51 protein-coding genes, 2 pseudogenes and 1 riboswitch (1 of these 54 running past the window's edge) are annotated in these 57,671 nt (G+C 37.8%); of the genes and pseudogenes, 44 read left to right on the plus strand and 9 right to left on the minus strand.

All coding sequences use genetic code 11. The features are described from left to right. Nucleotides 1-528: 528 nt before the first annotated feature. The 3 genes from CD30_RS07665 (at nucleotide 529) to CD30_RS07675 (ending at nucleotide 4,313) form a co-directional block, all read left to right on the plus strand. Nucleotides 529-1,443, plus strand: a complete 915-nt coding sequence (locus tag CD30_RS07665; RefSeq protein ID WP_036174890.1) for a LysR family transcriptional regulator — start codon at nucleotides 529-531, stop codon at nucleotides 1,441-1,443. 106 nt (nucleotides 1,444-1,549) lie between these two features. After that, nucleotides 1,550-2,647 (plus strand): 5-methyltetrahydropteroyltriglutamate--homocysteine S-methyltransferase, encoded by a 1,098-nt coding sequence (locus CD30_RS07670; RefSeq protein ID WP_036174893.1) that lies wholly within the window; start codon nucleotides 1,550-1,552, stop codon nucleotides 2,645-2,647. Nucleotides 2,648-2,834: 187 nt separating this feature from the next. Further along, on the plus strand, nucleotides 2,835-4,313 hold the full coding sequence (locus tag CD30_RS07675) for an aldehyde dehydrogenase family protein (protein WP_036174896.1): 1,479 nt from the start codon (nucleotides 2,835-2,837) through the stop codon (nucleotides 4,311-4,313). A 200-nt stretch (nucleotides 4,314-4,513) separates the two neighbouring features. Here the strand turns inward: CD30_RS07675 and CD30_RS07680 are convergent, their stop codons facing one another. Beyond that, a complete protein-coding gene (locus tag CD30_RS07680) occupies nucleotides 4,514-4,798 on the minus strand; it encodes a hypothetical protein (RefSeq protein WP_036174899.1) in 285 nt (94 codons plus the stop codon). A gap of 108 nt (nucleotides 4,799-4,906) precedes the next feature. On the opposite strand from CD30_RS07680, the gene CD30_RS07685 reads away from it, so the two are divergent. Continuing rightward, nucleotides 4,907-5,755, plus strand: coding sequence for a DUF2268 domain-containing putative Zn-dependent protease (locus tag CD30_RS07685; RefSeq protein ID WP_036174901.1), 849 nt, complete (start codon nucleotides 4,907-4,909; stop codon nucleotides 5,753-5,755). 124 nt (nucleotides 5,756-5,879) lie between these two features. Here the strand turns inward: CD30_RS07685 and CD30_RS07690 are convergent. Both CD30_RS07690 and CD30_RS07695 read right to left on the minus strand, forming a co-directional pair. Further along, nucleotides 5,880-6,527 (minus strand): annotated as a pseudogene (locus CD30_RS07690) (SDR family oxidoreductase); the annotation flags it as partial. 176 nt (nucleotides 6,528-6,703) lie between these two features. Further along, the gene (locus CD30_RS07695; protein WP_052126097.1) at nucleotides 6,704-7,045 is read right to left on the minus strand and encodes a hypothetical protein; all 342 of its coding nucleotides are present in this window, start codon (nucleotides 7,043-7,045) and stop codon (nucleotides 6,704-6,706) included. 195 nt (nucleotides 7,046-7,240) lie between these two features. Between CD30_RS07695 and CD30_RS07700 the strand changes: the two genes are divergently transcribed. From CD30_RS07700 to purD, 13 genes are all read left to right on the plus strand, one after another. Then, nucleotides 7,241-7,429: an NETI motif-containing protein gene (locus tag CD30_RS07700; RefSeq protein ID WP_235802020.1), complete on the plus strand. Its 189-nt coding sequence runs from the start codon at nucleotides 7,241-7,243 to the stop codon at nucleotides 7,427-7,429. Nucleotides 7,430-7,571: 142 nt separating this feature from the next. After that, a riboswitch (purine riboswitch) is annotated at nucleotides 7,572-7,671 on the plus strand. A 145-nt stretch (nucleotides 7,672-7,816) separates the two neighbouring features. Further along, nucleotides 7,817-8,305: a 5-(carboxyamino)imidazole ribonucleotide mutase gene (gene purE / locus CD30_RS07705; protein WP_036174907.1), complete on the plus strand. Its 489-nt coding sequence runs from the start codon at nucleotides 7,817-7,819 to the stop codon at nucleotides 8,303-8,305. Next, nucleotides 8,302-9,426 carry a 5-(carboxyamino)imidazole ribonucleotide synthase gene (gene purK, locus CD30_RS07710; RefSeq protein WP_036174909.1) on the plus strand — a complete coding sequence of 375 codons (1,125 nt, stop codon included), beginning with the start codon at nucleotides 8,302-8,304 and terminating at the stop codon, nucleotides 9,424-9,426. The genes purE and purK overlap by 4 nt, the downstream gene beginning before the upstream one ends. A 16-nt stretch (nucleotides 9,427-9,442) precedes the next feature. Beyond that, nucleotides 9,443-10,738 (plus strand): adenylosuccinate lyase, encoded by a 1,296-nt coding sequence (gene purB / locus CD30_RS07715; RefSeq protein ID WP_036174911.1) that lies wholly within the window; start codon nucleotides 9,443-9,445, stop codon nucleotides 10,736-10,738. A gap of 57 nt (nucleotides 10,739-10,795) precedes the next feature. Beyond that, the gene (gene purC, locus CD30_RS07720; RefSeq protein WP_036174913.1) at nucleotides 10,796-11,506 is read left to right on the plus strand and encodes a phosphoribosylaminoimidazolesuccinocarboxamide synthase; all 711 of its coding nucleotides are present in this window, start codon (nucleotides 10,796-10,798) and stop codon (nucleotides 11,504-11,506) included. Nucleotides 11,507-11,508: 2 nt separating this feature from the next. Continuing rightward, the gene (gene purS, locus CD30_RS07725; RefSeq protein WP_036174915.1) at nucleotides 11,509-11,757 is read left to right on the plus strand and encodes a phosphoribosylformylglycinamidine synthase subunit PurS; all 249 of its coding nucleotides are present in this window, start codon (nucleotides 11,509-11,511) and stop codon (nucleotides 11,755-11,757) included. Between the two features lie 2 nt (nucleotides 11,758-11,759). Further along, on the plus strand, nucleotides 11,760-12,440 hold the full coding sequence (gene purQ / locus CD30_RS07730) for a phosphoribosylformylglycinamidine synthase subunit PurQ (RefSeq protein ID WP_036174917.1): 681 nt from the start codon (nucleotides 11,760-11,762) through the stop codon (nucleotides 12,438-12,440). Then, on the plus strand, nucleotides 12,430-14,658 hold the full coding sequence (gene purL / locus CD30_RS07735) for a phosphoribosylformylglycinamidine synthase subunit PurL (protein WP_036174920.1): 2,229 nt from the start codon (nucleotides 12,430-12,432) through the stop codon (nucleotides 14,656-14,658). Before purQ ends, purL begins: the two co-directional genes overlap by 11 nt. Continuing rightward, entirely contained in the window at nucleotides 14,634-16,058 is a 1,425-nt protein-coding gene (gene purF, locus CD30_RS07740) for an amidophosphoribosyltransferase (RefSeq protein ID WP_036175065.1), read from the plus strand. Before purL ends, purF begins: the two co-directional genes overlap by 25 nt. A 13-nt stretch (nucleotides 16,059-16,071) precedes the next feature. Next, on the plus strand, nucleotides 16,072-17,127 hold the full coding sequence (purM, locus tag CD30_RS07745) for a phosphoribosylformylglycinamidine cyclo-ligase (protein ID WP_036174924.1): 1,056 nt from the start codon (nucleotides 16,072-16,074) through the stop codon (nucleotides 17,125-17,127). Then, nucleotides 17,127-17,696 (plus strand): phosphoribosylglycinamide formyltransferase, encoded by a 570-nt coding sequence (gene purN, locus CD30_RS07750; protein WP_036174928.1) that lies wholly within the window; start codon nucleotides 17,127-17,129, stop codon nucleotides 17,694-17,696. The genes purM and purN overlap by 1 nt, the downstream gene beginning before the upstream one ends. Nucleotides 17,697-17,779: 83 nt before the next feature. After that, nucleotides 17,780-19,306 carry a bifunctional phosphoribosylaminoimidazolecarboxamide formyltransferase/IMP cyclohydrolase gene (gene purH / locus CD30_RS07755; RefSeq protein WP_036174931.1) on the plus strand — a complete coding sequence of 509 codons (1,527 nt, stop codon included), beginning with the start codon at nucleotides 17,780-17,782 and terminating at the stop codon, nucleotides 19,304-19,306. A gap of 572 nt (nucleotides 19,307-19,878) precedes the next feature. Then, entirely contained in the window at nucleotides 19,879-21,135 is a 1,257-nt protein-coding gene (gene purD, locus CD30_RS07760; protein WP_036174934.1) for a phosphoribosylamine--glycine ligase, read from the plus strand. Between the two features lie 70 nt (nucleotides 21,136-21,205). Here the strand turns inward: purD and CD30_RS19745 are convergent, their stop codons facing one another. After that, nucleotides 21,206-21,736, minus strand: a complete 531-nt coding sequence (locus CD30_RS19745) for a YgaP-like transmembrane domain (RefSeq protein WP_084077725.1) — start codon at nucleotides 21,734-21,736, stop codon at nucleotides 21,206-21,208. Nucleotides 21,737-21,936: 200 nt separating this feature from the next. Between CD30_RS19745 and CD30_RS07770 the strand changes: the two genes are divergently transcribed. From CD30_RS07770 to CD30_RS07825, 12 genes are all read left to right on the plus strand, one after another. Continuing rightward, on the plus strand, nucleotides 21,937-23,667 hold the full coding sequence (locus tag CD30_RS07770) for an adenine deaminase C-terminal domain-containing protein (RefSeq protein WP_036174937.1): 1,731 nt from the start codon (nucleotides 21,937-21,939) through the stop codon (nucleotides 23,665-23,667). Nucleotides 23,668-23,683: 16 nt separating this feature from the next. Further along, the gene (locus CD30_RS07775) at nucleotides 23,684-24,739 is read left to right on the plus strand and encodes a DUF3048 domain-containing protein (protein ID WP_036174941.1); all 1,056 of its coding nucleotides are present in this window, start codon (nucleotides 23,684-23,686) and stop codon (nucleotides 24,737-24,739) included. Nucleotides 24,740-24,760: 21 nt separating this feature from the next. Beyond that, nucleotides 24,761-25,075 (plus strand): YerC/YecD family TrpR-related protein, encoded by a 315-nt coding sequence (locus tag CD30_RS07780; protein ID WP_036174944.1) that lies wholly within the window; start codon nucleotides 24,761-24,763, stop codon nucleotides 25,073-25,075. Between the two features lie 276 nt (nucleotides 25,076-25,351). Continuing rightward, nucleotides 25,352-26,044, plus strand: a complete 693-nt coding sequence (pcrB, locus tag CD30_RS07785; protein WP_036174947.1) for a heptaprenylglyceryl phosphate synthase — start codon at nucleotides 25,352-25,354, stop codon at nucleotides 26,042-26,044. 210 nt (nucleotides 26,045-26,254) lie between these two features. Further along, complete coding sequence (gene pcrA, locus CD30_RS07790; RefSeq protein WP_036174950.1) at nucleotides 26,255-28,510, plus strand: DNA helicase PcrA; 2,256 nt, start codon at nucleotides 26,255-26,257, stop codon at nucleotides 28,508-28,510. A gap of 27 nt (nucleotides 28,511-28,537) precedes the next feature. Continuing rightward, nucleotides 28,538-30,538, plus strand: coding sequence for an NAD-dependent DNA ligase LigA (gene ligA, locus CD30_RS07795; RefSeq protein ID WP_036174953.1), 2,001 nt, complete (start codon nucleotides 28,538-28,540; stop codon nucleotides 30,536-30,538). A 13-nt stretch (nucleotides 30,539-30,551) separates the two neighbouring features. Next, nucleotides 30,552-31,724, plus strand: coding sequence for a CamS family sex pheromone protein (locus CD30_RS07800; RefSeq protein ID WP_036174957.1), 1,173 nt, complete (start codon nucleotides 30,552-30,554; stop codon nucleotides 31,722-31,724). A gap of 254 nt (nucleotides 31,725-31,978) precedes the next feature. Further along, complete coding sequence (gene gatC, locus CD30_RS07805; RefSeq protein ID WP_036174961.1) at nucleotides 31,979-32,272, plus strand: Asp-tRNA(Asn)/Glu-tRNA(Gln) amidotransferase subunit GatC; 294 nt, start codon at nucleotides 31,979-31,981, stop codon at nucleotides 32,270-32,272. 24 nt (nucleotides 32,273-32,296) lie between these two features. Then, complete coding sequence (gene gatA, locus CD30_RS07810; RefSeq protein ID WP_036174964.1) at nucleotides 32,297-33,760, plus strand: Asp-tRNA(Asn)/Glu-tRNA(Gln) amidotransferase subunit GatA; 1,464 nt, start codon at nucleotides 32,297-32,299, stop codon at nucleotides 33,758-33,760. 2 nt (nucleotides 33,761-33,762) lie between these two features. Continuing rightward, complete coding sequence (gene gatB / locus CD30_RS07815) at nucleotides 33,763-35,208, plus strand: Asp-tRNA(Asn)/Glu-tRNA(Gln) amidotransferase subunit GatB (RefSeq protein WP_036174967.1); 1,446 nt, start codon at nucleotides 33,763-33,765, stop codon at nucleotides 35,206-35,208. Nucleotides 35,209-35,830: 622 nt separating this feature from the next. Beyond that, complete coding sequence (locus tag CD30_RS07820) at nucleotides 35,831-36,394, plus strand: thioredoxin family protein (protein WP_036174969.1); 564 nt, start codon at nucleotides 35,831-35,833, stop codon at nucleotides 36,392-36,394. 69 nt (nucleotides 36,395-36,463) lie between these two features. Further along, the gene (locus CD30_RS07825; protein ID WP_036174972.1) at nucleotides 36,464-37,378 is read left to right on the plus strand and encodes a diacylglycerol kinase; all 915 of its coding nucleotides are present in this window, start codon (nucleotides 36,464-36,466) and stop codon (nucleotides 37,376-37,378) included. Between the two features lie 79 nt (nucleotides 37,379-37,457). Here CD30_RS07825 and CD30_RS07830 read toward each other — a convergent pair whose 3' ends face one another. Next, entirely contained in the window at nucleotides 37,458-38,075 is a 618-nt protein-coding gene (locus CD30_RS07830) for a hypothetical protein (RefSeq protein ID WP_036174975.1), read from the minus strand. A gap of 447 nt (nucleotides 38,076-38,522) precedes the next feature. Between CD30_RS07830 and CD30_RS07835 the strand changes: the two genes are divergently transcribed. The 6 genes and pseudogenes from CD30_RS07835 to CD30_RS20725 form a co-directional block, all read left to right on the plus strand. Next, entirely contained in the window at nucleotides 38,523-40,514 is a 1,992-nt protein-coding gene (locus CD30_RS07835; RefSeq protein WP_036174978.1) for an acyltransferase family protein, read from the plus strand. A 361-nt stretch (nucleotides 40,515-40,875) separates the two neighbouring features. Beyond that, nucleotides 40,876-42,267: a 23S rRNA (uracil(1939)-C(5))-methyltransferase RlmD gene (gene rlmD, locus CD30_RS07840; RefSeq protein WP_036174982.1), complete on the plus strand. Its 1,392-nt coding sequence runs from the start codon at nucleotides 40,876-40,878 to the stop codon at nucleotides 42,265-42,267. A 323-nt stretch (nucleotides 42,268-42,590) separates the two neighbouring features. After that, nucleotides 42,591-43,274, plus strand: a complete 684-nt coding sequence (locus tag CD30_RS07845; protein ID WP_019155151.1) for a helix-turn-helix domain-containing protein — start codon at nucleotides 42,591-42,593, stop codon at nucleotides 43,272-43,274. Nucleotides 43,275-43,891: 617 nt separating this feature from the next. Next, nucleotides 43,892-44,854, plus strand: a complete 963-nt coding sequence (locus tag CD30_RS07850; protein WP_028988130.1) for a tRNA dihydrouridine synthase — start codon at nucleotides 43,892-43,894, stop codon at nucleotides 44,852-44,854. A 746-nt stretch (nucleotides 44,855-45,600) separates the two neighbouring features. Next, complete coding sequence (locus CD30_RS07855) at nucleotides 45,601-46,356, plus strand: DUF4825 domain-containing protein (RefSeq protein ID WP_256464900.1); 756 nt, start codon at nucleotides 45,601-45,603, stop codon at nucleotides 46,354-46,356. A gap of 267 nt (nucleotides 46,357-46,623) precedes the next feature. Further along, nucleotides 46,624-46,818, plus strand: a pseudogene (locus tag CD30_RS20725) (transposase); the annotation flags it as partial. Here CD30_RS20725 and CD30_RS07860 read toward each other — a convergent pair. The 4 genes from CD30_RS07860 to CD30_RS07870 form a co-directional block, all read right to left on the minus strand. Next, the gene (locus tag CD30_RS07860) at nucleotides 46,811-49,243 is read right to left on the minus strand and encodes a choice-of-anchor A family protein (protein ID WP_019155146.1); all 2,433 of its coding nucleotides are present in this window, start codon (nucleotides 49,241-49,243) and stop codon (nucleotides 46,811-46,813) included. The pseudogene CD30_RS20725 and the gene CD30_RS07860 overlap by 8 nt on opposite strands. After that, a complete protein-coding gene (locus CD30_RS20080) occupies nucleotides 49,234-49,380 on the minus strand; it encodes a hypothetical protein (protein WP_019155145.1) in 147 nt (48 codons plus the stop codon). The genes CD30_RS07860 and CD30_RS20080 overlap by 10 nt, the downstream gene beginning before the upstream one ends. A gap of 2 nt (nucleotides 49,381-49,382) precedes the next feature. Beyond that, nucleotides 49,383-49,784 carry a hypothetical protein gene (locus CD30_RS07865; protein WP_019155144.1) on the minus strand — a complete coding sequence of 134 codons (402 nt, stop codon included), beginning with the start codon at nucleotides 49,782-49,784 and terminating at the stop codon, nucleotides 49,383-49,385. Between the two features lie 136 nt (nucleotides 49,785-49,920). Continuing rightward, nucleotides 49,921-50,253 (minus strand): hypothetical protein, encoded by a 333-nt coding sequence (locus CD30_RS07870; RefSeq protein WP_019155143.1) that lies wholly within the window; start codon nucleotides 50,251-50,253, stop codon nucleotides 49,921-49,923. 539 nt (nucleotides 50,254-50,792) lie between these two features. On the opposite strand from CD30_RS07870, the gene CD30_RS07880 reads away from it, so the two are divergent. The 9 genes from CD30_RS07880 to CD30_RS07920 all read left to right on the plus strand — a co-directional run. Then, nucleotides 50,793-51,602, plus strand: coding sequence for a phage antirepressor KilAC domain-containing protein (locus CD30_RS07880; RefSeq protein ID WP_425426404.1), 810 nt, complete (start codon nucleotides 50,793-50,795; stop codon nucleotides 51,600-51,602). Then, a complete protein-coding gene (locus CD30_RS07885) occupies nucleotides 51,602-52,036 on the plus strand; it encodes a DUF7768 domain-containing protein (protein WP_019155140.1) in 435 nt (144 codons plus the stop codon). The genes CD30_RS07880 and CD30_RS07885 overlap by 1 nt, the downstream gene beginning before the upstream one ends. Beyond that, nucleotides 52,033-54,399 carry a virulence-associated E family protein gene (locus CD30_RS07890; protein ID WP_028988129.1) on the plus strand — a complete coding sequence of 789 codons (2,367 nt, stop codon included), beginning with the start codon at nucleotides 52,033-52,035 and terminating at the stop codon, nucleotides 54,397-54,399. The genes CD30_RS07885 and CD30_RS07890 overlap by 4 nt, the downstream gene beginning before the upstream one ends. A 219-nt stretch (nucleotides 54,400-54,618) precedes the next feature. Continuing rightward, complete coding sequence (locus CD30_RS07895; RefSeq protein WP_019155138.1) at nucleotides 54,619-54,900, plus strand: VRR-NUC domain-containing protein; 282 nt, start codon at nucleotides 54,619-54,621, stop codon at nucleotides 54,898-54,900. Then, a complete protein-coding gene (locus CD30_RS07900) occupies nucleotides 54,881-56,242 on the plus strand; it encodes a DEAD/DEAH box helicase (RefSeq protein WP_036174994.1) in 1,362 nt (453 codons plus the stop codon). Before CD30_RS07895 ends, CD30_RS07900 begins: the two co-directional genes overlap by 20 nt. Next, complete coding sequence (locus CD30_RS07905; protein ID WP_028988127.1) at nucleotides 56,239-56,460, plus strand: hypothetical protein; 222 nt, start codon at nucleotides 56,239-56,241, stop codon at nucleotides 56,458-56,460. The genes CD30_RS07900 and CD30_RS07905 overlap by 4 nt, the downstream gene beginning before the upstream one ends. Next, nucleotides 56,457-56,870 carry a DUF1492 domain-containing protein gene (locus CD30_RS07910; RefSeq protein ID WP_036174995.1) on the plus strand — a complete coding sequence of 138 codons (414 nt, stop codon included), beginning with the start codon at nucleotides 56,457-56,459 and terminating at the stop codon, nucleotides 56,868-56,870. The genes CD30_RS07905 and CD30_RS07910 overlap by 4 nt, the downstream gene beginning before the upstream one ends. Before the next feature lie 155 nt (nucleotides 56,871-57,025). Beyond that, the gene (locus tag CD30_RS07915; RefSeq protein WP_028988125.1) at nucleotides 57,026-57,385 is read left to right on the plus strand and encodes an HNH endonuclease; all 360 of its coding nucleotides are present in this window, start codon (nucleotides 57,026-57,028) and stop codon (nucleotides 57,383-57,385) included. A gap of 111 nt (nucleotides 57,386-57,496) precedes the next feature. After that, nucleotides 57,497-57,671, plus strand: partial view of a P27 family phage terminase small subunit gene (locus CD30_RS07920; RefSeq protein ID WP_036174997.1) — the 5' portion only. 377 nt of this gene lie beyond the right edge of the window; 175 of the gene's 552 nt are visible here — the first part of the coding sequence; its start codon is at nucleotides 57,497-57,499; its stop codon lies beyond the right edge, outside the window.

The following is a 57,671-nucleotide window of genomic DNA, read 5'->3' on the forward strand; positions in this document are numbered from 1 at the left end:
AACACCACTGATTTTTCAGTGGTTTTTTTATATCTAAAAAGGCCTCAACTCCAAGAACCGAAGGTTCGATCGGCGCGTTAGAGAAGCAGATTATTATAAAAAGCGAAAAGAAATATGAGTAAGGATTCGAGAAGTAAGAGGACCGAGGAGTTCAAGGAACCGAGGAGTGAGGAGCGGAATGTACTAGGTACATGAGCACCGGAAGGACGAAGGTGACGCAGAAATCCGAAAGTCATCGGACTTCGAGATAGTGTCGATGGTAGTTGGGGGATGCCCTGTGAGAGGTAGACGAGCGCTTCGCACAACACCACTGATTTTTCAGTGGTGTTTTTTTGTAATTAAAAAAGCCCCCAACTCTAAGAACAAGGTAATTCACCTAAGACAAACAAATGTCCACAAGAAAATATCTCAAAGACCAAACTCTGCCAAGGAATGACAAGAAAGCATCTTAAGTTTTTTATTAGTAATAATGTTAAAATAAAATAGGGAATTTTAAGTCGCCAAGTACTTTAAAGAGAGGGAATTTAATTGACATTACAACAATTAAAATATGTGATTGAAGTTGCAAGAAGTCGATCTATAAGTAAAGCTGCACAGAATCTATTTATTAGTCAACCAAGTCTTTCAAATGCATTAAAAGAATTGGAGAAGGAAATAGGAATTACGATTTTTTCAAGAACCAATAAAGGAATTATTATTACCCAAGAGGGGACAGAATTTCTAGGATATGCAAGGCAGGTTGTAGAGCAAGCTGAGCTTCTTGAGAATCGTTATTCAATTAAACAGTCCCAGCAGCAGCATTTCTCAGTATCGGCTCAACATTATGCATTTGCTGTGAGTGCATTTGTTCGATTGTTAAAAAATTATAACCGTGAAGAGTACGAATTTACGTTAAGAGAAACTAAGACATATGAAATAATTGAAGATGTTAAAAACTTGCGAAGTGAAATTGGTATCCTTTATATAAACGAATTTAACCAGAAGGTGATTTCTAAATTTCTTAGAGAGGGAAATTTAGAATTCCATGAGTTATTTGAAGCTAAACCACATGTTTTTATTAGTTCAAAAAATCCTCTTGTAGACCAAGATTATGTTACTTTATCTGATTTAATTCCGTATCCATATCTATCCTTTGAACAAGGGGATTATAATTCTTTTTATTTTTCAGAGGAAATATTAAGTACTCTTTCTAGACCGAAAAATATAAAAGTAAGTGACCGGGCAACCTTATTCAACCTATTAATTGGGTTAAATGGATATACCATATCTACAGGCGTTATAAGTAAAGAATTAAATAGCGACATAGTTTCTATTCCGTTGAAGGTGGATGAACGAATTGTCGTGGGCTATATTACACACAAAAATATTTCAAATAGTCGTTTAGCAGATATATATATTGACTATTTAAAGGAAACAATCAAGGAAGAACTGTCACAGCTATAGTTTATAACTATGACAAACAATAGATTTTAGGTGTTTCACTATATTGCTAATGGCATGCTACACTTACATTACTTAATAGAACGATATAGAAAGAAGGAGTGTAATCATGACAAAAACAATAGTAAAAGCACCATTTCGTGCAGATCAGGTAGGGAGCTTACTACGTTCAGAGACTATAAAAATAGCAAGAAATGAATTAAAAGAAGGGAAAATTTCACAAGAACAGTTCCGTGAAATTGAAGTTCAAGAAATCAAACGAATTGTTGATAAGCAAATCGAAGTGGGACTGCAAGCTGTAACTGAAGGAGAATTTGGTCGGGACTGGTGGCATTCGACTTTTATGGAACATCTATTAGGAGCTGAAGGATATATTCCGGAGCATGGATATGGTTTTAAAAATCAAGAAACAGATCCTTATGATGTTCGCCTTGTGGGAAAAGTTGCTTACAATCCGAGTCACCCATTTTTCCAACAGGCGAAAGATTTGTTGGAGATTGTTGAAGAAAGAGCTATGGTGAAATTTACTATTCCAAGCCCTAATCAATTCTTCCATCCTGCTATTATTAATGGACAATATGAAAGCTTTGATGACTTTGCACCAGACATTATTGAAGCATATAGAGAAACGATTAAAGAGTTCTATCGTATTGGTATCCGATATATTCAGCTAGATGATGTTTACTTAGCGGTTATTGCAACTTCTGATTTTACACCAGAGGAAAAGAAATATAGAGCGGAATTAGCGGTAAGCGTTGTGAATAGCATTCTGCAAGATAAACCTGAAGATCTAACAGTTACGACTCATGTATGTAGAGGTAACTACCGTTCAGATTATCATTTTGCAGGAGGGTATGATGATATTGCGCCGATTATCTTTGCTAATGAGAAAGTCGATGGATTCTTTTTAGAATATGATACGGAACGTGCAGGTAGCTTTGAGCCTCTTAAACATATTCCAAAAGGTGGTCCCAAAGTTGTTCTTGGACTAGTTACGTCAAAATTTGGCCAGTTAGAGGATAAAGAGACAATTAAAGCACGTATAAGAGAAGCTTCCCAATACGTACCGTTAGAACAACTTTGCATTAGTCCTCAATGCGGCTTTGCTTCAACCCATCACGGTAACAAACTAACAGAAGAAGAACAATGGCAAAAATTAAAATTTGTTGTGGATGTAGCAAAAGAAGTTTGGGATGACTTTAACTAATATTTTGGAGTAACCATAATAAAATTTGAATCACCTAGTATATGTGAATTTGTAGCAGGGGAAAGATTTAATTTCTTTTTTCTGCATTTTTTTACTAATGAAGGAAAGTTACTAAATTAAATGGGTATATAAATAAAAAACCAAATTCATACTAGTTTTGTTAAATAAGAATATGGAGGGCTAAAATATGGTGCGAGAACCTATTAAGGTCAGTTCAATTATAAATGGCAAAAAAATAGATACAGAACGAACATTACCGCGTGAAAATCCTACTCACCCTGATGAAGTTGTTGGATATGCGCCAATTAATACTAGGGAAGAGACAATACAAGCTATTGACGCTGCCTATAATGCATTTAAAGAGTGGGCTTGGAGCGATGTGGATGATCGTATTGCCAGAATGAAGCGAGCTATTGAAAAAATTAAAGACTCTACTGATGAAATCGCGGAGTTATTGTCACGTGAACACGGTAAAGCACTTTATGATTCAAAAGGAGAAATTGCCATCTCACTAATGTGGATGGAATTTGCATGTGACCATGTGAAAGAAGCTGTAACACCTGAAATTAAAGAACATGAAAATGGGCGAACAATAATAACTTTTGATCCTATAGGTGTTGTTTCAGCAATTACACCATGGAACTATCCGATTTCTTTATCAACAATTAAAATTGCTCCTGCGTTATTAACGGGAAATACGATGGTTTTAAAACCGAGTCCATTTGCTCCATTAGCAGTTAGTCGCGTATGTGAAATCATTGCAGACGAATTTCCTCCGGGTGTGTTGAATCTTGTACATGGTGAGGCGGAAGTTGGTGTTGAATTAACGTCGAACGAAAAGGTAGCGAAAATCGCATTCACAGGTGGAACGAGAACGGCAAAAAGTATTATGAAAGCTGCATCAGAAACGATAAAGAAAATGACACTTGAGCTTGGTGGTAATGATGCTGCCATTGTACTCGATAGTTTTGATGTAAATGATGAGCGAGCATTACGTCGAATGGTCATTTCCAACTTCTTAACTGCCGGTCAAATTTGTATGATTGCAAAACGTGTTTATGTACATCGTTCCATTTATGACAAATTCGTTGAAAAGTATATTGAAGCTGCAAATAAATGGATTCGTTTAGGAGATCCATTTAACCCTGATGTTACCGTAGGACCTGTTAATAATAAAAATCAAGTTCAATATGTTCGAAGTCTTGTTGAAAAGGCAGAGAAGGATGGCGCAAAAGTTATTCCACTAGGTCAGATTTTAAATCCAGAACTAATGGAAGAAGGATATTTCCTTCAGCCTACACTTGTATTAGAGGCAGACTTTCATGCGGATATTGTGGTAGAAGAACAATTTGGTCCAACTGTGCCAATCTTACCATTTGATGATGAAGAACAAGTGATTGAATTGCATAACGAAAGTATCTATGGTTTAACAAGCTCTGTTTGGGGAGAAGAAGAACATGCGATTAAAGTTGCCCGTCGTATTGAAGCGGGGACAACAATGATCAATACAGCAGCCGTACAAGGCTTAGATGTTCGTTTCCCATTCGGTGGTGTGAAACAGTCAGGTGTTGGACGAGAATACGGTGTTGAAGGAATAAAATCCTATACAGAGACTCACGTGATTAATATTCCTAAAAGCTTAGAATTACCTTATATTCCAGAATAAAGACTGAAGAAGACAAAAAGGTAAAGAAAGTAATTTCCTTTCTTCACCTTTTCCTTTTTACAAAGCTATTAAGAGACAATGCAGCTAAGTCAACATATGTGTCAGCGAACAATATATTCCGTTATAAACATAACAAATGCTTTAGCCATTCCATTAATGAAAGATACTTGGTCAATCGGAAGATCCTTATAATTAAAAGGTTACCAACCAAATGCTGAAACTAGTGTAATACCTAGGATGGCTCCTAGTGCAATTCCATAACCTAAGCCGCCACCACCGTAGCCAAAAGGTCCATATCCATACCCACCACCAAAGCCCCAGAAGCCTAGTCCATACCCACCACGTTCTTTCATCGGTAGAATCCACACCATATCACGATCTACTTTTGTAATTTTCCCAACATGTTTTCTTCCTTTTTTATCAGTAATACATACAATTTTGCCATGATATTTACAACAAAGTTCATATGCTTGACGTATATGCATATTCTTTCCTCCTTTCCTACTTAGACTTTTATTAATTTATGCCGTAGTAAGATGAACACACGAGTTAATAGTCTAAAACATAAAATAGAAAAAAAGGAGGAGTAGGGTTTGGCAGTTGAAAATACAAAGGTGATACTTGAGGAAATAGTTGAGATGTCACGATTATTAGTAGAATCATCGCCTAGATTTATTCAGCAAAAATTGTTCTATCATCACCTGAAAAGTTATTTTTCCGATGTTCCCCCAGAAGAATTGCTTTTTATTCTTATAAGAAACGGGTTATTTACACCAGAAGAGATAGTAGACATAGAGTTTACATTAAAACAATTAGAAGAAAAGAATACTTGGAGAATTGTTCAAAAGGAATATGAGAGACTTAAAAAATTATGGAATGGGAAAGAGACGCCAATCTTCATCTTTCCATTAACAAAACATCGTCCGAATATTGAAGGGATAATTGCAAATAAAAATGGATTATCTTTTAGGGAAAATATCTTCCTCTTCATATCCCTAGAATTGGAGGAGACAGAGTTAAAAGCAATGATTGCACACGAATATCATCACTGTTGTAGGCTTGATTATTTAAATAAAGCACCTGAAAATATACCATTGAAGGATTCTTTAATTATTGAAGGGATGGCTGAATGCGCAGTTGAGGAATTATATGGATCAAAGTGGTGTTCCCCTTGGATCAATCGATACTCATTGGAAGAAATGAAGGAAATTTGGTTCGATAGGTTTGTTCCATATCTAAATAGTAAGGGAGTTATAAAGCACCAACCTTTTTTATATGGAGATGGTACTTCTAATTTTCCTAGGTGGATTGGCTATTGTATAGGATATTCTATTGTAAAATCTTTTCTAAAAAAGAATGGACCAATTAATCAAGAAATCTTTATTCAAACTCCTGCTGATGAATTAATTTCAAGGTCCGATTTTTTTAAACTTTCAAATTAACGCCGATGGTAATGGGGGCATATCTGCCAAAGATAAATTTGGCACAACATCACTAAGTTCAGTGGAATTATGTCAAAAGCCCCCAACTATTATTAAGCATATCGGCGCTCTAGAATTTTAAATTTTAGAAAGCTGTCCAACCTGCATCTGCAGCAATTACTTGCCCATTAATGAAACTTGATTCATCAGAGCCTAAGAATAGTGCAAGCTGAGCTATTTCGTCGGGTTGTCCACCACGAGGCATTGTAGCCATACCAGTTTGTTGACGGCCCATACCAAATTGAGAGATGTTTGTCATGGATGCACCAATATTCGTTTCTACTCCACCTGGTGCAATGCCGTTGCAACGGATACCTGAGCTTGCGTACATATAAGCAGTATTTTTTGTTAAACCAGTTACAGCATGTTTAGAGGCAGTATAAGCAGCGCCAGCACGAGCCCCACGTAAACCACCAACAGAAATATTATTTACAATGACGCCATGGCCTTGCTCTAGGAAAAGATTTACTGCAATTCGCATTGCACGCATGACACCAGTAGTATTAACTGCAAAAACACGATCCCATCTTTCATCAGAAGTTTCCCCAACAGGTTCCATACCGTCCATAATACCAGCGTTGTTTACCAAAATATCCAATTTACCAAATGCAGCTTTTGTTTCAGCAAATAGGTTTTCTAAATCAGTCAATTCTGCAACGTTTGCGCGGTTAGCAATTGCTTCTCCACCGGCTACTTTGATAGCATCAGCTACAGCTTGGGCCCCTCCAAAGTTTTTTAGTTTATTTAATTGAAGTTTAATAGACAGAGTAAAAATATTCCAATGACAAAATAGGGAATTTTTCCATCCTTATAAGTTTTACGGAAAAAGAAAAATGGATGTCGCTATCCATGAAAATGAAGTCAAATAAAGCTTGTCTATAAAATTGTTGTACTAAACTGGAAACTTTTTCACTGTTTATGCTGTTCCTTTAAAATACTAATTTTTTGAGAAACTAAAATTAATACAAAGCTAAATAAGTAAGTCACACTAGTTATTCCAAACCAAGAGAAAATTCCGGGGGTAAAATATACATAGAGACTAACTGGGAATGACCAAATAAATGCAACGAGCATCAGCTTATGATTTGTTTTAAGCGCAGAAATGATTGCTAAACATGCAGGTAAACATAACATGAAAAAAGTTGTTGCGATGGGACCAGTTGAAGGAGCGGCATAAGGATTATTAAAAACTAATTGTATCCATAATAGAATGCTAGCAATTCCTGAAAGGATGCTTATTAATTTCGCCAAATATCTAATAAAATCATTTCCTTTCGTGTGAGTTTTATTAAAGATGAAATATATTAATGGTTTAGTAAATAATATTCTTTATTCGATTTCGATATAACATAAAACGTTAATGCTATTTTGTTTTATTAAATCATAATTCTTGTACATGTTATAGTAATAGAGACTAGTTGAAAATGTGGAAGGATGACATCTTTTGTGAAAAAACAAATTTGGTTTGAAGTAGAGGAAAATGAGACAATTGAACAATGTTTAGAACGTATGAGAACAGCAGGGTATATGCCAATGGGAAGAAGAGAAGAACCCGTTTTTCATATGGTGAATGGTGAGCCTACATATTTGCGTCAAAAAATTCAATTTAAAGGAATATTAAAAGAAGAAAATTAGATTTTGTTACTAAAAACCGAACAATCCTATTTTCTGAAAATTAATCGTTCGCATTTTGTCATTGATTTTCTGTTTAACCCTTGTTAAAATGATAAAGCAAAACAATGATAATCATATATAAATTGTTAAGTTGGTCGGTTCAAATCAATTTAATGAAATCCCACATATATGCTAGAGAATATGGCTCTAGTGTCTCTACCCGATACCGTAAATATCGGACTATGCGGGAAAGCGAACTTTAAGACAGGTTTATAAAAGAGTATGGGATTCTAATTCCACAAACTTTTTTGTGACCTACTATGTCCTCAAGTGATCTGCTTTCTCTCGTGTAGATGGTAGATTATTTGGGGACTTTTTATTTATAAGTTTACATAAGGGAGCGAAATCATGAATCCAAAAATTGGTGTGATTATGGGAAGCACAAGTGACTGGGAAACAATGAAACACGCTTGTGATATTTTAGAAGAATTACAGGTTCCATACGAGAAAAAGGTCGTTTCTGCACATCGTACACCTGATTTAATGTTTGAGTACGCAGAAAATGCAAGATCTAGAGGGATTCAAATCATTATAGCGGGTGCAGGTGGTGCCGCACATTTACCTGGTATGGTTGCAGCAAAAACTACATTACCAGTTATCGGTGTACCTGTTCAATCTAAAGCATTAAATGGCTTAGATTCTTTGTTATCAATCGTTCAAATGCCAGGAGGCGTACCAGTTGCAACGGTTGCGATTGGGAATGCTGGTGCTACTAATGCAGGTTTATTAGCTGCTCAAATTTTATCGATTTCAGATTTAGAATTAGCAAATAAGCTAGAGGCTCGTCGTGAAGCCTTAAAAGAAAAAGTATTAGAAAGTACAGGTGACCTACTGTGACAAAAATGATATATCCTGGGCAAACGATTGGAATAATTGGTGGTGGGCAGTTAGGAAGAATGATGGCGCTAGCTGCAAAAGAAGCAGGTTTCAAAATTGCTGTATTAGAGCCAACAATGGATTCACCTTGCGGACAGGTAGCTGATGTGCGCATCGTTGGACAATATAACGATGAAGCGGCATTAGAAGAGTTAGCTGATGTTAGTGATGTGATTACGTATGAGTTTGAAAATATAGATTATGAAGGGTTAAAACGATTAACAAAAATTGCTTATGTGCCTCAAGGAGCGGAGCTAGTACGAATAACTCAAAATCGAGTGACTGAGAAGGATGCCATTGTAAAAGCGGGTTGTCCAGTAGCTCCTTACGTTGTGGTAAATACATATGAGGATTTAACTGAACAGATAGATAAAATTGGGTACCCATGTATCGTTAAAACTGCACGTGGTGGGTATGATGGTAAAGGGCAACAGCTCCTAGAATCTTATGAAGATATACCATTAGCAAAAAGCTTAGTTGAGCATTCACAATGTGTAGTTGAAGGCTTTGTTCCATTTAAAATGGAAATTTCATGTATCGTTCAACGAAACGGAAATGGCGAAACATATTGTCTTCCAGTAGGTGAAAACATTCATGTACATCACATTTTACATGAAACAATTGTGCCAGCACGTATTTCAGTGGAAACATTGAAAAAAGCAGAAGATGCAGCTATTAAAATTGCAGATCACTTACAATTGATTGGAACGTTAGCAGTTGAAATGTTTGTCCTTGAAGATGGCCAAATTGTTATAAATGAACTTGCGCCAAGACCTCATAACTCAGGGCATTATTCAATTGAAGGATGTAATATCTCTCAATTTGGTCAGCATATACGCGCGGTCTGTGGATGGCCATTACGAAAACCAAAACTGATGAAGCCTTCAATTATGGTCAACGTTCTAGGTCAACATGTAGTGCCTTTAAGTAATTCAATCTCAAAATATCCTGAATGGTCAGTGCATTTATATGGAAAAGCTGAAGCTAAGGTCAATCGTAAGATGGGACATGTTACAATAATGACTGATAATGTTAAAGAAACATTAGAACAAATTGAAAAATCCGGCATTTGGTCGGAATAAAAGGAGTAAAAGAAATATGATTGAACGTTATACACGTCCTGAAATGGGTGCAATTTGGACAGAAGAAAACAAATTTAAAGCTTGGTTAGAGGTTGAAATTTTAGCTTGTGAAGCTTGGGCTGAGCTTGGTGATATTCCAAAAGAAGACGTAGCATTACTTCGCCAAAATGCATCATTTGATATTAACCGTATTTATGAAATTGAGCAAGAGACTCGCCACGATGTCGTAGCATTTACTCGTGCTGTTTCGGAAACATTAGGTGAAGAACGTAAATGGGTTCATTACGGTTTAACATCAACGGACGTAGTAGACACTGCATTATCTTATTTAATTAAACAAGCAAATACAATTTTGCGTAAAGATATCGTGAACTTCATCGACATTTTAACGGAAAAAGCGAAAGAACATAAATACACAGTAATGATGGGCCGAACGCACGGTGTTCACGCTGAACCAACAACTTTCGGTTTAAAACTTGCATTATGGCTTGAAGAAATGAGACGTAACCTAGAACGTTTCGACTATGCTGCTAAAGTAATTGAAACAGGCAAAATTTCCGGTGCGGTAGGTACGTATGCAAACATCGATCCATTCGTTGAGCAATATGTTTGTGAAAAATTGGGATTACAAGCTGCACCAATCTCAACACAGACTTTACAGCGTGACCGTCATGCACAGTACTTCTCAACATTAGCGTTAATTGCTACATCTATTGAGAAATTTGCAACGGAAATCCGCGGTCTTCAAAAATCAGAAACACGTGAGGTAGAGGAAGCATTCGGCAAGGGACAAAAAGGTTCTTCAGCGATGCCACATAAACGTAATCCAATCGGTTCTGAAAATATGACTGGTATGGCTCGTTTAATACGTGGATTCATGCTAACAGCTTACGAAAACGTTTCTTTATGGCATGAACGTGATATCTCACATTCTTCAGCAGAACGTGTCATTATTCCGGATGCAACCATTGCACTGAACTATATGCTAAATCGTTTCGGAAACATCGTGAAAAACTTAACAGTATTCCCTGAAAATATGAAACGCAACATGGAGCGCACGTTTGGATTAATATACTCACAACGCATTTTACTTGCGCTTATTGATAAAGGTTTAGTTCGTGAAGAAGCTTATGATACTGTTCAACCACTTACTGCACGTGCTTGGGATGAACAAATTCAATTCCGTACATTAGTAGAAGCAAATGAAAAAATTACTTCATTGCTTTCTTCAGAGGAAATTGAAGATTGCTTCGACTACAACTATCACATCAAAAATGTTGATATGATCTTTGAACGACTTGGATTAAATTAATGAATATTCAGGTGGGTGTGTAATTACACACCCTCTACTTAACTGGAGGCATATGTCATGAATAAAGGTCAACTTTTATACGAAGGTAAAGCGAAACGTCTTTACACTACAGAACAAGAAGATATTTTGTATGTTGAATACAAAGATAGTGCTACAGCTTTTAATGGTGAAAAGAAAGCCGAAATTGAAGGTAAAGGTACTTTGAACAACCAAATTACTACTTTAATTTTTGAAAAGTTAAAAGAACATGGAATTGAATCGCATTTTGTAGAACGTATTTCGGATAATGAACAATTAGTTCGTAAAGTTGACATTATTCCAATTGAAGTCGTTGTTCGCAACATTGCAGCAGGTAGTCTAGCAAAAAGATTAGGCATAGAAGAAGGACAGCCACTTAAACGTACAATTGTTGAATTTTACTATAAAGATGATGCATTGGGGGACCCATTCATCAACAACGAACATATCGACATATTAGGTATTGCAACAAAAGAAGAGACTGATGCCTTATATGAATTAGGCTTAAAAGTGAATGACGTTTTAAAACCTATTTTTGAAGAAGTAGATGTTATATTAGTAGATTTCAAACTAGAGTTTGGTCGAGATAAAGATGGAAATGTTTTGTTGGCGGATGAAATATCCCCAGATACTTGTCGTCTTTGGGATGCAAAAACAAAGCAAAAGCTTGATAAAGATGTATTCCGTCGTGATTTAGGAAATTTAACAGATGTATATAAAATTATTCTTGCTAGACTTGGAGGTAAATAGAAATGACTAAAGTTAAAATTTACGTGACATTACGCGAAAGTGTGTTAGATCCTCAAGGTTCTGCTGTACAGGGTTCTTTAGTGAAAATGGGATACAACGAGGTTAGTGACGTGCGTATCGGAAAATATTTAGAAGTGCAAATCACTGATACAGATCGTGATATCGATGGGTTAGTAAAAGAAATGTGTGAAAAACTTCTTACAAACACTGTGATTGAAGATTATCGTTACGAAATCGAGGAGGCTAACTAATTATGAAATTCGCAGTACTCGTTTTCCCTGGGTCAAACTGTGACATCGATATGTACCATGCCATTAAAGATGAGCTTGGTGAAGAAGTGGAATATGTTTGGCATGATGCAACAGATTTAAGCGACTTTGATGGCATCTTAGTTCCTGGTGGTTTCTCTTATGGTGACTATTTACGTTGTGGAGCAATGGCGAACCAATCAAACGTAATGGCTGAAGTTAAAAGAGCTGCTGAAGCGGGAAAACCAGTTTTAGGAGTATGTAACGGATTCCAAATTTTAACGGAAGCAGGTTTACTTCCAGGTGCATTACTTCGAAATAAAAACCTTAAATTCATGTGCCGTACAGTTCAGTTAAAAGTAGAAAATAATGACACGATTTTTACAAATCAATATGAAAATGGTCAAATTATTAACATTCCAATTGCTCACGGAGAAGGAAACTATTTCTGTGACGAAGAAACCTTAACAAAATTAAAAGCAAATAATCAAATTGTCTTTACATATTCAGGTGAAAATCCAAATGGTAGTTTAGAAGATATTGCTGGAATCATCAACGAAAGAGGAAACGTCCTTGGGATGATGCCGCATCCAGAACGCGCAGTTAGTGATTTATTAGGTAGCGCAGATGGTCTAAACCTTTTCAAATCAATTGTAAAACAGTGGAGGGAATCACATGTCAGCTAGTCTAGAGCCAACACAGGAGCAAATTAAAGAACAAAAGCTTTACGCTGGAATGGGTATGTCAGATGAAGAATTTGCGATGGTGGAGAAAATTTTAGGCCGCCTTCCAAACTGGACTGAAACAGGATTATTTTCTGTTATGTGGTCTGAACACTGTTCTTATAAAAATTCAAAGCCAGTATTACGTAAATTCCCTACAAAAGGTCCTCAAGTTCTTCAAGGGCCTGGTGAAGGTGCAGGAATTGTGGATATCGGTGATGAGCAAGCTGTTGTATTTAAAATGGAATCACATAATCACCCTTCTGCTATTGAACCTTATCAAGGTGCGGCAACAGGTGTAGGCGGTATTATCCGTGACGTTTTCTCCATGGGTGCTCGCCCAATTGCAATGTTGAACTCATTGCGCTTTGGTGAACTTCAATCTGAACGCGGTAAATACTTATTTGAAGAAGTTGTTGCAGGGATAGCAGGTTATGGGAATTGTATCGGAATCCCAACAGTAGGGGGAGAAATTCAATTTGATCCTTGCTATGAAGGAAATCCACTTGTAAATGCAATGTGTGTCGGCTTAATTGACCATAAAGATATTCAACGTGGTATCGCAGCTGGTGTTGGAAATACAGTCATGTATGTCGGTGCTAAAACAGGTCGTGATGGAATTCATGGAGCGACATTCGCATCAGAAGAACTTTCAGAAGCTTCTGAAGAAAAGCGCCCAGCTGTTCAAGTTGGCGACCCATTTATGGAAAAGCTTTTACTTGAGGCTTGCTTAGAAGTTGTAAAATCAGATGCTCTTGTAGGGATTCAAGATATGGGGGCGGCAGGTCTTACTTCATCATCTGCTGAAATGGCTTCGAAGGCTGGTTCTGGAGTTGAAATGAATTTAGACTTAGTTCCTCAACGTGAAACAGGAATGTCCGCATATGAAATGATGTTGTCTGAGTCTCAAGAACGTATGTTAATCGTAGTGAAAAAAGGTCGCGAGGAAGAGATTAAAGCAATCTTTGATAAATATGGTTTAGATGCAGTTGCAATTGGTCGTGTAACAGATGACAAGATGCTTCGTTTACTTCATAAAGGTGAAGTGGTTGCTGAAGTTCCAGCAGATGCTCTTGCAGAGGATGCACCAGTTTACCATAAACCTTCTAAAGAGCCTGCTTATTTCGCAGAGTTCCAAGCAATTGAAAATAATGAGCCAGAAGTGACGGACTTGAAAGAAACATTAAAATCATTACTTCAAGCACCAACGATTGCTTCAAAAGAATGGGTTTATGATCAATACGATTATCAAGTTCGTACAAATACGGTAGTGGCACCAGGTTCTGATGCAGCAGTACTTCGCGTACGTGGTACAAATAAAGGTCTTGCGATGACTACAGACTGTAACTCTCGTTATATTTTCTTAGACCCTGAAACAGGCGGAAAGATAGCAGTTGCTGAAGCAGCACGTAATATCGTTGTATCAGGTGGAGAACCACTTGCTATAACAGACTGCTTAAACTTCGGTAACCCTGAAAAACCAGAAATTTTCTGGCAGATTGAGAAGTCAGCTGACGGTATCTCTGCTGCTTGTACTGCCTTAAATGCACCAGTAATCGGAGGTAACGTTTCCCTTTATAACGAACGCTCTGGTGAAGCAGTGTACCCAACACCAACAATCGGTATGGTAGGTTTAGTAAAAGATTTAGCACATGTAACAACACAAGAAGTAAAAGCTGCTGGAGACATTGTTTACTTAATTGGTGAAACGAAAACAGAGTTTGGTGGATCTGAGCTTCAAAAATTAGTATACGGAAAAATCTTTGGTAAAGCACCACATATCGATTTAGACATAGAAGCAGCTCGACAAGCGGCTGTTTTAAAGGCAATTCGTGCGAGCCTTGTACAATCTGCGCATGACGTTTCAGAAGGCGGTGTAGCAGTAGCCCTAGCTGAAAAAACATTTAGCGCAAATGGTTTAGGAATATATGTAACACTTGAAGGTTCAGCTATAACAGCACTATTTAGCGAATCTCAATCTCGTTTTATTGTCACTGTAAAAGAAGAAAATGCAGCAGCATTTGAAAAAGTAGTTCCAGAAGCGCAGAAAATCGGTATCGTAACAGATGATGCAAAGATAACAATCAATGGTGATACGGGTCTTCTTCTTGAAGGTACAGTGGAGGAATTCCGTTCTGCTTGGAAAGGAGCAATCCCATGCTTGGTGAAATCAGAGGCTTAAACGAAGAGTGTGGCGTTTTTGGTATATGGGGTCATGATGATTCAGCTCATTTAAGCTACTATGGCTTACATGCTCTTCAACACCGCGGTCAAGAAGGTGCAGGCATCGTTGTAACTGACGGAGAACAGCTTCGCGCAGTTAGAGGCGAGGGGCTAGTCAATGAAGTTTTTAATGAAGAAAAACTAAAAAATGCTATAGGACATGCGGCAATTGCCCATGTTCGATATACAACGGCTGGTGGTGGCGGTATAGATAATGTTCAACCGTTATTATTCCGTTCTTCAACAGGTACATTAGCGATTGCCCATAACGGTAATTTAGTAAATGCCAATCACCTAAAACATCACTTAGAACGTTCAGGAAGTTTATTCCATGCAACATCAGATACAGAAGTGGTTGTCCATTTAATTAAAAAAAGTAAACAGCCTCGTTTTCGCGAGCAAGTAAAAGAAGCACTTTCCTTATTAAAAGGTGCTTTCTCAATTTTAATTCTTACGAAAGATCGTATGTTAGTTGCACGTGATCGAAATGGATTACGTCCTCTTTCATTAGGAAAGTTAGGGGATTCTTGGGTAGTTGCTTCAGAAACAAATGCATTTGATTTAATTGGCGCCGAGTTTGTTCGAGATGTTGAACCTGGAGAACTTTTAATTATTTCGGATAAAGGGATTGAGGAAGAACGCTTTGCACAAATGGAAAAACGTTCTATGTGTGCAATGGAATACGTTTATTTTGCTCGACCTGATTCAAATATAGATCAAATTAACATTCATATGGCACGTAAACGTTTAGGCAAACAGTTAGCGAAAGAAATAGGTCATATTGAGGCCGATGTTGTGACGGGTGTGCCAGATTCCAGTATTTCAGCAGCCATTGGGTTTGCGGAAGCAAGCGGAATTCCATATGAGCTTGGATTAATAAAAAATCGCTATACAGGACGTACATTTATCCAACCAACACAAGAGCTCCGAGAACGTGGTGTAAAGATGAAATTGGCGCCTGTTGTTCAAGTAGTAAAAGGTAAACGTGTTGTCATGGTGGATGATTCAATAGTACGTGGGACGACTTCACGTCGCATTGTAAAAATGCTAAAAGAAGCAGGTGCAACTGAAGTGCATGTCGTCATCTCTTCGCCGCCGATTTCAAATCCTTGTTTTTATGGAATTGATATATCTTCAGATGAAGAATTAATTGCAGCAAATAAAACAATTGATGAAATTCGTGAAGCAATTTGCGCTGATTCGTTAACATTTTTATCACCTGAAGGCATGGTAGAAGCAATTGCACGTCCGTTTGATGATGAAACTCGTGGCTTGTGTTTAGCATGTTTCACTGGAAAATATCCAACAGAAATTTTCCCAGATACAGTCTTACCACATGAAAAGGAATTAGTTCGATAGGAGGAACAGGCTAATGTCAAAAGCATATGAGCAAGCAGGTGTAAATATTGAAGCAGGCTATGAAGCGGTAAAACGTATGAAATCACACGTAGAACGTACGAATCGATTAGGTGTGATGGGTACTTTTGGTGGCTTTGGCGGCATGTTTGACTTGTCTTCACTAAATTTTAAAGAACCTGTTCTTATTTCAGGTACTGACGGTGTTGGGACAAAATTAAAACTAGCATTTATGGTAGATAAGCACGATACAATTGGTGTCGATTGTGTTGCAATGTGTGTAAATGATATCGTGGCGCAAGGCGCAGAGCCGCTATATTTCCTAGATTACGTTGCAGTTGGTAAAGCAGTACCTGAAAAGATTGAACAAATCGTAAAAGGTGTGGCAGATGGGTGTGTGCAAGCAGGAGCCGCATTAATTGGCGGTGAAACTGCTGAAATGCCTGGACTATATGACGAAGAAGAATACGACTTAGCAGGCTTTGCAGTGGGTGCTGCTGAAAAATCATCTGTTGTGACAGGTGAAAAAATCGTTGAAGGTGACGTGTTAGTAGGCCTTGCATCAAGTGGTGTTCATTCCAATGGTTACTCATTAGTTCGAAAAATTGTATTTGAAAATAACGGTTTGGCTTCAGATGAAGTGGTTGATGGTTATGAGGATCTTGGTCCAATAGGAGAAGCATTACTTGTACCAACAAAAATCTATGCGAAACCTGTTCTTGAAATATTAAAAGAAGTAGATGTTCATGGTATGGCTCATATAACAGGAGGCGGTTTCTATGAAAATCTACCACGTATGATGCCAGCAGGACTTGCGACGGAAATTGAAATGGGCTCTTGGCCAGTCCTTCGCATCTTTGAGTTTTTAAAAGAAAAAGGTAATCTTGCTGACAAGGAATTATACAACGTCTTTAACATGGGGATTGGCTATGTGCTTTCTGTACCAGCTTCAGAGGCAGATAAAATTACCGCGATTGCAAAAAAGCATGGTGAAAAAGCATATAAGATCGGTCGAGTCGTGAAAGGTGAAGGTGTCATCTTCAACGGCACTCATGATGGGAGTCTAGTGTAATGACAACAAAAATAGCGGTATTTGCTTCAGGTAGTGGAAGTAATTTTCAAGCAATTCAAGAGGCGATTCACTGCGGATTGCTTGATGCAAAGATTGAGCTAGTTGTAACAGATAAGCCTGGCGCATTTGTTGTTTCACGTGCTAAGAATTTTGGTATTCCAGTGTATGCATTTTCTGCTAAAAGCTTTGAATCTAAATCAGCATATGAAGCCGAGATCGTTGCGAAATTACGTGATTTAAATGTGGAGTGGATTGTGCTAGCTGGATACATGAGATTAATTGGACATACACTTCTATCCGCATATCCTAATCGAATTGTGAATATCCATCCATCTCTTCTCCCTTCATTCCCAGGAAAAGATGCAATAGGACAAGCAATGGAGCATGGTGTAAAAGTAACAGGGGTTACTGTACATTTCGTTGATGAAGGAATGGATACGGGACCAATTTTAGCTCAAGCTGCTGTTGAAGTGGTCGATGGCAATCGTGAAGAAACGGAAACTCGTATACATGCTGTAGAACATGAACTTTACACAAAGACGTTAAAACAATTATTTGAAACGAAGTAACTTTCTGAAAGGGTAAATACGGTTTTAACTTTGTATTTAGCCTTTTCTATTCACATTAATCATTTTACTGGAGGTCGCATTACATGACTAAACGTGCACTTATTAGTGTTTCGAACAAAGATGGTATTTTAGATTTTGCAAAAGAATTGGTCGCATTAGGCTATGAAATTTTATCAACTGGTGGTACGAAAAAAATGCTACAAGATAACAATGTGCCTGTAACAGCTGTTGATGAAGTAACTAAATTTCCCGAAATATTAGATGGCCGTGTTAAAACATTAAATCCTTTAATCCACGGTGGACTTTTAGGGAAATTTGATGATCCTTCGCATCAAGCACAAATGACAGAACATGGGATTACACCGATTGAAATCGTTTGTGTAAACTTATATCCTTTCGTTGAAACAATTTCAAAGCCTGATGTAACATGGGACGATGCAATTGAAAATATTGATATCGGTGGCCCAACAATGTTGCGTTCTGCTGCAAAAAACCATCAGTATGTAACGGTAATTGTTGATTCTAAAGACTACAATCAAGTTCTTGAAGAATTAAAGGGGCATGGGGCAACTACTCTTGAAACACGTAAACGTTTAGCAGCAAAAGTATTCCGCCATACAGCAGCTTACGATTCATATATCTCAAACTACCTAACTGAAGAAGACTTTCCTGAAAATTTAACTATGACATACGAATTAAAACAAACTTTACGTTACGGTGAAAATCCTCACCAAAAGGCAGCCTTCTACCAAAAACGTCTAGGTTCAGATTTCTCTTTAGCATTTGCAACACAGTTACACGGTAAAGAATTATCTTATAACAATATTCAAGACGGTAATGCTGCTCTTCAAATTGTAAAAGAATTTGATATCCCAGCAGCAGTGGCTGTAAAACATATGAACCCTTGTGGTGTAGGAACAGGTGAATCCATTGGAGAAGCATTCGATAAAGCATACGAAGCTGATTCAACTTCAATCTTCGGTGGAATTGTCGCATTGAACCGTGAAGTTGATGCCGCTTTAGCAGATAAATTAGGTGGTATTTTCTTAGAGATTATTATTGCGCCTTCATTTACAGATGAAGCATTAGAAATATTAACGAAAAAGAAAAACATCCGTTTAATGACAATCAGCTTTGCTCAAGAAAAACAAGACCAATTCAAAGTAGTATCTGTTGAAGGTGGACTACTTGTTCAAGAGGACGATAAATTTGGTTTTAACGAGGCGGATATCAAGGTTGTAACAGATCGTGAACCGACTGAAGAAGAATGGGAAGCATTAAAGCTAGGTTTGGCAGTTGTAAAACACGTGAAATCTAATGCAATTGTTGTAAATGATACACAAATGACATTAGGAATCGGCGCAGGCCAAATGAACCGCGTTGGTGCTGCAAAAATTGCTTTAGAGCAAGCGGGTAGTAAAGCAAAAGGAGCTGTATTAGCGTCAGATGCATTCTTCCCAATGAGCGATACTGTTGAAACTGCTGCAGCTGCAGGAATTACAGCTATTATTCAACCGGGTGGATCGATTAAGGATCAAGATTCCATCGATAAAGCAAATGAATACGGCATCGCGATGGTATTTACAGGAGTAAGACACTTTAAACATTAAGATGTAGTGGACTCAGAGGTTTTATGAGCAAAATTAGTGAAGGTATTGATTACGTTAGTATGATGGGATAAACGATCGAAATAGGGCAACCAATCTTAATTAAATCATATTGCTATCTGTTCAAAAAACGGTTTTGCTCTCCAAAGGATTTTTTTCTGCCCAAAAGAGAGCGCTATATGATCCACTGGTTTACTTATGTGCCCAAAAGACTATGTTGAACGCTCAAAATAAATTAAGTGAAAATTACAGCTTAACGCCTTCGGAAATTAGAGGGCGTTTTGTCTAAGTCTTTATATAAAATCATCTAGATAAGGACATTCCGGTTGGACAAAAATGATTTCCGAACGGACAAAATGTTGAACCAAGCGGACAAAACTTCAGCTTAAGTGGACAATATGTATCCCTGAATGGACAAAAAAATATAATCTGGACAAAAGAGGATCCAGAGTGGACAAAACGTTAAACCGAACGGACAAAGCGCACCTCTAAGTGGACAAAACCACAACCCGAACGGACAAAAACAATCTTCAAATAACCGAAAATGATATATATTACAAGGGAGGGCTTCTGAAATGAAAGTACTCGTAATCGGAAGTGGAGGCCGCGAGCACGCGATAGCGAAAAAATTTAGCATCGCGCCTTCTGTAGAAAAAGTATTTGTTGCACCTGGTAATGATGGAATGCGTCAAGATGCAGAAATCGTGCCAATCGATGCGCTTAACTTTGAGGAACTGGCAAGTTTTGCGAAAGAAAAAAATATTGATTTAACTTTTGTAGGTCCTGAACAACCTTTAGCTGCAGGAATTGTTGATTATTTTCAAAAAGAAAACTTAACCATTTTCGGACCAACAAAAGCGGCTGCGCGGATTGAAGGAAGTAAATCCTATGCAAAACAAATTATGAAAAAATATAACATCCCAACGGCTGCTTACGAAACATTCACTGAGGCAGAACAGGCTATACGATACGTTAAAGAACAGGGTGCGCCTATTGTGGTAAAAGCTGATGGTCTAGCTGCAGGAAAAGGTGTAATTGTTGCCATGACTGAGGAGGAAGCAATCGAAGCAATCAACGATATGATAGGCAATCAACGCTTTGGTGAATCCTCTTCCCGTGTTGTTATTGAAGAATTTTTGGATGGTGAAGAATTCTCATTCATGTCATTTGTACATAAAGGACAAATCTATCCAATGGTTATTGCACAAGATCATAAACGTGCTTACGATGGAGATAAAGGACCGAATACGGGAGGTATGGGCGCATATTCACCAGTACCTCAAATTCCTCAAGAGGTCGTTTCTCGCGCGTACATTGAAATTGTTGAACCAACAGTGAAAGCTATGGAAGAAGAAGGTGCATCTTTTACAGGTATTTTATATGCCGGGTTGATCTTAACAAACCAAGGCCCAAAAGTAATTGAATTCAACGCACGATTTGGAGACCCCGAAACTCAGGTTGTCCTACCAAGAATGACTTCTGATTTTGGTTTGTTCATGAAAGCGTTAATGGAAGAAAAATTCTATGACTTACAATGGTCTAACGAAGCAATGTTAGGTGTAGTAATAGCGGCAGATGGTTATCCAGAAACAGTAACGAAAGGTAATCCACTTCCAAACTTGGATGAGTTAAGTCAAAACTTCGACGTTTACCATGCTGGAACAAAGGTAATCGATGGACAATATGTAGGAAACGGTGGCCGTGTGCTTTTAGTTGCAACAAAAGCAGAAACACTAAAAGAAGCACAAGAAAAGGTTTATGAAGGACTTAATAAATTTGAATGGCGTCAATTCTTCTATCGTAAAGATATAGGCTGGCGCACGTTTAAATAATCAAAGAAAGGCAAGAAGTTAGTCATTTCGTCCCCACCACTAAGACGAAAAGAACTTCTTGCCGTATTTTTTAACTTGGATTTGTTGCAGAATTTCCGCTGTTTTTAGAATTTCCAGATTGTGAATTGTTTTTGTTTTTTGAACTATTTTGTGAGTTGTTAGATCCATTTTGAGACATAGAACTTGTTGCAGATTGAACTGCATTTGCAGCTTGAGAAACAGCGCCTGCTACTTGAGAAACGGTTTGACCGATTCCTCCACCAGTCGAATTTGAACCTGATGAATTGGATGAGCTAGATGATTTAGATTGTCCATTTTGACTGCTTCCTTGATATGCGGCGTTAAATGCATTCATCAATGTTTCCCCATCCATATATTCATCAAATGTTGAAGCAACTGCTCCCTTTACATTTGAATTAATCATTGCTTTTACGGGACAATAAAGGAAAATCCCTTCGGCTACTTTCATCGCACCGGCAGCAACCATTGTAAAACCTAGTGCTTTACTATCACGAGATAAATGAGCGGTACCCATAGCTGTCATTGCCACTCCACATATTAAACGCATAAACCCATTGCGTTCAGAAATATTTTCTTCCATCCATTACCATCTCCTTACAAATAAGTTAAAGTAAATTAATCCGATAAGACTACTTTAAATTAAATTTTCGCTGTGATACGATAAAAGCAACAAATATTGCGTAAAATAATCTGACGCATCTTTTTGCAAAGTTAGTATGTGCGTATATAATATGATTAAACAAAATAAAATTTTAGTAGAACTAGAAGGGAGTGTAATAAATGCCAGAATCTATATGGAAGATCCAGGATATTCGCAAACAAGTCGCAGTAATTGATGGCATAGAAGCACCGACAATTGTTTTGAAAAATGCTCGTTATTTGCATAGTATTTTTAAAAAGTGGCTCACAGGGAACATTTGGATATTAGAAAATCGGATTATTTATGTAGGTCAGAAAATGCCATTGAACTTAACTGAAACGGAAGTAATTGACTTAGAAGGGAAAACAGTTGTACCTGGCTATATGGAACCACATGTTCATCCTTTCCAATTATATAATCCCCATTCTTTTGCAGACTTTGCTGCGCAAACTGGAACGACAACATTCATAGCAGACAATATGACATTTATGTTATCACTTCCAAATAAGAAAGCGTTTGCAATAATTGACCAATTAAAATCCTTACCGTTTAGTTTTTATTGGTGGGTCCGATTTGATTCACAAACGGAGTTAGACAATGAAGACGCACTGTTTACGAATAAAGCGATTTTAGAGTGGATAGATCGTCCAGATACAGTTGTTGGTGGTGAATTAACAGGATGGCCTCGCTTACTAAATGGCGATGATCAAATGCTTTATTGGATTCAATGTGCCAAATTGAAAAGTAAAAAAATTGAAGGACATTTTCCAGGCGCTTCAGAACGAACACTGGCAAAAATGAAGCTGTTTGGAACAAATGGAGACCATGAATCCATGACAGTAGAAGAGGTCGAAAGAAGAATTTTGCATGGATATGCTGTCACACTTCGTTATTCGTCCATTCGTCCAGATTTGCCGGAATTACTAAAAGGAATTCTCGAAAAAGATTTAAATATATTTGATCATTTAATGATGACAACAGATGGGTCCACGCCTGGTTTTCATAAAGATGGTGTGATGGACAAATGTATTCAAGTTGCACTAGATGCTGGAGTGGATCCTATTGACGCATACAATATGGCTTCCTATAATGTAGCAAGGTATTATAATATGGAACAGCTTCATGGATTAGTGGCGACGGGTCGATTTGCAACTCTTAATATATTAAAAGATGAATATAATCCTAATCCTGAAGGTGTATTATCTAAAGGTGTTTGGCTAAAACGCGCTAATGAAAAAGTGCAATCGTTACAACCGATTGATTGGGCTAAATTTGGAAAGTTAAATATTTCTTTTGATTTAGAAGAAGACGATTTTCAATTTTCTATGCCAATTGGAATTGAAATGGTGAACGATGTTATCACAAAACCATACAGAATTAATGTACAATTAAATCAAGAAGAACTTTCTACTAGTCACGATCATTCGTATTTGATCTTAATTGACCGTAAAGGAAAATGGCGTGTCAATACGATGTTGAAAGGATTCGCTACACATGTGAAGGGACTTGCAACTTCTTACTCTAATACTGGACATATCATTTTAATAGGGAAAAGTATTAAAGATATGAAAAAAGCCTTTTATGAAGTGAAAAAAATGAATGGCGGTATTGCCCTTGTAGAAAATGAGGAAGTAATCGCATCCATTCCACTTACAATTGGCGGAAGTCTATATAATGGACCTATTGAAGAATTAATCGAAAAAGAAACTGCGCTAAAGTCAGCATTAAAGGAACGAGGCTATCATCATAGTGATGCGATATATACACTTTTATTTTTACAATCAACCCATTTACCGTATATTCGTATAACTCCTAGAGGTATTTTTGATGTCATGAAAAAGCAAGTCATGTTGCCTGCTGTTATGCGCTAAAAGGGGACATAGAACTATGAATTGGAAAACGGGATTATATGGAGCACTAGCTTCAACAATTGTCTTACTTTCCGGGTGCGGAAACGAGAAATCCTCTACAGAAGAGATAGAAAAACCTCAACCAAATGGACAAATAGAAGAATCTGTTGAGGAAGTCGTTTTACCATATGTTACACCATTTACGGGAGAACGTGTTGAAAATAAAGTAACAATGCGACCAATCATCGTAACGATTAATAATCATCCGGCAGCTAGACCCCAATCCGGCATTGGTTCTGCTGATGTTGTGTATGAAATGTTAGCAGAAGGTGATGTTACGAGATTTCTAGCCTTATTTCAATCGGAAATTCCTGAAAATATCGGGCCAGTTCGTAGTGCAAGAGATTATTTTATAGAACTCGCTTCTGGGTTAGATGCTTTCTATATCGCTCATGGATATAGTCCTGAAGCACAAACAATGCTTGTTAACGGCATTGTTGATAATATCAATGGTATGCAATATGACGGTACACTTTTTATTCGTTCGAAGGATCGATATGCTCCTCATAATTCCTATATATCAGGTGAAAATGTGAAATTAGGTGCGGAAAAAGTAGGTGCTTCACTTCTCTATCACAAAAAAGTGTCGTATACTTATTATGAAGAAGATGAGAGTGTAGATGAAGGTTTACAAGCAAGTAATGTAAAAGTGAAGTATAGTAATAATGAACAATTTAATAGTACTTATACTTACGATACTGTAAATAAAACATACTCAAGACAGTCTGGTAGTGAAGTGACGACGGATGATCTAACAGATGAGCCAATTGAATTATCAAACATTTTATTCTTCGAAATGGAACATTCAATTATTGATAGTGCTGGTCGAAGACAAATCGATATATCAAGTGGCGGCAAGGCTTATCTTTTCCAACAAGGTATAATGCGAGAAGTATACTGGGAAAACCAAGATGGAGTATTAGTAGCAGTTGAGGCAGACGGTAGTGAAGTAAAACTAATGCCAGGGAAAACATGGGTTCATTTTGTTCCTACAAATCCAGGTATTGAAGCTTCTGTTACCTATTCAGAATAGCTTGAAAGGATGATGAGATATATGCAGGTTGATAAAATTCGTGGGCATCAAACGGATCAATTATTTAAAGCTGTATTAGAATTAAAAAATCTAGAAGAATGTTACAAATTTTTTGATGACTTATGTACGATTAGCGAAATTCAATCTTTAGCACAACGATTTGAAGTAGCGCATTTATTACGTTTGAAGAAAACTTATGAGACGATAAAAAAAGAAACAGGAGCATCGACAGCGACTATTTCACGTGTTCGTCGTTGCTTTGACTATGGTAATGATACATATGACGAAATGTTAGGTCGATTGTATCCGGACGAAAAACCTTTTCAAGCAAAATAAATAGATAATGATAAGGTCATCTAACGAGGAAAGAAAAATCCTGTTAGAGGCCTTATTTTTATTGGAGAATTTCGAGGTTCACATTTTTTCGAGAAAGTTGAGCAACAAAAAAGAGACAATAAATATTTTGAAAGGGAGAGCTCTTCGGTTTATTAATGGCTCCTTATTGAAAAGACATAGGTAAACACATGCTTACTTTCCGCTTTCGTACAGTTTAAGTTATACTTGTAATCGAGAAAATATATCCTTTGAAGAAATTTGATTGGTGGGGATGAAATGGAATTTAAAAATTGGAGACATATCTTTAAAATAGATCCTGCTAAGGAAATAACAGATGAAGCGCTAGAAAAATTGTGTGAATCAGGTACTGACTTAATTTTAGTAGGAGGAACTGATGGAGTAACAATTGATAATGTTATCGATAAATTAGTAAGAGTCAGACGTTTTTCAGTTCCAGTGGCATTGGAAATTTCAAATATCGAGTCTGTAACACCCGGATTTGATTATTATTTAATTCCTTCAGTGTTAAATAGTACGGAAACAAAATGGGTGAAGGACTTACATCATGCAGCGATCAAAGAGTTTGGAGACGTTCTTGTTTGGGACGAGCTTGTTGCAGAAGGTTATTGTGTATTAAATCCTGATTGTAAAGTAGCAAAAGAAACTAGTGCCAATACAGATTTATCAATGGAGGATGTTATAGCCTACGCTCGCTTAGCAGAAAATTATTTCAAATTACCAATATTCTATCTTGAATACAGTGGGACGTATGGGGATGTAGAAGTCGTAGCAGAAGTGAAAAATGTGTTGAACGAAACAAAGCTATTTTACGGAGGAGGAATTACATCTCCTGAACAAGCAATTGAAATGGCGAAATTAGCTGATACGATTATTGTTGGAAATGTTATTTATGATAATTTAAAAAACGCATTAAAAACAGTAGATGCTGTTAAAAAATTAACAATTTAATACAAAACAAATTAAGTATAAGCAAAAGAGAAAGATTTACGATATAATAAAAGAACAAACGTTCGAAAAAACAGAATTACGGATTCCGGATTTAGAACTAGTTAAAAAATCCGAGCTTAATAAAGATTACACTTCATTAAGTTGCTAAAATATGAATCCGAAATCTATTGCTCAATTACTCCAAAACGTAATTGATTAAGGTGGTGCATTATGGAACAGTTAACGAAAAATTTATTAAACGGTATGAATCCGCAGCAAGCTGAAGCAGTGAAATCTACTGAAGGTCCGTTACTTATAATGGCAGGTGCTGGTTCAGGAAAAACGAGAGTATTAACACATCGAATTGCCTATCTAGTGGTTGAAAAAGAAGTATATCCATCGAAAATTTTAGCCATCACATTTACAAATAAAGCGGCTCGCGAGATGAGAAACCGGATCGATGGGCTACTAGGAGCTGGTATCTCGGAAAGTATGTGGGTGTCAACTTTCCACTCAATGTGTGTGAGAATTCTAAGACGTAATATTGATCGAATTGGGATATCAAAGAACTTCTCTATCCTAGATTCTGCTGACCAATTATCTGTAGTGAAGAATGTATTAAAACAGCTTAATATTGATTCCAAACGGTTTGAACCTCGAGCAATATTAAGCGCAATTAGTTCTGCAAAAAATGAATGTATTACGGCTGATCAATATAAAGCAAATAGCAACCCAAATAATCCTTATGAAAAGGTAATTGCTCAGGTTTATGAAGGTTATGAAAAAAGGCTTCTAAAAAATCAATCCCTAGATTTTGATGACTTAATCATGACGACGATCCGTCTTTTTGAGCGTGTACCGGAAGTGTTGGAATTCTATCAAAATAAATTCCAATACATACATGTGGATGAGTATCAAGATACAAACCATTCACAGTACAAACTAGTACAAATGCTTGCTTCTAAATTTAAAAACATTTGTGTAGTCGGTGACTCCGATCAATCTATTTATCGTTGGAGAGGCGCGGATATTGGAAACATCCTGTCCTTTGAAAAGGACTATCCAAATGCAAAAGTGATATTACTGGAGCAAAATTATCGTTCAACTAAAACGATTCTTCAAGCAGCAAACCAAGTCATCGAAAACAATGAAAGCAGATATCCAAAAAGACTTCGTACAGATAATGATGAAGGGGAAAAGATTGTTGTCTTTAAAGCGGGGAATGAGCAACAAGAGGCTCAATATGTTGTAAAAACAATTCAACAATTGATGGAGAAAGAAAATCGATCATTAGATGATTTTGCCATTCTTTATCGAACAAATGCACAGTCCCGTGTAATGGAGGAAGTGCTTGTCAAATCCAATATGTCTTATCAAATTGTTGGAGGGACAAAATTCTACGATCGTAAAGAGATAAAGGATTTACTAGCTTATTTACGTTTAATTGCAAATAACGATGATGATCTTTCACTTGCGCGTATTATTAATGAACCAAAACGTAGTATTGGCGCCACTTCATTTGAGAGAATAGCAACATATGCAATTGAGCAAGATCGTTCAATATTTGATGCGATGAATGAAGTAGTATTTATGGGGCTAACGCCAAAAGCAACAAGTGCTGTGGAGAAATTCCGTGACCTGATAGAAGGCTTAACGAAAATGCAGGAATATTTATCTGTTACAGAACTAGTGGAGCAAGTCATAGACAAAACAGGATATCGAACAATGCTACAAAATGAAAAAACGATTGAAGCAGAAAGTCGATTAGAAAATATTGAGGAATTTTTATCAGTTACAAAGGCATTTGAAGAACGGAGTGACGACAAATCTCTTATTGCTTTCTTAACTGATTTAGCATTAGTTGCTGATATTGATGCGCTTGATAAAGAGGACTCATCGAAAGGAAATATTATTTTAATGACGATGCACTCTGCAAAAGGCTTAGAGTTCCCAATCGTATTCATTATCGGTATGGAGGAAAATATATTCCCGCATTCAAGATCATTAGATGATCCAGCCGAAATGGAAGAGGAGCGGAGATTAGCATACGTAGGTATTACACGTGCTGAACAAAAACTATATCTTACTTGTGCAGGCTCACGAACATTATTTGGGCGTTCAAGCTTTAATCCACCATCGCGATTCTTAAGAGAAATTTCTGCTGATATTTTGGAGCAGATATCCCTTAGTAACCAACATGCTTTTGCAGATCATTTACCATTCGGCGCTCGAAGAAATGACAGAGCACAGAGTACTCGTAGAACAATTGGAAACGTTCAATCAAAAGCACAAGTGTCAAGCCTTGAGTCTACTGGTGGAAATGAAATTGGTTGGAAGCTTGGAGATAAAGCGGTACATAAAAAATGGGGAACAGGTACCGTTGTAAGTGTAAGAGGAAATAACGATGATTTAGAGCTTGATATTGCCTTTCCGGAGTTGGGTGTAAAACGATTATTAGCTAAATTTGCGCCAATAACAAAGGGTTAAACTAGTCAATATGATGGAGGATTATTGATGAACGATATTGAAAAACGAATTGTAGAACTAAATGCGTTGCTTCATGAATATGGACATGCGTATTACGTTTTAGATAAACCGCTTGTCTCTGATGCGGAATATGACCGGCTACTAAATGAATTAATAGCACTAGAAAAACAATACCCTGAGTTCATTTATCCTGATTCACCTACTCAAAGAATCGGGGGTAAACCATTAGAAGGGTTTAAAAAAGTAACTCATACATTTCCGATGTTAAGCCTTTCAAACGCATTTAATGATGCAGATTTAAGAGACTTTGATCGAAAAATCCGTCAGGCAATTGGTGACGACTATTCATATGTTTGCGAGCTGAAAATCGATGGCTTAGCCATTTCGTTAAAATATGAAAATGGGATTTTTGTTCAAGGCGCGACAAGAGGAGATGGAACCGTTGGCGAAGATATAACGATGAATTTAAAAACGATTCGCGCCATCCCTCTACGTTTAAAAGAGCCTGTTACCATTGAAGTGCGCGGGGAAGCTTACATGCCTAAAAAATCCTTTGAGGCATTAAATATTGCTCGTGAAGAAAATGGAGATGAACCCTTTGCGAATCCACGAAACGCTGCAGCTGGATCTTTAAGACAACTAGACCCTAAAATCGCAGCAAGTCGAAATTTATCCACTTTTATTTATGCGATAGGTGGAGATGGTGAAGCATATGGAATTGACTCTCATTCAGAGATGCTAGACTACCTTGAAACGCTTGGTTTCCCATCTAACAAGGAACGCCAATTATGTGCAACAATCGATGACGTTATAGCGTTTATAAATAAGTGGACAGAGGAACGCCCAAATTTACCTTATGAAATTGATGGCATTGTCGTAAAAGTAAACCGTTATGCACATCAAGATGAGCTTGGATATACTGCAAAAAGTCCTCGATGGGCCATTGCTTACAAATTCCCTGCTGAAGAAGTTGTAACAAAGGTTTTAGATATTGATTTAACAGTAGGTCGTACAGGAGTAATGACGCCAACTGCTATTCTACAACCAGTTCAAGTTGCAGGTACAACAGTCGGACGCGCATCTCTTCATAATGAAGATCTAATTCGTGAAAAAGATATTCGCATTGGAGATACAGTCATTGTGCATAAAGCAGGCGATATTATCCCAGAGGTTGTAAGGGTTATTTTAGATCAAAGACCAGAAGATACTGAGCCCTTTGAAATGCCAAAGAACTGTGTAGCCTGTGGCAGTGAGGTAGTACGCATTGAAGGAGAAGTCGCTGTTCGATGTGTTAATCCAACATGCCCAGCGCAAATTGCAGAGGGGATTAAACATTTTGTATCCCGTAATGCTATGAATATTGATGGCTTAGGTGAAAAAGTAGTAGAGCAATTACTTAGAGAAAACTTAATTCAAGACGTGTCGGATTTATATCATCTTCAAGTAGAACAACTAATGGCACTTGAAAGAATGGGTGAAAAATCAGCTACAAACCTTGTAAATGCTATTGAACGTTCGAAAGAGAATTCGATGGAAAGGTTACTCTTTGGACTCGGAATTCGCCATGTAGGTGAAAAAGCCGCAAAAATCTTAGCACAAGAATTCGAAACAATCGATTCTTTAATGACTGCTAAAGAAGAGGACATAAAATCGATCCATGAAATTGGCGATAAAATGGCTGATTCCATTGTCACTTACTTTAGTAAGGAAGAAGTAAAAGCTTTAGTTAATCGTTTAAAAGATGTAGGCGTTAATTTAACTTATAAAGGAAAAAAAGTTCAAATTGAAGCTGGATCTAATCCGTTTGCAGGTAAGACGATTGTTTTAACGGGTAAACTCGAGAAATTGACACGAAATGACGCAAAAGCGAAAATAGAAGAGTTGGGTGGAACTGTATCAGGTAGTGTGAGTAAAAAAACAGATCTTGTTATTGCAGGTAGCGATGCTGGCTCAAAGTTAACAAAAGCGACTGAACTAGGTATCGAAATTTGGGACGAAAACCGCCTGATTGAACAATTAGAAGAGTAAAGGAGTTTCAAAGATGAAACGATTTCGCTGGATTCCGTCGATGGTCGTTGTAGCAATGCTGGCAGCTTGTGTACCCTCTCCTGAGGAAGATACAGAAATTTTAACAGATGAGAACGAAGTAGAGGCAGAGACAACAATCATCCCAAACATGCAATTAGATGAAAGTTACTATAAAACGTTAATACCATATAAAGAAAGTGCTAGCCGAGGCTTGGTCGTTTCAAATTTATATACAAAATATGATATTAAAGAAGTCGAGACTGGATTGATTCGTCTTTCTCAAAATGTGTTTAGTACAGATGAGTACTACTTCCAAGAAGGACAATATTTAGATGCCAATACAGTAAGTAACTGGTTAGCCCGAGAGAATCAAAATAAAGATTTAGATCCATCACTAAGAGGATTAAATCCTTCCAATTTAGATAAAAGTGGAGTGGAGCTAGATCCAGAAGTTAGAGCAGAAGAAGCACCTATTTATCTGGCTCATATTGTAGAACAAAACTATTTGAAAAAAACGAGTGATAACAAGGTAGCGCTAGGTGGTATATCAATCGGACTAGCATTAAATTCGATTTATTATTACCAAAAAGAGCAATATGGCGAATATTATGATGAACCAATTCCTGCTGATGAATTAGAACAAAAAGGAAAAGAGATTGCACAGGAAGTTATTACAAGACTTCGTGCGCGCCCTGAGCTAAGTGAAATCCCAATCGTGATTGGGTTATTTAAACAAGAGGCTAGAAATTCAATTGTTCCAGGGACATATTTTGCGTATAGTGTATCTGATGGAGGTCAAAATGGTTTAGGAGAGTGGCAAGAGATTGATGAAGCTTATGTTACATTCCCTACAACATTACAAGAAGAGTACTATCGAGATATGAATACTGCTTTCGAAAAGTTTAAACAAGAAATCGATGAATATTTCTCTAACTATACGAGCGTAATTGGATCTGGTTATTACCGCAACAAAGAGCTAAGAAAAATAATGATTGAAATTCCAATTCAATTTTATGGGACAACAGAAATTATTGGATTTACTCAATTTTTATCAGGTGTTATGATGAATCAATTACCAAATGACGTCGATATTGAAGTGAATATTACTTCTGTCAATGGAACAGAGGCATTGATTTTAAAAGAGGCAAACGAAAAAGAACCATTTGTTCATATTTATGATTACTAAATAAAACAGTGTAGTTAATTTTAGCTACACTGTTTCCATGTGTTCCGAATAAATAAATTGTCCAATATTGTTAATAACGTTTGAAAACATAAAAGAAATGGCGATAATTTAGAAGACCAATTAAGGAAGTGTTCAAAAGAGTACGAGAAAATAAAAACACGAACTTTCGTATTTTTAGTCAATCTTGTGATTTTTCTAGGGAAAAATGGTATTATTATTGATTATTGCCATGGTAAATTAATGGAGGTGTAGAAATGGCAAAACTTTCAAAAGAAGAAGTTAAGCACGTTGCACATTTAGCGCGACTAGCCATTACTGATGAAGAAGCTGAGAAATTTGCAGAACAGCTTGGGAAAATTACAGATTTCGCAGAACAACTAAACGAATTAGACACAACAAATGTTGAACCTACTTCTCATGTATTACCTATCGTCAATGTATTGCGTGAAGATGTTGCACAAAAAGGTTTAGACCGTGAAATCATGATGCTAAACGTAAAAGAACAAGAAGCTGGACAAGTAAAAGTTCCGCCAATATTAGAAGACTAGGACGTACAAGAAGGAGGGAATACAATGACATTATTTGAACGTTCATCTAAAGAACTACAAGAAGGTTTACATAACGGTGAATTTAAAATCGCTGACTTAACAAACGAAGCATTTTCTCGAATTGAAAAACTTGATGGAGATGTACAAGCTTTCTTAGCTTTAAATAAAGAAAAGGCTGTTGAGCAAGCCGAAGAATTAGAAAAAGTCCCATTTGAACAACGCGGACCATTATTTGGTCTACCTATTGGGGTAAAAGACAATATTGTAACAGAAGGATTAGAAACAACATGTGCTTCAAAAATTTTAAAAGGCTTTATGCCAATCTATGATGCAACTGTAGTGAAAAAACTACGTGAAGCGGGCATGGTAACGGTTGGTAAATTAAACATGGATGAATTCGCAATGGGTTCATCAAATGAAAACTCTGCCTTTAAAACAACGAAAAATCCATGGAATTTAAATCACGTACCAGGAGGATCTTCAGGTGCTTCTGCAGCTTCTGTAGCGGCAGGTGAAGTACCATTCTCATTAGGTTCTGATACGGGTGGTTCTATTCGCCAACCAGCTGCATATTGCGGTGTAGTCGGAATGAAACCAACATACGGTCGCGTATCACGATTCGGCTTAGTTGCTTTCGCATCGTCACTTGACCAAATCGGACCAGTAACTCGTAATGTATATGATAACGCATTGTTACTAGAAGCGATTGCTGGAGTAGACCCTAACGATTCTACAAGTGCAGATGTACCAGTACCAAACTATGTAGCTAGCTTAAATGGCGATATTAAAGGTTTACGTATTGCAGTACCAAAAGAGTTTTTAGGTGAAGGTGTGCGAGAAGAAGTACGTCAATCCGTATTAGATGCTTTAGAAGTATTAAAAGGCTTAGGGGCAACTGTTGAAGAGGTATCACTTCCACATTCTAAATATGCCTTAGCTGCTTACTATATTCTTTCATCTTCAGAAGCTTCATCAAATCTTTCTCGTTTTGACGGTATCCGTTATGGTTTCCGTGCTGAAGGCGTGAAAAACCTAATGGAGCTTTATAAAGAAACTCGTGCACAAGGTTTCGGCGATGAAGTAAAACGTCGTATTATGCTTGGTACTTACTCTTTATCAGCAGGTACTTATGATGCTTACTATAAAAAAGCACAGCAAGTTCGTACATTAATCAAACAAGATTATGATAAAGTATTTGAAGATTACGATGTAATAGTTGGTCCTACAGCACCAACAGCAGCATTCAAAATTGGTCAAAATATCAATGATCCATTAACGATGTATGCAAACGATATTTTAACAATACCAATTAACTTAGCGGGTGTTCCTGCAATTTCAATTCCATGTGGTTATCACGAAGGTTTACCATTAGGATTACAAATTATCGGAAAACACTTTGACGAGGAAACAATCTATCGCACTGCGTACGCTTATGAGCAAGCGAATGACTTCCATAAACAAACTCCTCAAATTTGGGAGGGTAAATAATTATGAACTTTGAAACAGTAATTGGGTTAGAAGTACACGTAGAATTAAAAACAAACTCTAAAATATTCTCTCCAGCGCCAAATCATTTTGGTGCAGAGCCAAATACAAATACAACGGTAATCGACCTAGGCTATCCTGGGGTTTTACCGGTACTGAATAAAAATGTTGTTGATTTTGCAATGAAAGCATCTTTAGCGCTAAACATGAAAATTAATCAACATACAAAATTTGATCGTAAAAACTATTTCTATCCAGATAATCCGAAAGCATATCAAATATCTCAATTTGATAAACCGATTGGATATGACGGATGGATTGAAATTGAAGTTCCTGGAACAGATGGAGAGCCTGGCTACACAAAGAAAATCGGTATCACTCGTCTACACATGGAAGAGGATGCAGGAAAGCTTACACACGGTGATGGCTATTCTTTAGTAGACTTTAATCGTCAAGGTACGCCTTTAGTAGAAATCGTTTCTGAGCCAGATATCCGCACACCAGCAGAAGCTTATGCTTATCTTGAAAAATTAAAATCAATTATTCAATACACTGGTGTCTCTGACGTGAAAATGGAAGAAGGATCACTTCGTTGTGACGCGAACATTTCCATTCGTCCTTATGGTCAAGAAGAATTCGGAACAAAAACTGAATTGAAAAACTTAAACTCATTCAACTTTGTTCGTAAAGGTCTTGAGTATGAGGAAAAACGTCAAGCTGAAGTATTACTTTCAGGTGGAGAAATTAAACAAGAAACTCGTCGTTTTGATGAGAAAACAGGTAAAACAATCCTAATGCGCGTTAAGGAAGGAACAGATGATTACCGTTACTTCCCAGAACCAGACTTAGTTGATATCGTAATCGATGATGCATGGTTAGAACGTATTCGCGAGTCAATCCCTGAACTTCCAGACGCACGTAAAAAACGTTATGTTGAAGAACTTGGTTTAACAGATTACGACGCAAGCGTACTTGTTGTAAACAAACCAATTTCTGATTTCTTCGATGAAATGGTTTTAGCAGGTGCAGATGCAAAACTTTCTGCTAACTGGTTAATGGGTGACGTATCAGCATACTTAAATGCAGAGCAAATTGAAATTACGGATACAAAACTGACACCAGAAAACTTAGCAGGCATGGTAAAATTAATTTCTGATGGAACAATCTCTTCTAAGATTGCAAAGAAAGTATTCACTGAGCTTGTGAAAAATGGTGGAGATGCTAATGAAATCGTGAAAGCGAAAGGTTTAGTTCAAATCTCTGATCCATCTGTATTAGTACCAATCATTACTAACATCTTAGATAACAATCCACAATCCATCGAAGACTTCAAAAATGGTAAAGACCGTGCAATTGGCTTCTTAGTTGGACAAATCATGAAAGAAACAAAAGGACAAGCAAACCCACCAATGGTTAACAAAATCTTGCTTGAAGAAATTAATAAACGATAATTGATTTTATATGAAACGCTCCTTGTAAGCATTTTTGCTTGCGAGGGGCGTTTTTTTTTATTATAAAGCCTCTTTAAATTAAATGGAGCGATTGATTATATGGTAGGAATAGACAACTTCGTAATTAATAGCCAAAGCGCAGAGGATAATAGACAAACAGAGCTCGATAATAGACAAACATGGCTGGATAATAGCCAAAGCGGATAGGATAATAGACAACGCGAAAATAATAGCCAAAGCGCAGAGGATAATAGACAAACATTGATGGATAATAGACAAAGGGGATAAGATAATAGCCAAAGCGGATAGGATAATAGACAACGCGAAAATAATAGCCAAAGCGGATAGGATAATAGCCAAAAAGAGTTCGATAATAGACAAACATGGCTGGATAATAGAGAAAGCCTTTAGGATAATAGACAACCCGAAAATAATAGACATTCGAATCCAGATAATAGACAATTCTCACAAAATAATAGACATCACCAAATTCATATACAATCTAATGAGAAACAGAAAATATCTCCATACTAATGAAAAGCATCCTAACCCAAATCAAAAAAATTGTAATTCAATTTGTAAATCGGCAAAATGGAATTAATAATAAGGGAGGTATTTTCTTATGAAAACTGAACAACAATATTTTGAAGAATCAATGTCAATGGCTGATTACATGGATCAAATGTCTACAAATCTTAAAGAGCCTAGCTTTGAAGTTTATAAACATTTTAACGTGAACCCAGAGGACGAGGTGTTCAATCTATTGAAAGAAAAGAAGCCACACATTTTAGCAATAACAGAAGACTGGTGTGGAGACGCAATGCTAAATAATGCAGTGATTCGTAAAATCGCAGAGGAGGCAGAAGTTGAAATTCGTTGTGCATTTCGTGACGCGGATACAGATTTGATCGATCGCTATTTAACAAATGGTGGAAGAGCAATTCCCATCTATTTATTCTTAAATGAACAGGGTGAAGTGATTGGGAAATGGGGGCCACGTGCACCAGAATTACAACAATTGGTAACAGATATGAGGGCGGAGCTTCCTGAGAAGGATGATCCTCAATTTGCTGAAAAACAAAAAGAACTGTATACTACATTGCAGAAGAAATTTGTAGATGATCCACAGTGCGCAAAATGGGTCTATGAGGATATGAAAGCTATTATAACGAAAGCGTTGTCATAATCATACTATATAAGGGAATGGTCATGAACATCAATATCGTTAAATGTATGTAGAGTAGGATGGCGATATATGAAGAGAGCAAGAATCATTTATAATCCAACATCAGGTAGAGAGATATTTAAAAAGCATCTTCCCGAAGCCCTAGAAAAACTCGAACTTGCTGGATATGAAACATCTTGTCATGCAACAACTGGAGAGGGAGATGCGACAATCGCCGCAGCCCATGCAGTTGAAAGAGGGTTTGACATTATTGTCGCGGTTGGTGGAGACGGTACCTTAAATGAGGTTGTAGCTGGGATAAGTCCCTATGAAAAACGCCCCAAACTAGGGTTAGTGCCAACTGGAACAACGAATGATTTTGCACGTGCAGTCCATATTCCAAGAAAAATTGACGAAGCTATCGACATTATAGTTAAGGGAGATACGATACCGGTAGATGTAGGTTTAGTAAATGATGACCGCTATTTTATTAATATTGCAGCAGGTGGACGTATAACAGAATTAACTTACGAAGTCCCAAGTAAGATGAAAACGATGCTTGGCCAACTTGCTTATTATATAAAAGGTATTGAAATGCTTCCTTCTATAAAAGCAACCGATATGCGAATTGAATATGACGGTGAAGTATTTGAAGGAGAAGCAATGTTATTCTTTTGTGCATTAACAAATTCTGTTGGTGGTTTCGAGAAAATTGCTCCTGATGCAAGTATAAACGATGGCCTATTCACTATGATGATTCTAAAAAAATGTAATATCGGAGATTTTATTCGATTGGCATCTTTAGCGTTGCGTGGAGAACATTTAAATGATCCGAATGTCATTTACAAAAAAGCAAGCAAAGTAAAAGTTACATCTAATGAAGAAGTACACCTTAACTTAGATGGAGAATATGGTGGGGACGCCCCAGCTTCACTTGTCAATTTAAAGCGACATATTGAAATATTCGTACCGATTGATGATATACGTGAATTGGACCGAGTGTAATATATATTCAGTCTTGAAAAAATTAGAGAAACCTGTAAAGATGAGTAAGAAGCTCCTCTTTACAGGTTTTATTTTCCACTTATCGGTATAATTCAGAATCAAAAATCCACATATACGAGCCATCGCTCCATGTAGTATCTGATTTTTGTAATAAACGAAATTCCTTACTTTTTGAAGGTGAGATAGCCCAGTCGGTTCCACCCACACCATTTACTAATATAATTGCTTGGTCTAACTCCCCATTAATTTCTCCTGGATATGATAGAAGCCATTCACCTCTTACAATTCCAGCTTCCCAAAGCTCGTAGCTCATACGGTATGTCCCATCCTCAAATAATTCGATACTTCCTGCGTCAGCACCAGATGAGAATTCATGTGTTACATATTCCCCTGATTGTGGATCATAAAGATTAGTAGCAGAGCTAGGTATCCAAATATACCAAGTCCCATAAAAGTCTTTATTTTCAATCAGGTCTTCCTTTGGTACATAATTACTTTCTTCATAAGTATAAGTTTCAGATATCATTTCTTTATTTGATGACTTCTCTATATGTTCATCATTATTCGAATTCGACATTTCTTTTTCAATAGAGTGGGGTGTTGGATAAATAGAAGTAAGATAGTTACACCCTGTTAAAAATAATGAACAGAAAACGAAAACCAATAAAGAAACTGGTTTAAATAGATGTTTTAGCACAGTTACCCCCCTAAAAAATTTTGCAAAATGAATATTTATACGATCTATACACAAAAAGGTATATATTACAGTTATTTACAAATCGTTTATACTTATTTTAATACGAATCAAACCTATTGTTCAATATAAATTTAGAACAACTCCTATTTTCTTACTTTTTACCCAATGAAATGGATCCCCTTTGCATGAGATTTAACCTAGAGTTAATAATTCATAATTTACTAAAGCGTGTGAATATGGGAATTTGATAACGTTCCTTTCATATAAATAGATGTATTAGTAACCTCCCAAAATTTTAAGTAGTTATATTGTTATAATCTTTCACACATTTAAACCTAGGGATTAGAATTCTCCCAAAATACAACTAAAAAATAATAATTTTGGTAATACTAGCGTAATAATGAAAATTTATTACCTCAAAGAAACACAGTATTGGAGAGAGATATAATGCAGGATTTACAAGCTCCTACAAAAAAATTCCGACCTGAAATTGAAGGGATTCGAGTAGTTGCTTCATTACTTGTTGCTGTTTACCATATTTGGCTCGGCAGAGTGTCTGGTGGGGTAGATGTATTCTTTATCGTCTCAGGATTTCTTATTACGACTTCTTTATTATCAAGAATGGAAAAGGTCGGACGGATACATCTTGTGGAGAATTATTTAGGACTTATAAAACGGTTAATTCCACTTGCCTTTACAGTTTTGTTGTTTACGACAATCCTATCAATTTTCATCATGCCACAAGTGCAGTGGAGTCAAATTATTTCAGAAGTGATTGCATCCGCTTTTTACTATGAAAATTGGCAATTGGCATTTAATTCAGTCGACTATCTTGCTCAAGATAATGAAGCAAGTCCACTTCAGCATTTTTGGGCGCTTTCAATACAAGGACAGTTTTATTTAACTTGGCCATTTGTCATCTTATTTGCATTTTTATTAGCGAGGAAATTGCTAAAGCTTCCACCTAGAAAAACATTACTGAGCATTTTAATCTTTTTATTTGTCATATCAATTAGTTATTCAGTTTATAAAACAAATGTAAATCAACCATGGGCATACTTTGATACATTTGCCCGAGTTTGGGAATTTAGTTTAGGTGGGATAGTTGCACTACTTATCCCATATGTGAAGCTAAAAAGGATGGTCAGTTCACTTCTAGGTTGGTTGGGCCTTATTATCATTTGTTTAACAGGGATACTACTTCCTGTGTCTACTGTATTTCCTGGATATGCAGCATTGCTTCCAACAATAGGGGTTATTTTAGTAATACTCTCAGGTGAGAATAGCAATCGCTTTGGAGTTGAGAAGCTATTAGGGTCAAAGCCTTTTTTATGGATGGGTAGCCTTTCGTACGGGTTTTATTTATGGCATTGGCCCCTTCTAATATTCTATTTAACTTACTTCAAAACGGAAGAAGTATCATTGATAGGCGGTCTAGGTATTTTATTCCTAACCTTTGGACTTTCACTCATCACGACAAAAGGACTTGAAGCACCTGTACGAAAGCTAAATGTTAAACAGTCGAAATTGAAAATCGTGGCCGCTGCTTTCACATTTATAGTACCTGTGATCATTGCAAATATATGGTGGGGAACACAATTACCTGAAAAGGATGCACAAGGACAAGTAGTATATTCGAAGGAAAAATACCCTGGAGCAAGAGTAATTTATGAGGAAGATGTACCGCCAACAGATGTAGAACCAATCCCGACGATGCTTGAAATAAAAGATGATTTGCCTTACTTTTATTCGGAAGAGGGCTGTGTAACAAGACAAGGGGATAGATTGCCAGTCTGTTCTTATGGAGAAACTGAAAATCCTAAATATACATTGGCATTAGTTGGGGGCTCCCATTCTGGGCATTGGTTTCCTGCACTTAATGAATTTGCAAAAGAGCTCGGTATAAGATTAGATGTATATAATCATGATGGATGCCGTTTTACGGACGATGATTTTGGCGGCGTCATTACTGAAGAATGTTTAGATTGGAATGAATTACTAATCAATAAATTAATAGAAGCTCCACCTGATTTAGTATTCACAACGGCAAATGTAAATAAAGGAGATACCATCCCTATTGGTTATTTAAATCAGTTTCGAAAGCTTGAAGGGATTACGAAGATTTTAGCGGTTAGGGATAACCCACGAATGGCTGAAGATATCCCATTATGCTTGGAACGAGAAGAAGACCCAATGAATTGTACAAAACCTCGAGAAGATGCATTATCTGAAATTCCACCATGGGAAAATACAGAGGGGATCCCAAGTAATGTTCAGTTTGTTGATTTATCCGATTATTTTTGTGACGAAACAACTTGCCATGTAATTATCGGTAATGTTATCGTCTATCGTGACGCTCACCATTTAACATCGGCGTACGTTAGAACACTTGCGCCAGTATTAAAAGAATATGTACAAAAAGCATTGGAAGAGGAATAGAGAGGCTGGGACATAAGTGGATTTTTTAAAGAATTCGCTTAAACCAGTAATAAAAAAATGTTATGTTTAAAAATTGATTGGAGTGTAGGGGCGACTCCTGCGGGAACAGCCCGTGATTCGAGACCCCGCAGGAGCAAAGCGACGAGGAGGCTCGAGCCGGGCCCGCGGAAAGCGTCCCCGTAACGGAAATCAATTTTCTTTATATCAAAAAAGCATCATTTTTCTATCAGGAAAAATGATGCTTTTTTGTTTTGTCCCAACCTCTTTTTAAATTGACTAGAAGCGAGATTCTATACAGCATATAATGGCGGAATTTTTATTAACCATGCTACAATAGAAGAACTGAAATGGAGGACGGATTATGGCTACACCTGTTAAAAAAAATGATCGAAGAATCGTTTATATAGAAGATTTAACTCATGATGGAAACGGCGTTGCGAAAATAGAAGGTTACCCGCTATTTATCCAAGGAGCGCTTCCTCAGGAAACGGCAGAAATTCATGTGCTAAAAACATTGAAGAATTATGGCTTTGCAAAGATTGTGGAAATTCTTGAGCCGTCACCTGATCGTGTAAAGGCACCTTGTATTTACTTTGGAAAATGTGGTGGTTGTCAGCTTCAGCACCTTTCTTACGAAGGACAGTTAAAGTGGAAAGAAAACATGGTCAAGAATGTCATGAAGCGAATTGGTAAGATCGATGCTCCAGTACTGCCTGTAAAGGGAATGAAGGACCCTTGGAATTACCGAAATAAATCTCAAATTCCTTTTGGCATGACAGAAACAGGACCAATCGCAGGTTTTTATAAATCGAAAACTCACGATATTGTCGATATGGAACGCTGCATTATACAAGTAGGCGAAGCAGACGCTATCATGGCAAATCTCAAAAAGGAATTATCGGAAATTGGTATACAACCATATAATGAACAATCTCATAGTGGCATGCTTCGCCATGTTGTTGTTCGAAAAGGACGTGCTACTGGGGAAGTAATGGTTGTGCTAGTAACGAATAAACATAAATTTCCACAGAAGGAAGCGGCAATTGAAGTGATTCGTAAACTAGTACCAAATGTGACTTCCATCGTGCAAAACGTAAATATTGAAAAAACAAATGTAATCCTCGGAAATGAAACGTATACATTGTGGGGGGAAGACACGATTGAAGATACAATCGGTGGAGTTCGCTTTGAAATTTCAGCTCGCTCCTTCTATCAGGTAAACCCAGTTCAAACAGAGGTACTGTACAAGCAAGCATTGGATTATGCACAGTTAACTGGTGATGAAACAGTGATTGATGCGTATTGTGGAATCGGAACGATCTCTTTATTCCTCGCACAAAAAGCGAAGCAAGTAATGGGCGTTGAAATCGTGGAGCAGGCCATTGAGGATGCAAAACGTAATGCGGATTTGAATGGATTTACAAACACATATTTTGAAGCAGGTCCAGCAGAGGAAGTCATCCCGCGTTGGTATGCTGATGGTAAAGAGGCAGATGTACTTGTTGTCGATCCACCACGCAAAGGCTGTGATGAAGCATTACTTACAACGATTATTGAACAGAAACCAAAGCGAGTGGTGTATGTATCATGTAACCCAGCAACCTTAGCGCGGGATTTACGAATATTAGAAGATGGCGGGTATAAGACAGTGGAGATTCAGCCAGTGGACATGTTCCCGCAGACGACGCATGTGGAGTGCGTTGCCTTGATGTCAAGGGTAAAAGGGATGACCAACAAAAATTGCCTGAAGTAAAGACTTTTCGGAAGTCTGAGCGTAAGCGCCGCAGGAGGAGGCTTGCTTTGAACGTGAGAATCGAACTATCACTCTAAGAAAACTTATCTACACTTTTCTTCGGAGGGTTTGAGTAGCCGATTGGGATGTTTTTGCGTTAGGATTGAGTTAGTGATTTGGATAACATCGAGCTCGGGCTGTGATTTAGATGTCTGAGCAGAAAATAGAGAAATATAGCAATTAGACAAGGTTGTCTATAGGCATTAACAGGGCATTTCTCGCTTTGTGTCGTGTTAAAAAATGCCTGCTGGTAGTAATCTGGCAGAGAAAAGGAGGTCATCCATATGGATCAAATCAAAATCGGAGTGTTCCTAAAAGAGCTTCGAAAAGAAAAAGATTTGACGCAGGAGCAATTGGCTGAAAAGCTGAATGTCTCTGGCAGAACAGTATCAAGATGGGAGACCGGCAGGAATATGCCAGATATAGGTCTGCTCATCGAGATAGCAGATTTTTATGATGTTAGTATTCCTGAGATTGTCAATGGAGAAAGGAAAAGCGAGAATATGAATCAAGAGACAAGAGATACTGCTATTAAAATGGCAGAATATGGACAAAACGAGATAAAGTACGGAAAACAAAAAGTGATTAGTTATCTGATGTCATTATTCGGTATATTCATCATTATTTCGGCCTTAGCGATATTCCCCAATGATAGCAGCTGGGGAAGTATTTATTCAATTATCGGAAGTATCATTTTAATAATTGGAGCTTACTTCATGATTAAATCTGTATTCGTAAAGAGAAGCTTACGTATATTGAGTGTTGTCGGATGTGCCATTCTATTATTTGCAATTTTTACTATTTCAGATTATCTTGCAGTCACTCAATTCAACCAGGTGCCCAGATTTAGTTATGAGAAATCATACAGTTCACTGAATCCAGATGAAATTGTTCATAAGACTTTATTTTTTAAAGCTGTTCAGAAAAATCCCGGAACGGAGTATGAACGAATTGAAATTGTAAAATAAGTTCAAAAAAAGATAAATCCCAGTTTGTATTAGACAAACCAAGGCTCCTCAACTACCATTATGGCGGCGAGGAGCCTTTTTATGCTTCGATTTTTGTATGGGAGACTTTAATATAAAGAAAAATTAAAGTAAAATACACACGAATTGATACTTCAAATATCATATACATAAAAGCAGTTGATATCGTAAAAAGTCTATACTATCTGCTTTTTCGTTTGTGAAAATACCATTCAGGACTGATTTTCGTTAAAATATACATGGCGATTTTCATAAATGATCCATATTCAAATATACTAGTGTATGATAGTAAGTTAGGAAACATGATGTTAGTGTAAAAAAAGCGGTTTTATCCCGCATTAATGGGTTGTAATGCTTCTACCTCAAAATTTAGCGAAAGCAAAGAAGTTAGGAAAGGAATCAATTGCCCATAAAAACCCAATTGGTTCAGGCTAATAAGATGTTGGTTCTTCAGGTGTCATAGGACATGGCGCCTTTAACCTGAGTTTCTCTAGTTCGGTGGAGGATGAAGAAACCCCAGTGATTAAAAGTTTCACTTTATATTTTTGACTGACAGATAGTTTAAAGTTGTATCAGTAATGAGAGGATTTGAGTTTGCAATGATTGATAATTTTTGGCGTGATTTACCACGACCATTTTTTATACTTGCGCCAATGGAAGATGTGACGGATGTTGTTTTTCGCCATGTAGTAAGTAAAGCAGGTCGACCGGATGTATTTTTTACAGAGTTTACAAACTCGGATAGCTATTGTCATCCTGAGGGAAAGAACAGTGTTCGGGGTCGTTTGTTGTTTACAGAAGATGAACAGCCAATGGTGGCACATATTTGGGGAGATAAGCCCGAATATTTCCGACAAATGAGTATTGGGATGAAAGAGCTAGGATTTAAAGGCCTTGATATTAATATGGGCTGCCCTGTACCGAATGTGGTATCGAGAGGGAAAGGTAGTGGACTTATTCTGCGTCCAGAAGTCGCAGCAGAACTTATTGAAGCAGCAAAAGCGGGTGGACTGCCTGTCAGTGTGAAAACACGACTTGGCTATTCGGATGTAAATGAATGGGAGGAGTGGCTAACGCATATTTTAAAACAGGATATCGCAAATCTTTCTATTCATTTACGTACAAGAAAGGAAATGAGCAAAGTAGAGGCACACTGGGAGCTGATTCCAGAAATCAAGAAATTACGTGATCGTGTGGCACCGAATACGCTACTAACCATCAACGGGGACATTCCTGATCGTGAAACAGGACTGAAACTTGTTCGTCAATATGGTGTGGATGGGGTTATGATTGGGCGCGGAATTTTTAAAAACCCATTTGCCTTTGAAAAAGAGCCGAAAGAGCATAGTAGTATGGAGTATCTCAATCTTCTAAGATATCATCTTGATCTTTATGACTACTATTTAGAAAAACTGCCACGTCCAATTACTGGGCTCCATCGTTTTTTCAAAATATATGTCAAAGGATTTCCTGGAGCAAGCATGTTAAGAAATCAATTGATGAACACAAAGTCAACGGATGAAGTACGTCAATTACTTGATCATTTTGAAAAAAAGTGTTGACAGGACAGGGACAGTAGAATGAGGTAATGCATAAAAATTAGAGGGAAAATGAATCCTATCAACTCATGTGTATTTATAATTTTACTATTAAATCGAAAAGGTAAAGTTAATTGATTCATGTTAAGAATCCTTCATTCCATATGATTAGGTAGAAAAATTCATTTTATCAGAAATAATCTTTATTTTATTTTGAAAAATGAAAAGCCAGTGAAATTTTACGACGAGTAAAACCTCACTGGCTTTTTTAATGTTTTAAAGGAGGGTTTTGTCCTAGCTGCAATTAAATTTTTTCATATTTAAAGAATATTAATTTATTGGTTTGTTTGTATTCTGTGGTTTTAACATAACTTAGCTTTTCGTAGAAATGGTGATTACGATAACTTAGATAAGGCGCATGCAAAGTAAATAATTCACTTTAATGCAAACTGTTTCAATGTACTTTATAGCTTATGAGTCTAAGCCGGAATTTTGTACATTTTAATTGAGAAACAATTCATCTTATTAAAATAGATTATCACAGGTTAATGGAGCAACAGATGAGTTGCTTCAAATTTTATTTGCATGTCACTAAATAATGATTTTAACGTTCAAAGAATAAAACGATACCTTGTAATAGCTTGGGATAAAGCCGATTATAGTGCTTACCAATCTGACATTTGCCATAATCTCTATGAAAAGCTATTAGAAATTGATACTATTGCTATAGGGGTAGATGTAATAGTTACTTTAAGATATTAGCCTTCTTAATATTACATTGGCTTAATTCTCTTGTATGGCTTTCATTTTTTTTAATGAGTAAGGATATGGAACTTTTCTGTGATGAAAGCGTATTAAAAGTATGCATGAAAACACAAAAAACTTATGTTAATCCATTGCTGTTGCTTGCTATCGGAAAGCGTATTTTAAGAGGAACTTCTCTAGCTTTTGACAAGGGAAATGTAAAGGGGAGGATTAAAAACGTGTTAAATTATAGAAAGCCAAAATTTTGGGTGATTGCTGTTACTTTAGTTGCAATTGTAGTACTTGTGGTTGCTCTAGTTACCAATTTAATTACAACTAAATCAGGTGATGACCCTCTTGTTTCTCAGTTTTTAAAAAATAAAACCGAGTATGTAGGCAATAACTCAAAAGTTGGAGGTATCATCTTTTTATTAACGTTCCCTAAAAACATCGATTACGATTACTTTGAGCTTTCTACTGATAGTGAGCCTTTTGCAATAACTGTAAATTTACAAACGGATACAGAGACTAGAAATTTTTATAGTGATGAAGCAAATCAACAACAGTTTGAAGTTAATGCTATCATTATGTTTGCCTTGATTGGAAACGTAGAATATATCAATTTTAACCTAAATGACGGGCTAACCTCCTATAATATGCAGTACACACGAGAATGGGCAAATGATCAATATGGAAAAGATGTGCGTGATTTTGCCATAAGCGAAGAAGAATTTAGTAAGCTGATTAAGGGTACATCTTATAATGGAAAATATAGAGATTAAAATGATATAGCACAACTTGTGGAAGAAAATCTTGCTATTATAATGTTGCAAAATTCGAATCAAGACATCTACACTTGGATTTTATAGTCCACTCTTATAGTAGTGATGTAAAATCGCGCCGAGCTTTTATAAATAGAATTTCATTTTTAAATCTTTTGCGCAGGAGTGTATCTGACGGTCATCTTGATTTTTGAGAGAGGTTATGAATGTTCTTGTTAATTCATTATTGGAAGTTGTGGCAGCGTCCCAGGTTGATACAAACGAAGTCCGGAACGCGCCACGCAAAGAAATGGTTATCATCATGAATTGGACACATGGCTAGGTACACTAGATTTGAAGATTCGAAAACCTCACAAAGGCAGTTACTATCCAAGTATGCCAAAACCCCGAAAACGTATAGAAAAACATTGCTCTCTGTTATCTAAGAAGCATATTTCATTGTATTTTGAATCAGTTAAATAATCCATTCGTTGGAATCACCGGGATCAAGTGATGGGAGGGTTCCAATAACGCCGAATACGCTGTCGGTTACTTCAATATTGGTAAGCGTCACATCACCAGTATTTGTTACGATGAATTTAAATTGCGGTGTTACTCCGTCTGGAAGCAACGGTCCTGGAGACGTATCGGCTTCCTGCCATGTTGCTCCATTATCTACCGAAACATATTTCTCAATGGTGATGGAAGGGATGACGCCAAACCAATATGTCGAATTGGTGTCAGAGAGAGTATTGCCGTCATATTCACCAGTTACCGTTGCGGCATTCACGTTTTGTCCAAGCACCCAGGTACCGACAATAATCCAACTAGCTGAATCTCCCGGTGGCAGAACGGGCATGGTCCCAACAAAACCGTATATATCGTCCGTTACTTGGACATTGGTTAAGGTTACGTCTCCCACATTAGTAACTGTAACTCTAAACAAAGGATTGGTCCCTATGGCAACATTTAATCCTGGAGGTGTATCCGCGTCATACCAGGTAATCCCGTTATCGTTAGATACCTCTTTTATTATATTAATTTCTGGCTGTGGAGCTTCTTCGCCGAACCAATATGCGACATCAGCATCGGATACTCCTTCGTCAGATGTTGCTGTTGCAATATTCATTTGATTCCCAAGTGCCCATGTACCAACAACTATTGTGGATGATGATTCACCGGGGGCTAAACTTGCGATTGGTCCAAGCACTAAGCCATAAACATTGTCATTTACTATAACATTGGTCAACGTGATATTGCCCGTATTAACAACTGTGAATTGAAATTGTGGATCTGTGCCTTGTGGTACAGGTGGGCCTACAGGAGCATTTGCTTCAAACCATGTGACCCCATTATCTGGTGAAACGTATTTGTCTACTTCAATGGACGGTGCGGCCGCTTCAACCCCAAACCAAAATGCCGTGTTCTCATGGGTAACCCCCTGATCACATGTTGCCGTCGCAATATTGGACTGCTGGCCAAGTGCCCATGTGCCGTTAATTGTTACTGTTTCCGATTCGCCGGGGTTCAAATCCGTTGGACCGATAACCGTTAAATAAACATTATCCGTCACGGTAACATTGGTCAACGTAACATTTCCTGTGTTTGTAACTGTAAATCGAAACTGCGGATTGTTGGGAAAAACTACATTCGGGCCTGGAAGCTTGTTTGCATCGAACCATGTAACCCCATTGTCTGGCGATACTTCCTTTTTCACGGTAATCGCCGGAAGTGCCGCTTCCACACCTACCCAATATGTCGAATTGGTGTCAGAGAAGGTATTGCCGTCATATTCACCAGTTGCCGTCGCGGTATTCACGTTTTGACCAAGTACCCATGTTCCATCGAAAATGAATTGGTCCGAAGCGGACTTCTCCAGTGTAGCTATTGTTCCAATTAAACCGTAAACATCGTCCGTAACTATAACATTGGTTAGTGTAGCAGTTCCATTATTTGTAACAGTGAAACGAAAACGCGGATTTGTGTTAGAAGGCACATCCGGTCCTGGGGCAGTATCTGCCGAGAACCATGTTACACCATTATCAGGCGAAACCTCTTTTTCTATCGAGATGGAAGCGATTTCAGTTAAGCATGACTGCGGATCAGGCAGAGTTCCTTCAAACAATTCATTATGACTTTCGGAAGTTCCCGTAAGAGAGTTAAAAATAATATTGCCATTAATTTGGCTAGATACGGTAGTTGCATCTGCAAATGGGGCCAATACCGAGCCATATATTGCGGTCGTACTATTAGTCCATGTTGCTGCTTGAGGAAAATTCCAAAGGATTAATCGTGCATCGCTTCGAGTTGCGGTTACTCCATTTCTAAAAATTTGGTAACTACCAAATGCAATGTTTGTTCCTATGACATTGATTAAAACTGTAGAACTTAGTGGAGCTACAATATTGATGCCATTCAACTGATTCAGTGACAATCCTGACCCTGCTACATCATTTGCATTTATTTCAAATATATTCAAATCTGGCTCGGTACCGGTTAGAGTTAATCCCCCAAAGCTTACACTTGCAGTACCAGTTGCCGTCAGATTGCCCCAAAAGGTACTTGCGCATTTTAAATAAGTTGCTTTCTCTGTAAAATTGATTGGATTCCCAGTTACAAAAGTACCGTTTGGGTTTCCCATAGTATAATTGATTACTGAACTAGATGCTCTTCTGATAGTATTGCCACTAAAATTCGAACCACTTGTAACATTTACATTACCGCCAATTACAAAAGAGGCATCCGTTCCAAAGGGTGGTAATGGTGAGATGGAAGCGCCTATTCCGTAGTTTTGCAAGGTAACATTACCTCCTACGGCTACTCTTCCTTCGGCATCTGTATTGCTCATATTCATATCTTGTATCACAAACACATTGTAAATGCCTATTGGTCCAAGGTTTACTGCCATTTTTCCATTCCCTCCTTTTCAACGAAAATCGAGCCAATAATCGTCATATTACGAACATCGTTGAGGTTATAGTGAAACCTTTTCTGAATGTTACTCCATTTAACAGGAGTGTTAATGCAGTTTAAATTCGTTGACATTATTACATTCCTCCCGTTGTATGATAATATGCACTGTCGCTGGCGTAGTAGGTGTTGCCTTCGAATACGGCCGTTACGCTTGCAGTATTAACGTGTATGCCAAGCTGTTCATAATTGATGAGATCCTCGAGTTGGAACTGAAGAAGTATCTGGGTTTTAATAGTATCTTTGAGCGTCTGATTCACCGAATTGTTGATTTTCAATAAATCATCAATTGTAGCGGGCTCTGGTGGGGTTTGCCCGTCAAGTGTTCCAAGGACATACTGAATCTTTTCAGCTTCGGCGTTGATGATATGAGACAATCCTAATTCTTCCAATGCTATGGACGCCAACAAAAGATTGATGACGCTATCTCGGTTAATATTGATATGTGGAGTTACATTAGGCATGTTTGGAAATGACATAATTGGACTCCTTTCTATTTGGTTTTTATATCACAAGATGTTTTTTCGACATTGGTTCAACGCTCAAAACTAAATGAATAACAAGGCGGTGCATATGTGTCTGCTTATCTACTCATTAAAATTTGCAATTACAAAGTTATGGCGTCCCGGTAGTCGTCGTTGTGGATGTCGAAATGGATAGCGTATCTTTCAACTTAAAATGAAGAAGCATTTGGTTTTTAATGACGTTTCTCAATGTTTGACTAACCGACTCATTGATTCCTAGAAGTTCATCAATCGTCGGGGGCGTAGTGGGGGGATTCTGTCCTCTGAGCGTTCCAAGGGCATACTGAATCTTTTCAGCTTCGGCGTTGATGATATGAGAAAGCCCCAGTTCCTCAAAGGCCACGGAAGCAAGCAAAAGATTGACAGAATCTTCAAGAGTGATACTGATGGTTGCATTTATGTTAGGTATATTGGGCATTGACATAGAGTAAATTCCTCCTTTCAAGTATTAATGCTTAATGATATCTCACGCTTTCAAACATAGAATCAAATCTATAACGATTATTAAAGCAGATGAGATATATGACACTCAGTGAAAGTGTTTATGCTATATTATGTCAATGTTGACTATGTGATTGTGCTGTCGTCTATCATGTAACAGTTTGACAAGTAAAGAAGTTTAATGATTAAAGGCATACTAGATTTAGATAAGAACTATTTATCAGAAAAAATAGTAAGTGATATGGCAAAAGGAAATGATGATTTTACTGATCTGTTTCATAATGAATTTAAGATGTTGACGGACATTGGAAATAAATATCGTATACGACATCATGAGATTGAAATAACTAAATTCCGTTATTATGACTATCTTTTTAATTGTTGTTTAGCACTAATTACACGAGCTATAAAATAGTTGAAGGACTATGTAATATTTTTAATAAAGAAAAATTCCGCAAAATCATAGATGTATCGTGAGGCTGAAATAAAAATCAAACTACATATTCTTGCATTTACAATGTGATGACATTACGAAAGATTTGGAAAGGAAATTCTTTAGATCAATTCCAATTTGTCAAGGAACTTATGAGCACAATGCATTTTGTTACAGATATAGTGGATATGTTTCTGGAAACGGATTCAAATGACATTCATTCTAAACTTCCGAAATATGATAAATGGTTTCCAAGAATGTGTGAGTATGGATTTGTGGAGGGTACGGACTTTTCGACATTTCTGTCGGAAAGTACAGGTGGAAGACCAGCTGTTGACCACCAAATAACAATTGATATGGCAAAAGAGCTATGCATGATACAGCGTACTCCAAAAGGAAAACAATGCCGCGGGTACTTTCTTGAAATTGAAAGACGATGGAACTCTCCAGAAGCAATCATGGCAAGGGCACTTCAGATTGCCAATCAACAGCTAACACAAGTAAGGAAACAAAATAAAGTGCTTGAAGGTACAGTTGCTGTTCAGAATCAGCAAATTGCAGAAATGAAACCGAAAGTGTCTTATTACGATGTGGTTTTAAATTGCAAAGACCTCATTTCCACATCAGCAATCGCCAAAGATTATGGTAAGTCAGCTATTTGGATGAACCGCTATCTTAATAAAAAGGGCATCCAATTTAAACAAGGCGGCATTTGGCTTTTATATCAGAAGTATGCGGAAAAAGGATACACCAGTACTAAGACACATAACTACCTTGGCAGTAACGGGCAACAGCATACAAAGGTCCATACATATTGGACACAAAAAGGCAGACTCTTCATTTACGAACTGATGAAGGCAGACGGTATTTTGCCTCAAATAGAAATGGAGGGTGTGTAATGGGAATCAACAAATTTAACCATGAAGGATACCATGACCCAACTCCCCATGAAGCACTGACCAACATAATGAGAAAGGAAAAGGCAGAGAAAAAATCTGCCTTTAAGCCGCTTGTATATATCTGTTCTCCCTATTCCGGTGATGTAGAAGAAAACGTTAAAAAGGCTCGTAGTTTTTGCAGGTTTGCCTTGGAAAGTAACTGTATTCCAATTGCTCCCCACCTTATGTTTCCACAGTTTATGGATGATGAAAATCCAGAGGAACGGGAGCTTGCCATATTTATGGACATTGTGCTCATGGGCAAATGTTCCGAGGTGTGGGTGCTGGGCAATACCATCTCAAACGGTATGGAGAGGGAAATTGAAGTCGCCAAGAAACGCAGACAAACGGTTAGATATTTTAGTCCGGAGCATGAGGAGGTCGAAAGTTTATGAAAATTGCAGTAGGCAATAGCCGGATGGATAGAAAATGGAAAAACAAAGATATATCCTGGGAGGATTTTTGCTCCCGTGTAAAGACAACACAACGTACTACAGAAACGGTAGAGGAATATCGGAAACTTAAAAAAGGTCAACAAGATGATATCAAAGACGTGGGTGGCTTTGTCGGAGGACATTTAAAAGAAGGAAGGCGAAAGAAGGGCAATGTTCTATGTCGCTCTTTGCTTACCCTTGATATGGATTACGGTAGACCGGATATTTGGGAACAAATCTCAATACTTTTCGATTTCAAATGTTGTGTTTACTCCACCCATAAGCACACACCGGAAAATCCGAGACTCAGACTTATCGTTCCTCTTGCTCGTGAGATCAGTGAAGAAGAATATGCAGCCGTTGGACGTATGGTGGCAAAAGAAATTGGTATGGACCTTTTCGATGATACGACATATGAAGCACATCGCCTTATGTATTGGCCATCCACTTCCTCTAATGGTGAATTTGTCTACGAAGAGCAGGATGGAGCATTACTTGACCCGGATGTTTATCTTTCAAAATATCAAAACTGGCGGGATACATCAACTTGGCCGGTATCAAGCAGGCAGTCTGAAGTGATTAATCGAAGTCTGAAAGAACAAGCAGATCCGCTTTTAAAGGAAGGTGTGGTAGGAACATTCTGTCGTGCCTATTTCGTTCGTGAAGCTATAGAAAAATTCTTAGGTGCTGTTTATGCCCCCTCTGCTATGGAAGGACGGTACGATTATATTCCAGCTGACAGCAGTGCGGGTGTGATTATCTATGATGATAAATTTGCATACAGCCACCATGCCACAGACCCAGCAAGCAGCCTGCTCCTCAATGCTTTTGATCTTGTTCGTATTCATAAATTTGGTTCTTTAGATGATAAAGCTTCTACCACCACGGTTCCTGGTAAGATGCCATCTTTTGTGGCAATGTGCGAGTTTGCTATAAAAGATGAAGCGGTAAAAGCTGAGTTCGCAAAGGAAAGACAGGCTCAGGCTGAAGAGGAGTTTAGTGATGAGGATTGGCAGACAGCTTTGGAATTGGATAAGCAAGGCCGAATAAAAGACACATTGGATAACATCGTTCTGATTATTCGGCATGATGAGAATTTACAGCATATCGCTTTCAACTGCCACCGTGATGGGATTGATGCCAAAGGTGGTCTGCCTTGGGAACAGATCAAGGCTGGTTGGAATGATTCGGATAACGCGCTTCTTAAGGTGTACTTAAGCAGTAAATACGGAGTCTATTCCCCTACCAAGACCAAAGATGCTGTGTTAGCTGTAGCGTCAGAACGAGCCTACCATCCTGTTAAGGAATATCTGGACTCCCTGCCAAAATGGGATGGTATTAGCCGAGTAGATAATCTATTAATTGATTATTTCGGTGCAACAGATAATTCCTATACAAAAGCAGTCATACGCAAAACGATGGTTGCAGCGGTAGCCCGTATTTATAGACCAGGTACAAAGTTTGATAGTGTTCTTATCTTAAACGGTCCTCAAGGAATCGGTAAATCAACCTTCTTTGCTAAGCTTGCTGGAGACTGGTTTTCAGACAGTTTGACTATTACAGATATGAAGGATAAATCCGGGGCTGAGAAACTTCAGGGATATTGGTTGCTGGAACTAGGAGAGCTTGCTGGAATGCGTAAGACGGATGTGGAGGTTGTGAAGTCCTTTATTTCAAGGGCAGATGATAAGTACCGTGCAAGTTATGGGGTCAACGTCGAAAGCCATCCCCGTCAATGCGTGATTGTAGGTTCTACCAATGCGGAAAGCGGTTTTCTTCGTGATATTACGGGCAACCGCAGATTTTGGCCAGTCCGCATTAGTGGTAACAGTAGAAAGAAAGCTTGGCAGATGACTAAAGAAGAAGTACAGCAGATTTGGGCAGAGGCACTAGTATTATATGAGAAGGGCGAAAAACTCTACCTTGAAGGTGATGATGTATCCATGGCAACTAGTGAACAGGCAGATGCTATGGAAACAGATGAACGAGAAGGACTGGTTCGTACTTACTTGGATACGCTCTTGCCGGATGATTGGGACACGATGTCTTTGTACGAGCGTAGAAATTTTCTCGGCGGTAGCGAATTTGGCGGCGGCACCCGTGTTGGAACCGTAAAAAGGACCCTTGTCTGTAATATGGAAATTTGGTGTGAGTGTTTCGGTAAAGAGGCATCCATGCTAAAGCCTTCAGATTCCTATGCCATCGGTGCCATTATGAGAAAGATCAGTGAGTGGAACAAGTACACTGGGAACAAGAATGGTGTTGTGACGTTTCCTGTCTACGGAAAGCAACGAGCTTATTCCCGAGTCGAGGAACAACGCTAAGTTGTACCTTACCTTGTTCCCATACTCTTTCTTTCCCTAAAGCTAGTAATGATAAGGAAAATCAACGGTTCGGAACAAGTGGAACAAGAAGTATCCTATTTATTTATAAATAGTAAAAAGAAGTAATAGTAGCCTGTGCATACACGCATACGCGCGCGTATAGGAAAATTGGGTCAAAGTTGTTTTCTTGTTCCGAGCCTTTTTATATGGGAGGTATTTATGCTTGAAAAATATATCGAAAAGAAACTGGTGGCTGAGGTAAAAAAGATAGGAGGTATTGCGGCGAAGTTTGTTAGTCCAGGTTTAGATGGAATGCCAGACCGTCTTGTGCTTTTACCATATGGGAAGATGGCTTTTGTGGAATTAAAGGCTCCCGGAAAGAAACCTCGTCCGTTACAGATTAGAAGAATAAAGCAATTACAGAAGTTAGGCTTTACCTGCTATGTCATTGATGATGTTAAGCAGATTGGAGGGATACTGGGTGAAATACAATCCTCATAAATATCAGACCTATGCAACGAACTTCATACTTGAGCATCCCATCGCTGCGGTGTTTTTAGAAATGGGTCTTGGCAAAAGCGTCATTACTCTAACAGCTATATTTGATTTATGTCTTGATAGTTTTGAAATTGGAAAGGTTCTGGTCATTGCTCCACTTCGGGTAGCAAGGGATACTTGGCCAGCTGAGATAAATAAGTGGGAGCATTTAAAAGGGCTGGAGTTTTCGGTAGCGATTGGAACAGAGCAGGAGCGATTGGCGGCTCTTAGAAAACCTGCAAGTGTCTACCTTATAAATAGAGAAAATGTGGACTGGTTGGTAAACAAAAGTGGCATCCCTTTTGACTATGACATGGTGGTAATCGATGAGCTATCATCCTTTAAATCCTATGGTGCAAAAAGATTTAAAAGTTTACTAAAAGTAAGGCCGAGGGCAAAACGGATCGTGGGTCTTACGGGTACACCCTCCAGTAATGGGTTAATGGATTTGTGGGCAGAGTTTCGTATTCTCGACATGGGTAAAAGACTCGGCAGATACATAACTCACTACCGCAATTCCTTTTTTACACCGGATAAACGTAATCAGCAAATCGTATTTTCATATAAACCATTGCCAGGTGCTGAAGATGCCATATATCGGCTCATTTCGGATATCACCATTTCCATGAAATCAGTCGATTTTCTGAAAATGCCAGAGTGCGTTATCAATGAAGTGCCCGTGTATCTGAATGACAAAGAACAATCCGTATATGATCACTTTCGTGAAGAGATGGTTCTTGAGCTTGCCAATGAGGAGATTGATGCCATGAATGCAGCAGTCCTTTCTGGCAAACTCCTGCAAATGGCAAACGGTGCTGTCTATGATGATGATAAAAATACTCATATTATCCATGACCGCAAGCTGGATGCTCTTGAAGATTTAATCGAAGGTGCAAACGGCAAACCTGTTCTTATTGCATATTGGTATAATCACGATTTAGAGCGTATTAAAGCAAGATTTAATGTTAGAGAAATTAAAACATCCAAGGATATCAAGGATTGGAACAACGGCGATATTTCTGTGGCGGTTATCCATCCTGCATCAGCAGGACACGGCCTTAACTTACAAAGTGGTGGTTCAACACTTATTTGGTTTGGTCTTACCTGGAGTCTAGAACTCTATCAGCAAACCAATGCAAGACTTTGGAGACAAGGACAAAATGAAACGGTGGTTATCCATCACATTATTACTAAAGGAACGATTGATGAAGATGTGATGAGGGCCTTGAAACGAAAGGAAAAGACACAATCTGATCTTATCAATGCGGTCAAAGCAAATCTTGGGAAAGCGAGGGGTGTTGTATGATAGATGCATTTGAAAAACTGGCGAATGCCATTATTCTACAGGCGGTCAAGGATTATCGTTTTGCACTGAAAAGATTAGCAAAACACCCTCGCAATGATTCTGCTTTATATACAAAACGTGAGGTTGAGTGCTTCTTTCATTCTGGATTGTTTAATGTCCTCACATCCCTAAACCCTGACATATTAATTCAACAGCTACAAGAGGAGGCGGTGCGATGATGACAGCTAAGGAATTCTTAAAACAGGCTTACCGTTTGAATGAATTGATTAATTCCGACCTTGAAGAGCTACAAAACTTAAGAGATCTATCACGAAGTGTTTCATCACCCGTTCTTGAGGAAAAAGTCAGTAAAACAAAAAGTACTGATCCACCTTTTGAAAAATATGTGATAAGAATAGTAGATTTGGAGCAACAGATACAACAAGAGGTTGAGCGATTAATAAAGCTGAAATCAGATATCCGTGAAGCGATTAATCAGATGGAAAACGTGGATGAGAAGCTACTTCTTCGCTACCGATACATTAACTTTCTTAACTGGGAAGAAATCTGTGTCAATCTTAATGTTTCTATGAGAACCGTGCATAGACTTCATTCATCCGCTTTACAACATTTGAAGGTACCTAAATAAAAATTGGCACACTTTGGCACAGTTTGGCATACGATGACACTGTTTGTCCGTGGTGAAAGTTATATAATGGTAGTATGGAATATTAATAAACAGTAGCCTTCACGGGAGCATTTCTCCTGCGAGGGCTTTTTCTATGGGCAAAAGGAGGTGCAAGTATGCCAAAGAAACCTAAGCGACCGTGCTCTTACCCCGGTTGCCCAGAGCTAACTGACAAGCGCTTTTGTGAAGAGCATAGCAAGAAGGAAGCTGCACGGTATGAGAAGTATGACCGCGATCCAGCAACCCGCAAGCGTTATGGTCGTGCTTGGAAAAGGATACGTGACCGCTACATTGCAGCCCATCCTCTTTGTGAGGAATGTAAAAGACAAGGAAAGCTGACCCCAGCAGCTGAAGTGCATCACATTCTTCCTCTTGCAAGAGGAGGAACTCACGATAGAAGTAATCTGATGGCTCTTTGTACTCCTTGCCACTCTGCAATCACTGCAAGAGATGGAGACCGTTGGGGAACCCGGTAGGGGGAGTCAAATCTCTACAGCTTTTCATTTGTGTAACGGGCGTGGGGCAACGCGTGAAAAAACGCGGTTTCAAACGGGGTAATAGGCCCATCGACGAAAAGAGGTGAGTGAATGGCCAAAGATGGAACAAATCGTGGCGGCGCCCGTATAGGCTCCGGTCAAAAGAAGAAACCACTTGCTGACAAAATTGCAGAGGGGAATCCTGGTAAGAGAAAGCTTGAAGTCGTTGAGTTCCAAAATACCGCTGACCTGAAGGGGCAGGAAATGCCAAAGCCAATGGCCATGC

The sequence above is a fragment of the Ureibacillus massiliensis 4400831 = CIP 108448 = CCUG 49529 genome (assembly GCF_000772965.1).
Taxonomy (GTDB): Bacteria; Bacillota; Bacilli; order Bacillales_A; family Planococcaceae; genus Ureibacillus; species Ureibacillus massiliensis.

What these genes read in the sequence shown, in the direction of transcription:
- ligA (WP_036174953.1), top strand. Translation starts at nt 28,538, where the DNA reads ATGAACGATATTGAAAAACGAATTGTAGAACTAAATGCGTTGCTTCAT.
- CD30_RS07895 (WP_019155138.1), top strand. Translation starts at nt 54,619, where the DNA reads ATGCTTGAAAAATATATCGAAAAGAAACTGGTGGCTGAGGTAAAAAAG.
- CD30_RS07825 (WP_036174972.1), top strand. Translation starts at nt 36,464, where the DNA reads ATGAAGAGAGCAAGAATCATTTATAATCCAACATCAGGTAGAGAGATA.
- CD30_RS07915 (WP_028988125.1), top strand. Translation starts at nt 57,026, where the DNA reads ATGCCAAAGAAACCTAAGCGACCGTGCTCTTACCCCGGTTGCCCAGAG.
- CD30_RS07860 (WP_019155146.1), bottom strand. Translation starts at nt 49,243, where the DNA reads ATGGCAGTAAACCTTGGACCAATAGGCATTTACAATGTGTTTGTGATA.
- CD30_RS07820 (WP_036174969.1), top strand. Translation starts at nt 35,831, where the DNA reads ATGAAAACTGAACAACAATATTTTGAAGAATCAATGTCAATGGCTGAT.
- purE (WP_036174907.1), top strand. Translation starts at nt 7,817, where the DNA reads ATGAATCCAAAAATTGGTGTGATTATGGGAAGCACAAGTGACTGGGAA.
- CD30_RS07670 (WP_036174893.1), top strand. Translation starts at nt 1,550, where the DNA reads ATGACAAAAACAATAGTAAAAGCACCATTTCGTGCAGATCAGGTAGGG.
- purH (WP_036174931.1), top strand. Translation starts at nt 17,780, where the DNA reads ATGACTAAACGTGCACTTATTAGTGTTTCGAACAAAGATGGTATTTTA.
- purF (WP_036175065.1), top strand. Translation starts at nt 14,634, where the DNA reads ATGCTTGGTGAAATCAGAGGCTTAAACGAAGAGTGTGGCGTTTTTGGT.
- CD30_RS07905 (WP_028988127.1), top strand. Translation starts at nt 56,239, where the DNA reads ATGATAGATGCATTTGAAAAACTGGCGAATGCCATTATTCTACAGGCG.
- purB (WP_036174911.1), top strand. Translation starts at nt 9,443, where the DNA reads ATGATTGAACGTTATACACGTCCTGAAATGGGTGCAATTTGGACAGAA.
- pcrA (WP_036174950.1), top strand. Translation starts at nt 26,255, where the DNA reads ATGGAACAGTTAACGAAAAATTTATTAAACGGTATGAATCCGCAGCAA.
- purD (WP_036174934.1), top strand. Translation starts at nt 19,879, where the DNA reads ATGAAAGTACTCGTAATCGGAAGTGGAGGCCGCGAGCACGCGATAGCG.
- CD30_RS07770 (WP_036174937.1), top strand. Translation starts at nt 21,937, where the DNA reads ATGCCAGAATCTATATGGAAGATCCAGGATATTCGCAAACAAGTCGCA.
- purL (WP_036174920.1), top strand. Translation starts at nt 12,430, where the DNA reads ATGTCAGCTAGTCTAGAGCCAACACAGGAGCAAATTAAAGAACAAAAG.
- CD30_RS07775 (WP_036174941.1), top strand. Translation starts at nt 23,684, where the DNA reads ATGAATTGGAAAACGGGATTATATGGAGCACTAGCTTCAACAATTGTC.
- purC (WP_036174913.1), top strand. Translation starts at nt 10,796, where the DNA reads ATGAATAAAGGTCAACTTTTATACGAAGGTAAAGCGAAACGTCTTTAC.
- CD30_RS07885 (WP_019155140.1), top strand. Translation starts at nt 51,602, where the DNA reads ATGGGAATCAACAAATTTAACCATGAAGGATACCATGACCCAACTCCC.
- CD30_RS20080 (WP_019155145.1), bottom strand. Translation starts at nt 49,380, where the DNA reads ATGTCAACGAATTTAAACTGCATTAACACTCCTGTTAAATGGAGTAAC.
- purS (WP_036174915.1), top strand. Translation starts at nt 11,509, where the DNA reads ATGACTAAAGTTAAAATTTACGTGACATTACGCGAAAGTGTGTTAGAT.
- purN (WP_036174928.1), top strand. Translation starts at nt 17,127, where the DNA reads ATGACAACAAAAATAGCGGTATTTGCTTCAGGTAGTGGAAGTAATTTT.
- gatC (WP_036174961.1), top strand. Translation starts at nt 31,979, where the DNA reads ATGGCAAAACTTTCAAAAGAAGAAGTTAAGCACGTTGCACATTTAGCG.
- CD30_RS07680 (WP_036174899.1), bottom strand. Translation starts at nt 4,798, where the DNA reads ATGCATATACGTCAAGCATATGAACTTTGTTGTAAATATCATGGCAAA.
- CD30_RS07800 (WP_036174957.1), top strand. Translation starts at nt 30,552, where the DNA reads ATGAAACGATTTCGCTGGATTCCGTCGATGGTCGTTGTAGCAATGCTG.
- CD30_RS07850 (WP_028988130.1), top strand. Translation starts at nt 43,892, where the DNA reads ATGATTGATAATTTTTGGCGTGATTTACCACGACCATTTTTTATACTT.
- rlmD (WP_036174982.1), top strand. Translation starts at nt 40,876, where the DNA reads ATGGCTACACCTGTTAAAAAAAATGATCGAAGAATCGTTTATATAGAA.
- CD30_RS07835 (WP_036174978.1), top strand. Translation starts at nt 38,523, where the DNA reads ATGCAGGATTTACAAGCTCCTACAAAAAAATTCCGACCTGAAATTGAA.
- purM (WP_036174924.1), top strand. Translation starts at nt 16,072, where the DNA reads ATGTCAAAAGCATATGAGCAAGCAGGTGTAAATATTGAAGCAGGCTAT.
- purQ (WP_036174917.1), top strand. Translation starts at nt 11,760, where the DNA reads ATGAAATTCGCAGTACTCGTTTTCCCTGGGTCAAACTGTGACATCGAT.
- CD30_RS07845 (WP_019155151.1), top strand. Translation starts at nt 42,591, where the DNA reads ATGGATCAAATCAAAATCGGAGTGTTCCTAAAAGAGCTTCGAAAAGAA.
- CD30_RS07675 (WP_036174896.1), top strand. Translation starts at nt 2,835, where the DNA reads ATGGTGCGAGAACCTATTAAGGTCAGTTCAATTATAAATGGCAAAAAA.
- CD30_RS07880 (WP_425426404.1), top strand. Translation starts at nt 50,793, where the DNA reads ATGACATTACGAAAGATTTGGAAAGGAAATTCTTTAGATCAATTCCAA.
- CD30_RS07910 (WP_036174995.1), top strand. Translation starts at nt 56,457, where the DNA reads ATGATGACAGCTAAGGAATTCTTAAAACAGGCTTACCGTTTGAATGAA.
- pcrB (WP_036174947.1), top strand. Translation starts at nt 25,352, where the DNA reads ATGGAATTTAAAAATTGGAGACATATCTTTAAAATAGATCCTGCTAAG.
- CD30_RS19745 (WP_084077725.1), bottom strand. Translation starts at nt 21,736, where the DNA reads ATGGAAGAAAATATTTCTGAACGCAATGGGTTTATGCGTTTAATATGT.
- CD30_RS07870 (WP_019155143.1), bottom strand. Translation starts at nt 50,253, where the DNA reads ATGTCAATGCCCAATATACCTAACATAAATGCAACCATCAGTATCACT.
- CD30_RS07780 (WP_036174944.1), top strand. Translation starts at nt 24,761, where the DNA reads ATGCAGGTTGATAAAATTCGTGGGCATCAAACGGATCAATTATTTAAA.
- gatB (WP_036174967.1), top strand. Translation starts at nt 33,763, where the DNA reads ATGAACTTTGAAACAGTAATTGGGTTAGAAGTACACGTAGAATTAAAA.
- CD30_RS07865 (WP_019155144.1), bottom strand. Translation starts at nt 49,784, where the DNA reads ATGTCATTTCCAAACATGCCTAATGTAACTCCACATATCAATATTAAC.
- gatA (WP_036174964.1), top strand. Translation starts at nt 32,297, where the DNA reads ATGACATTATTTGAACGTTCATCTAAAGAACTACAAGAAGGTTTACAT.
- CD30_RS07890 (WP_028988129.1), top strand. Translation starts at nt 52,033, where the DNA reads ATGAAAATTGCAGTAGGCAATAGCCGGATGGATAGAAAATGGAAAAAC.